52 protein-coding genes and 3 tRNA genes (2 of these 55 cut by a window edge) are annotated in these 56465 nt (G+C 68.3%); 21 read left to right on the top strand and 34 right to left on the bottom strand.

Annotated features, from left to right (window positions below):
* The 6 genes from WFI54_RS07890 to WFI54_RS07915 form a co-directional block, all read right to left on the bottom strand.
* A protein-coding gene (locus WFI54_RS07890; RefSeq protein ID WP_336652249.1) for a serine/threonine-protein kinase crosses the window boundary here: on the bottom strand, positions 1-31 show its beginning. Its footprint begins 1097 nt before the window's first position; the window shows 31 of its 1128 coding nt (coding positions 1-31); its start codon is at positions 29-31; its stop codon lies off the left edge, out of view.
* A gap of 156 nt (positions 32-187) precedes the next feature.
* Positions 188-877 (bottom strand): 50S ribosomal protein L1, encoded by a 690-nt coding sequence (rplA, locus tag WFI54_RS07895; protein ID WP_336652250.1) that lies wholly within the window; start codon positions 875-877, stop codon positions 188-190.
* A 12-nt stretch (positions 878-889) separates the two neighbouring features.
* Complete coding sequence (gene rplK / locus WFI54_RS07900) at positions 890-1321, bottom strand: 50S ribosomal protein L11 (RefSeq protein WP_017884363.1); 432 nt, start codon at positions 1319-1321, stop codon at positions 890-892.
* A 277-nt stretch (positions 1322-1598) separates the two neighbouring features.
* Positions 1599-2399, bottom strand: coding sequence for a transcription termination/antitermination protein NusG (gene nusG / locus WFI54_RS07905; RefSeq protein WP_336652251.1), 801 nt, complete (start codon positions 2397-2399; stop codon positions 1599-1601).
* A gap of 55 nt (positions 2400-2454) precedes the next feature.
* Positions 2455-2730 (bottom strand): preprotein translocase subunit SecE, encoded by a 276-nt coding sequence (secE, locus tag WFI54_RS07910; protein WP_336652252.1) that lies wholly within the window; start codon positions 2728-2730, stop codon positions 2455-2457.
* 51 nt (positions 2731-2781) lie between these two features.
* Positions 2782-2857, bottom strand: a tRNA-Trp gene (locus tag WFI54_RS07915).
* A gap of 247 nt (positions 2858-3104) precedes the next feature.
* Between WFI54_RS07915 and WFI54_RS07920 the strand changes: the two genes are divergently transcribed.
* Positions 3105-4307 carry a pyridoxal phosphate-dependent aminotransferase gene (locus WFI54_RS07920; protein ID WP_336652253.1) on the top strand — a complete coding sequence of 401 codons (1203 nt, stop codon included), beginning with the start codon at positions 3105-3107 and terminating at the stop codon, positions 4305-4307.
* 124 nt (positions 4308-4431) lie between these two features.
* On the opposite strand, the gene WFI54_RS07925 is transcribed toward WFI54_RS07920, so the two are convergent.
* The 3 genes from WFI54_RS07925 to WFI54_RS07935 form a co-directional block, all read right to left on the bottom strand.
* Positions 4432-5001 (bottom strand): TetR/AcrR family transcriptional regulator, encoded by a 570-nt coding sequence (locus WFI54_RS07925; protein ID WP_336652254.1) that lies wholly within the window; start codon positions 4999-5001, stop codon positions 4432-4434.
* Between the two features lie 75 nt (positions 5002-5076).
* Positions 5077-7308 (bottom strand): YhgE/Pip domain-containing protein, encoded by a 2232-nt coding sequence (locus WFI54_RS07930; RefSeq protein ID WP_336652255.1) that lies wholly within the window; start codon positions 7306-7308, stop codon positions 5077-5079.
* Between the two features lie 34 nt (positions 7309-7342).
* Positions 7343-8101 carry an ATP-binding cassette domain-containing protein gene (locus WFI54_RS07935; RefSeq protein WP_336652256.1) on the bottom strand — a complete coding sequence of 253 codons (759 nt, stop codon included), beginning with the start codon at positions 8099-8101 and terminating at the stop codon, positions 7343-7345.
* A 184-nt stretch (positions 8102-8285) separates the two neighbouring features.
* On the opposite strand from WFI54_RS07935, the gene WFI54_RS07940 reads away from it, so the two are divergent.
* From WFI54_RS07940 to WFI54_RS07950, 3 genes are read left to right on the top strand one after another with little or no spacing between them, the layout of a single operon-like run.
* Complete coding sequence (locus WFI54_RS07940) at positions 8286-9473, top strand: CE1758 family FMN-dependent luciferase-like monooxygenase (protein ID WP_336652257.1); 1188 nt, start codon at positions 8286-8288, stop codon at positions 9471-9473.
* Between the two features lie 26 nt (positions 9474-9499).
* A complete protein-coding gene (locus tag WFI54_RS07945) occupies positions 9500-9955 on the top strand; it encodes a MarR family winged helix-turn-helix transcriptional regulator (protein WP_336652258.1) in 456 nt (151 codons plus the stop codon).
* Positions 9956-10002: 47 nt separating this feature from the next.
* Positions 10003-10692 carry a CE1759 family FMN reductase gene (locus WFI54_RS07950; RefSeq protein ID WP_336652259.1) on the top strand — a complete coding sequence of 230 codons (690 nt, stop codon included), beginning with the start codon at positions 10003-10005 and terminating at the stop codon, positions 10690-10692.
* A gap of 5 nt (positions 10693-10697) precedes the next feature.
* Here the strand turns inward: WFI54_RS07950 and WFI54_RS07955 are convergent, their stop codons facing one another.
* Positions 10698-11954, bottom strand: coding sequence for an MFS transporter (locus WFI54_RS07955; protein ID WP_336652670.1), 1257 nt, complete (start codon positions 11952-11954; stop codon positions 10698-10700).
* 141 nt (positions 11955-12095) lie between these two features.
* On the bottom strand, positions 12096-12557 hold the full coding sequence (locus WFI54_RS07960; RefSeq protein ID WP_336652260.1) for a MarR family winged helix-turn-helix transcriptional regulator: 462 nt from the start codon (positions 12555-12557) through the stop codon (positions 12096-12098).
* Between the two features lie 170 nt (positions 12558-12727).
* Here WFI54_RS07960 and WFI54_RS07965 point away from each other — a divergent pair, with 170 nt between their 5' ends.
* Positions 12728-13180 (top strand): VOC family protein, encoded by a 453-nt coding sequence (locus WFI54_RS07965; RefSeq protein ID WP_336652261.1) that lies wholly within the window; start codon positions 12728-12730, stop codon positions 13178-13180.
* An 88-nt stretch (positions 13181-13268) separates the two neighbouring features.
* On the opposite strand, the gene WFI54_RS07970 is transcribed toward WFI54_RS07965, so the two are convergent.
* The 3 genes from WFI54_RS07970 to WFI54_RS07980 all read right to left on the bottom strand — a co-directional run bounded on the left by WFI54_RS07970 (position 13269) and on the right by WFI54_RS07980 (position 17732).
* The gene (locus tag WFI54_RS07970; protein ID WP_336652262.1) at positions 13269-14645 is read right to left on the bottom strand and encodes an NAD-dependent succinate-semialdehyde dehydrogenase; all 1377 of its coding nucleotides are present in this window, start codon (positions 14643-14645) and stop codon (positions 13269-13271) included.
* A gap of 92 nt (positions 14646-14737) precedes the next feature.
* On the bottom strand, positions 14738-16129 hold the full coding sequence (locus WFI54_RS07975) for an aspartate aminotransferase family protein (RefSeq protein WP_336652263.1): 1392 nt from the start codon (positions 16127-16129) through the stop codon (positions 14738-14740).
* A 118-nt stretch (positions 16130-16247) separates the two neighbouring features.
* Positions 16248-17732: a CoA-acylating methylmalonate-semialdehyde dehydrogenase gene (locus WFI54_RS07980; RefSeq protein ID WP_336652264.1), complete on the bottom strand. Its 1485-nt coding sequence runs from the start codon at positions 17730-17732 to the stop codon at positions 16248-16250.
* A gap of 171 nt (positions 17733-17903) precedes the next feature.
* On the opposite strand from WFI54_RS07980, the gene WFI54_RS07985 reads away from it, so the two are divergent.
* The gene (locus tag WFI54_RS07985) at positions 17904-19595 is read left to right on the top strand and encodes a PucR family transcriptional regulator (RefSeq protein ID WP_336652265.1); all 1692 of its coding nucleotides are present in this window, start codon (positions 17904-17906) and stop codon (positions 19593-19595) included.
* Positions 19596-19625: 30 nt separating this feature from the next.
* Here WFI54_RS07985 and WFI54_RS07990 read toward each other — a convergent pair whose 3' ends face one another.
* Genes WFI54_RS07990 through WFI54_RS08000 form a run of 3 tightly spaced genes read right to left on the bottom strand, consistent with a single transcriptional unit; the run spans position 19626 to position 22386 of the window.
* Positions 19626-20273, bottom strand: coding sequence for a Maf family protein (locus WFI54_RS07990; protein ID WP_336652266.1), 648 nt, complete (start codon positions 20271-20273; stop codon positions 19626-19628).
* Positions 20274-20293: 20 nt separating this feature from the next.
* The gene (locus WFI54_RS07995) at positions 20294-20833 is read right to left on the bottom strand and encodes a methylated-DNA--[protein]-cysteine S-methyltransferase (protein ID WP_336652267.1); all 540 of its coding nucleotides are present in this window, start codon (positions 20831-20833) and stop codon (positions 20294-20296) included.
* A complete protein-coding gene (locus WFI54_RS08000; RefSeq protein WP_336652268.1) occupies positions 20830-22386 on the bottom strand; it encodes a DNA-3-methyladenine glycosylase 2 family protein in 1557 nt (518 codons plus the stop codon). Before WFI54_RS08000 ends, WFI54_RS07995 begins: the two co-directional genes overlap by 4 nt.
* Positions 22387-22484: 98 nt before the next feature.
* On the opposite strand from WFI54_RS08000, the gene WFI54_RS08005 reads away from it, so the two are divergent.
* The 5 genes from WFI54_RS08005 to WFI54_RS08025 all read left to right on the top strand — a co-directional run bounded on the left by WFI54_RS08005 (position 22485) and on the right by WFI54_RS08025 (position 27553).
* Positions 22485-23024 carry a TetR/AcrR family transcriptional regulator gene (locus tag WFI54_RS08005; RefSeq protein WP_336652269.1) on the top strand — a complete coding sequence of 180 codons (540 nt, stop codon included), beginning with the start codon at positions 22485-22487 and terminating at the stop codon, positions 23022-23024.
* A 223-nt stretch (positions 23025-23247) separates the two neighbouring features.
* On the top strand, positions 23248-24396 hold the full coding sequence (locus WFI54_RS08010) for a tyramine oxidase subunit B (protein WP_336652270.1): 1149 nt from the start codon (positions 23248-23250) through the stop codon (positions 24394-24396).
* 68 nt (positions 24397-24464) lie between these two features.
* Positions 24465-25631, top strand: coding sequence for an N-methyl-L-tryptophan oxidase (solA, locus tag WFI54_RS08015; RefSeq protein WP_336652271.1), 1167 nt, complete (start codon positions 24465-24467; stop codon positions 25629-25631).
* A gap of 81 nt (positions 25632-25712) precedes the next feature.
* Positions 25713-26708 carry an ABC transporter ATP-binding protein gene (locus tag WFI54_RS08020; protein WP_336652272.1) on the top strand — a complete coding sequence of 332 codons (996 nt, stop codon included), beginning with the start codon at positions 25713-25715 and terminating at the stop codon, positions 26706-26708.
* Entirely contained in the window at positions 26705-27553 is an 849-nt protein-coding gene (locus tag WFI54_RS08025; RefSeq protein WP_336652273.1) for an ABC transporter permease, read from the top strand. The genes WFI54_RS08020 and WFI54_RS08025 overlap by 4 nt, the downstream gene beginning before the upstream one ends.
* Positions 27554-27619: 66 nt before the next feature.
* On the opposite strand, the gene WFI54_RS08030 is transcribed toward WFI54_RS08025, so the two are convergent.
* The 9 genes from WFI54_RS08030 to WFI54_RS08070 all read right to left on the bottom strand — a co-directional run bounded on the left by WFI54_RS08030 (position 27620) and on the right by WFI54_RS08070 (position 37436).
* Entirely contained in the window at positions 27620-28306 is a 687-nt protein-coding gene (locus WFI54_RS08030; RefSeq protein WP_336652274.1) for a TrmH family RNA methyltransferase, read from the bottom strand.
* Positions 28307-28341: 35 nt separating this feature from the next.
* Positions 28342-29310, bottom strand: a complete 969-nt coding sequence (locus WFI54_RS08035) for an aldo/keto reductase (protein ID WP_336652275.1) — start codon at positions 29308-29310, stop codon at positions 28342-28344.
* Positions 29311-29420: 110 nt separating this feature from the next.
* Complete coding sequence (locus WFI54_RS08040; protein WP_336652276.1) at positions 29421-30437, bottom strand: sugar phosphate isomerase/epimerase family protein; 1017 nt, start codon at positions 30435-30437, stop codon at positions 29421-29423.
* Positions 30427-31299, bottom strand: coding sequence for a sugar phosphate isomerase/epimerase family protein (locus WFI54_RS08045; RefSeq protein ID WP_336652277.1), 873 nt, complete (start codon positions 31297-31299; stop codon positions 30427-30429). Before WFI54_RS08045 ends, WFI54_RS08040 begins: the two co-directional genes overlap by 11 nt.
* Before the next feature lie 156 nt (positions 31300-31455).
* A complete protein-coding gene (locus WFI54_RS08050) occupies positions 31456-32661 on the bottom strand; it encodes a substrate-binding domain-containing protein (protein ID WP_336652278.1) in 1206 nt (401 codons plus the stop codon).
* Positions 32658-33773: an ABC transporter permease gene (locus tag WFI54_RS08055; RefSeq protein WP_336652279.1), complete on the bottom strand. Its 1116-nt coding sequence runs from the start codon at positions 33771-33773 to the stop codon at positions 32658-32660. The genes WFI54_RS08050 and WFI54_RS08055 overlap by 4 nt, the downstream gene beginning before the upstream one ends.
* Positions 33770-34816 carry an ABC transporter permease gene (locus tag WFI54_RS08060; RefSeq protein WP_336652280.1) on the bottom strand — a complete coding sequence of 349 codons (1047 nt, stop codon included), beginning with the start codon at positions 34814-34816 and terminating at the stop codon, positions 33770-33772. Before WFI54_RS08060 ends, WFI54_RS08055 begins: the two co-directional genes overlap by 4 nt.
* On the bottom strand, positions 34816-36339 hold the full coding sequence (locus tag WFI54_RS08065; RefSeq protein WP_336652281.1) for a sugar ABC transporter ATP-binding protein: 1524 nt from the start codon (positions 36337-36339) through the stop codon (positions 34816-34818). The genes WFI54_RS08060 and WFI54_RS08065 overlap by 1 nt, the downstream gene beginning before the upstream one ends.
* Entirely contained in the window at positions 36336-37436 is a 1101-nt protein-coding gene (locus WFI54_RS08070) for a Gfo/Idh/MocA family protein (protein WP_336652282.1), read from the bottom strand. Before WFI54_RS08070 ends, WFI54_RS08065 begins: the two co-directional genes overlap by 4 nt.
* Before the next feature lie 94 nt (positions 37437-37530).
* Here WFI54_RS08070 and WFI54_RS08075 point away from each other — a divergent pair, with 94 nt between their 5' ends.
* Positions 37531-38718, top strand: a complete 1188-nt coding sequence (locus WFI54_RS08075) for an ROK family transcriptional regulator (RefSeq protein WP_024357297.1) — start codon at positions 37531-37533, stop codon at positions 38716-38718.
* Between the two features lie 37 nt (positions 38719-38755).
* Here WFI54_RS08075 and WFI54_RS08080 read toward each other — a convergent pair whose 3' ends face one another.
* Positions 38756-39688: an aldo/keto reductase gene (locus WFI54_RS08080; protein ID WP_336652283.1), complete on the bottom strand. Its 933-nt coding sequence runs from the start codon at positions 39686-39688 to the stop codon at positions 38756-38758.
* Positions 39689-39847: 159 nt separating this feature from the next.
* A complete protein-coding gene (locus WFI54_RS08085; RefSeq protein WP_336652284.1) occupies positions 39848-42103 on the bottom strand; it encodes an ATP-dependent Clp protease ATP-binding subunit in 2256 nt (751 codons plus the stop codon).
* 262 nt (positions 42104-42365) lie between these two features.
* Here WFI54_RS08085 and ddaH point away from each other — a divergent pair, with 262 nt between their 5' ends.
* Both ddaH and WFI54_RS08095 read left to right on the top strand, forming a co-directional pair.
* On the top strand, positions 42366-43136 hold the full coding sequence (gene ddaH, locus WFI54_RS08090) for a dimethylargininase (RefSeq protein WP_336652285.1): 771 nt from the start codon (positions 42366-42368) through the stop codon (positions 43134-43136).
* Between the two features lie 68 nt (positions 43137-43204).
* Positions 43205-44476: an MFS transporter gene (locus WFI54_RS08095; protein ID WP_336652286.1), complete on the top strand. Its 1272-nt coding sequence runs from the start codon at positions 43205-43207 to the stop codon at positions 44474-44476.
* Here WFI54_RS08095 and WFI54_RS08100 read toward each other — a convergent pair.
* Positions 44463-45647 (bottom strand): acetyl-CoA C-acyltransferase, encoded by a 1185-nt coding sequence (locus WFI54_RS08100; RefSeq protein WP_336652287.1) that lies wholly within the window; start codon positions 45645-45647, stop codon positions 44463-44465. The two genes, WFI54_RS08095 and WFI54_RS08100, sit on opposite strands and share 14 nt — an antisense overlap.
* Positions 45648-45842: 195 nt before the next feature.
* Between WFI54_RS08100 and WFI54_RS08105 the strand changes: the two genes are divergently transcribed.
* Positions 45843-47105 (top strand): D-alanyl-D-alanine carboxypeptidase family protein, encoded by a 1263-nt coding sequence (locus WFI54_RS08105; protein WP_336652288.1) that lies wholly within the window; start codon positions 45843-45845, stop codon positions 47103-47105.
* Positions 47106-47120: 15 nt separating this feature from the next.
* Here WFI54_RS08105 and WFI54_RS08110 read toward each other — a convergent pair whose 3' ends face one another.
* The 4 genes from WFI54_RS08110 to WFI54_RS08125 form a co-directional block, all read right to left on the bottom strand.
* Complete coding sequence (locus WFI54_RS08110) at positions 47121-47957, bottom strand: class I SAM-dependent methyltransferase (RefSeq protein WP_336652289.1); 837 nt, start codon at positions 47955-47957, stop codon at positions 47121-47123.
* Between the two features lie 159 nt (positions 47958-48116).
* A tRNA-Met gene (locus tag WFI54_RS08115) sits at positions 48117-48190 on the bottom strand.
* Positions 48191-48217: 27 nt separating this feature from the next.
* Positions 48218-48289, bottom strand: a tRNA-Thr gene (locus WFI54_RS08120).
* Positions 48290-48400: 111 nt separating this feature from the next.
* Positions 48401-49747, bottom strand: coding sequence for an LCP family protein (locus WFI54_RS08125; protein WP_336652290.1), 1347 nt, complete (start codon positions 49745-49747; stop codon positions 48401-48403).
* Between the two features lie 143 nt (positions 49748-49890).
* Between WFI54_RS08125 and WFI54_RS08130 the strand changes: the two genes are divergently transcribed.
* The 3 genes from WFI54_RS08130 to trpS all read left to right on the top strand — a co-directional run bounded on the left by WFI54_RS08130 (position 49891) and on the right by trpS (position 52816).
* Positions 49891-50769 carry an exodeoxyribonuclease III gene (locus WFI54_RS08130; RefSeq protein WP_336652291.1) on the top strand — a complete coding sequence of 293 codons (879 nt, stop codon included), beginning with the start codon at positions 49891-49893 and terminating at the stop codon, positions 50767-50769.
* 19 nt (positions 50770-50788) lie between these two features.
* A complete protein-coding gene (locus WFI54_RS08135; protein ID WP_336652292.1) occupies positions 50789-51658 on the top strand; it encodes an exodeoxyribonuclease III in 870 nt (289 codons plus the stop codon).
* A 141-nt stretch (positions 51659-51799) separates the two neighbouring features.
* Entirely contained in the window at positions 51800-52816 is a 1017-nt protein-coding gene (trpS, locus tag WFI54_RS08140) for a tryptophan--tRNA ligase (RefSeq protein WP_336652293.1), read from the top strand.
* Between the two features lie 53 nt (positions 52817-52869).
* Here the strand turns inward: trpS and WFI54_RS08145 are convergent, their stop codons facing one another.
* Positions 52870-54051 (bottom strand): M20 family metallopeptidase, encoded by a 1182-nt coding sequence (locus tag WFI54_RS08145; RefSeq protein ID WP_336652294.1) that lies wholly within the window; start codon positions 54049-54051, stop codon positions 52870-52872.
* Positions 54052-54305: 254 nt separating this feature from the next.
* Here WFI54_RS08145 and WFI54_RS08150 point away from each other — a divergent pair, with 254 nt between their 5' ends.
* The 3 genes in view from WFI54_RS08150 to WFI54_RS08160 are tightly spaced (at most 44 nt apart) and all read left to right on the top strand, a layout consistent with a single transcriptional unit that may run on beyond the window.
* On the top strand, positions 54306-55244 hold the full coding sequence (locus WFI54_RS08150; RefSeq protein ID WP_336652295.1) for an ABC transporter substrate-binding protein: 939 nt from the start codon (positions 54306-54308) through the stop codon (positions 55242-55244).
* Between the two features lie 44 nt (positions 55245-55288).
* Positions 55289-56224, top strand: a complete 936-nt coding sequence (locus WFI54_RS08155) for an amino acid ABC transporter permease (RefSeq protein ID WP_336652296.1) — start codon at positions 55289-55291, stop codon at positions 56222-56224.
* Positions 56221-56465, top strand: the 5' portion of a protein-coding gene (locus WFI54_RS08160; RefSeq protein WP_336652297.1) for an amino acid ABC transporter ATP-binding protein. 529 nt of this gene lie beyond the right edge of the window; only the first 245 of its 774 coding nucleotides appear in the window; its start codon is at positions 56221-56223; its stop codon lies beyond the right edge, outside the window. The genes WFI54_RS08155 and WFI54_RS08160 overlap by 4 nt, the downstream gene beginning before the upstream one ends.

Consider the following 56465-nt stretch of genomic DNA (forward strand, 5'->3'; position numbering starts at 1 on the left):
GCGGGGGGCTGATCGCGGCCGCGTCAGCCATGACCGATCACGCTCGCTGCCGCCCACTGAAACATATGCACCATGCTAAAGCACGATCGCAGGCCCCGCCGACAGGTGTTGGAAAAGAGGGCCGCACAAACAACGCCGCCCCCGCTCTCCGAAGAGAGCGGGGGCGGCGCAACCCGAGGGTGAAGCCTTACAGGCCAGAAACGTCGAGCGGGATGCCCGGGCCGAAGGTCGTCGAAACGGCGCCCTTCTGCACGTACTTGCCCTTGGCCGACGACGGCTTGAGGCGCGAGATCTCCTCGAGCACCGAGTTGATGTTGTCGGTGAGCTGCTCAGCCGAGAACGAAGCCTTGCCGACGATGAAGTGCACGTTGGCGTGCTTGTCGACGCGGAACTCGATCTTGCCGCCCTTGATATCCTCGACGGCCTTCGCCGTGTTCGGGGTGACGGTGCCGGTCTTGGGGTTGGGCATCAGGCCGCGGGGGCCGAGCACCTTACCCAGACGACCAACCTTGCCCATGAGCTCGGGGGTCGCAACAGCCGAATCGAAGTCGGTGTAGCCAGCGGCCACCTTCTCGATCAGCTCGTCGCCGCCCACCTCGTCAGCGCCGGCGGCGATGGCTGCCTCAGCAGCAGCGCCCACCGCGAACACGATGACGCGTGCGGTCTTGCCGGTGCCGTGGGGCAGGTTGACGGTGCCGCGCACCATCTGGTCGGCCTTGCGGGGATCCACACCGAGCTTGACGGCGACCTCGACGGTCGAGTCGGTCTTGGTGGAACCGGTCTCCTTCGCCAGGGCCACGGCCTCGGCGGGAGTGTAGAACTTGTCTGCCTGAATCTTCTCGGCAGCGGCGCGGTACGCCTTCGACTTCTGTGCCATGTGTCCTACCCCTTAGCCTTCGACCGTGATGCCCATGGAACGGGCGGTGCCGGCGATGATCTTCGATGCTGCATCGAGGTCGTTCGCGTTGAGATCAGCCTGCTTCTGCTCGGCGATCGCGCGGACCTGCTCGGCCGTCACCTTTGCCACCTTGACGGTGTGAGGGGTGCCGGAGCCCTTCTGCACGCCGGCCGCCTTCTTCAGCAGCTCAGCTGCCGGAGGGGTCTTCAGCACGAAGGTGAAGGAGCGATCTTCGTAGACGGTGATCTCGACGGGCACGATGTTGCCGCGCTGGGATTCCGTGGCCGCGTTGTAGGCCTTGCAGAACTCCATGATGTTGACGCCGTGCTGACCCAGCGCGGGACCCACGGGGGGTGCCGGGTTGGCGGCGCCGGCTGCGATCTGAAGCTTGATCAGACCGGTAACCTTCTTGGCCTTTGCCATGATTGTTTCCTTTCGATCGAACCCGCGCGATTGCGCGTGCTCTCCCGCGTTCCCCGGCCGGTCCGGGGTGCGGTGTTCACCTGCGTTGCGCGCACCATGAGAGGCGCGCAGACGCAAACCACATAATTCTAGCGGATCCGCCCCGATCTCGCACCCCGAGCTCCCCGCGACCCGCGCCACCCAGCGCAGCGATCACCGGGCCGCGGAGGTCTCAGTCAGCCCGGAGACGCACGAAGGGCCCCGCCGGAGCGGGGCCCTTCGTAGGAGAAGCTGTGGATCAGACCATCTTGGTGACCTGGTCGAAGCTGAGCTCGACCGGGGTCTCGCGCTCGAACAGCGAAACGAGCACTGTGAGCTTGCCAGCGGCGGGGTTGATCTCGCTGATCGTGCCGGGCAGACCCTCGAAGGAACCCGACTTGATGGTGATGGTCTCACCGATCTCGAAGTCGATCTCGACGTTGCCCTGTGCGGCTGCGCTCGCAGCTGCCTTGCCCTTGGCTGCGGCGGCCGGCTCGAACTCGACGGTGCTCTTGAGCATCTCGAATGCCTCGTTGAGGCGCAGCGGCACCGGGTTGTGGGCGTTGCCCACGAAGCCGGTCACACCGGGGGTGTGACGCACAACCGACCAGGTGGTCTCGGTGAGGTTCATGCGAACGAGCACGTAGCCGGGGATGCGCACGCGCGTCACCATCTTGCGCTGGCCGTTCTTGACCTCCATGACCTCTTCCATGGGGACCTGGATCTCGTAGATGTCATCTACGGCACCCATGGTCTCGCGACGGTTCCAGAGGTTGGACTTCACCTTGCGCTCGTAGCCGGCGTAGGTGTGGATCACGAACCACTTGCCCGGGCGACGGCGCAGATCCTTCTTGAAGGCCTTGTAGGGGTCTTCGGCCGACTCGGCCTCATCCTCAACCTCTTCGTCGACGATCGCGTTGGCGGCGGCAGCCGCCTCCTCAGCGCTGTCGATGTCGAGCGCATCCTCCACTGCGGCGTCGGCGACCGGATCGGTCGACTGCACCAGTGCGTCGAGCGCCGCGTCGAGCTCGGCCTCAGGGTTGTTGTTCTCGCTCGTCATCTGCTCTTGCTTTCATTGATCGGGGTTCGGGATCGGACGCTCACCGGCCCGCAGGTCAGGCGAGCGGCGTACCGAAGATGAAGACGGTCACCCAGCCGAAGGCCTGATCGAGCACCCACACGAGGCCCATCATGATCAGGACGAACGCGATCACCACGAGGGTGAAGTTGACGAGTTCTTTGCGGGTCGGGGTGACGACCTTCTTCAGCTCGGCGATAACCTGCTGGACGAACAGGATGATTCGGCTGAACCAATTGCGCTTCGCAGCGCGATCAGCCTTGGCGCGCTCGACCAGGCCGCCGCCGCTCTCCTCGACTTCACTGCTGCTCACTCGCGTGTCCTTTCGATCCACCCACCCGGGACTCTCGCCCCGAGCGGGATGTGGCAGGGCGGACAGGACTCGAACCTGCAACCTGCGGTTTTGGAGACCGCTGCGCTACCAATTGCGCCACCGCCCTAAGGGATTGGGACTCTCACCTTAGCCCCTGAGGGCATAAAAAATTTTGGTGAAAGTCAATCACCGTGGATCACTCTACGCGATCCGACCCCGCTTGTCGAACCGGCACCGCCTCGCCGCTACCTCGCCAACGAACCAGCGCGTGACGACGGGGCGGCGCCGCTGCCGCGCCTCAACAACCCGCCGCGACCTGGGATCCCTCTCCAAGACACCGCTCCCGGCATCCTTCAGCGGGTAGGCTTGTGCAGGTGACCACTACCTCCCGTCTTTCGAAGAAGATCGCCGCTATCGCCGAGTCCGCGACCCTCAAGGTCGACGCCAAGGCGAAGGCCCTCCAGGCCGAGGGCCGCCCCGTGATCAGCTACGCCGCAGGCGAACCCGATTTCGCGACCCCCCAGCACATCGTCGACGCTGCTCGCGCCGCGCTCGACGACCCGAAGAACTTCCGCTACACCGCTGCCACGGGCCTTCCCGAGCTGCGCGAAGCGATCGCCGCGAAGACCGCGCGCGACTCGGGCTGGAACGTTCCCGCCTCGCAGGTGATCGTGACGAACGGTGGCAAGCAGGCCGTCTACCAGTCGTTCCAGGTGCTGCTCGATCCGGGCGACGAGGTGCTGGTGCCGGCACCGTACTGGACCACCTACCCCGAGGCGATCCAGCTCGCCGACGGTGTGCCCGTCGAGGTGTTCGCCGGCGCGGATCAGGGCTACAAGGTGACCGTCGACCAGCTTGAAGCCGCCCGCACCGAGCGCACCAAGGTGCTGCTCTTCGTGTCGCCCTCGAACCCGACGGGCGCCGTGTACTCGCCGGAAGAAACCCGCGCGATCGGTGAGTGGGCTGAGGCGAACGGCCTGTGGGTGGTCGCCGACGAGATCTACCAGAACCTCGTGTACGACGGGGTGCGCGCCGTGTCGATCGTCGAGGCCGTGCCGGCCCTGCAGGATCGCACGATCCTCGTGAACGGTGTTGCGAAGACCTACGCGATGACGGGCTGGCGTCTGGGCTGGATGGTCGGCCCCGCCGACGTCATGAAGGGTGCCGCGAATCTGCAGTCGCACCTCTGCTCGAACGTCAACAACATCGCGCAGCGCGCGGCGATTGCAGCACTCACCGGCCCCCAGGAGCCGATCGAGCAGATGCGTCTCGCCTTTGACCGCCGCCGCAAGCTCATCGTCGAAGAACTCAACCGCGTGCCGGGCTTCCACTGCCCCACCCCCGAGGGCGCCTTCTACGCCTACGTCGACGTGACCGGTGCGCTCGGCCGCGAGATCCACGGCGTCACCCCCACGACCTCGCTCGAGCTGGCAGACCTCATCCTCTCCGAGGCCGAGGTGGCCGCGGTTCCCGGTGAGGCGTTCGGCCCCTCGGGCTATCTGCGTTTCAGCTACGCACTGGGCGATGAAGCGCTGGTCGAGGGTGTGCGCCGCATCCAGGCACTGCTCAGCGAGTAGCGCCTGCGGGGCCACTGCCTCTCAGAGCCGAAGGGCCGGTCGGGATCGCAAGATCCCAGCCGGCCCTTCGCGCATCCGCCTCGGCGCGCCGGGCAATGCCCTGCCGATGCCCGGCCCCCGGCGCTCACTGGCAGCGCAGCACCTGGTCGAGCACCTGGTCGACGCTCTGATCGCTGCGGAACAGCAGCCAGTCGAGGCAGGCACCCGCGAGCGCACCGAAGAAGGCCGCTCCGGCGGTCTCGGTGATCTCCTCCCCCGCACCGCGACCGCCCCGTGCGGCTTCGGCCTCGCGCAGCACGTCACGGTAGCGCACTATCACCGAGGAGCGCGCGAGTTCCATCGCACCGGCCCAGGGCCGGTCGGTGCGGAACACTTCGGACGCCATGAGCTTCGCGAGGTCGAGGTTGCCGCGCAGGGTTTCGAGGGTGGCCGCGGCGACCGCCCTCGGTAGCTGAGCCGGCTCATCCGATGCCCGTTCGCGCGCTTCATCGATGGCCGCCCCGAGTCGATCGAAGCCGTCGCGCATCACCTGCTCGAAGATCGCGTCCTTCGACGAAAAGTTGTAGTAGAGGCTGCCCTTCGCCACTCCCGCGGCCTCGGCGATCTGATCCATCGACGCACCGCTGATCCCGTGCTGCGCGGCCACCCGCACCGCCGCCTCGGTGATGAGCTGCTTCGTGTTGACCCGTGCCATGGTCCTATCCTCTCGTACCCCGTCTCCGCGCCCCACCCTTGAACGGTGGGGCGCGGAGACGAGTGGTCTCGCGCCTCAGATGGCGAGCTCGGGGTGCAGACGCTTGATCGTCCACACCTTCTGCCGGCGAGCCGCGACTGCGCTGATCGCGAGCGACCCGATGAGCACGCCCAGCATTACTAGCAGCGACCCCCAGAACCGGGCGTCGATGCCGCCGCCGATGAGCTGCCGCAGCCCCTCGACCACGTAGGAGGCGGGCATGAAGGGGTGCAGGGCCTGGAAGAACGCGGGGGTCGTCTCGACAGGGTAGGTGCCTCCCGACGAGGACAGCATGAGCATCAGCAGCACAAGGCTCACCACGCGGCCTGTCGCGGTGCCGAGCAGCGCGATGAACATCTGTTGCAGCGCGAGGAAGGCGAGGGTGACGAGCAGCATGAACCCGGCCATACCCATCCAGTGCGCGGGGCGCATGCCGATGCCGAAGACCAGCACGAGCATCATGATGACCACCTGGCCCACGCCGATGAGCGCGGCGGGCCAGAAGCCGGTGAGCACTGACCGCAGCCCCGACACGTTCGATGCGAGCGGGCGGCGCGGCAGCGGGCGCAGAATCAACCAGGTGATGAGCGCCCCCACGAAGGAGGCGAGCGCGATGAAGAACGGGGCGAAGCCCTCGCCGAAGCCCTGAACTGCGTTTTCGGTGTGCTCGTCGAGCTGCACCGGCGCCGACATGGTCTCGGCGATGCGGTCGCCCTGCCCCGGCGCAAAGTCGGGGGCTTCGGCTGCGCCGTCGCTCAGCTGCTTCGCGAAAGTGCCGGCCCCGTCGTCGACCTTGCCAGCCCCCTCGGCGAGCTCCTGCGACTTCTCGCTCGCCTGCTGCGCGCCGGCATCGAGCTTCTGCGCACCGGCGGCGAGTTCTGGCGTTTTCGAGGCGAGCGCGCCCGCTCCGGCCGACACCTGCTGCACGCCACTCGCGAGCTCCCCGCTCTTCGAAGCGAGCGTGTGTGCGCCGTCGGAGAGTTGCGCGGCACCCGCGCTGAGCAGGCCCGTCTTCTCATCGAGCTGAGCGGCGCCGTCGCGCAGTTGTCCGGCCCCGGCGGCGAGCAGCTGCGACTTGCCGGATGCCTGTTGCAGCGAAGCATTGAGATCGGCGGCGCCCCCGGCGAGCCGGGTGGTGCCGTCGGCGAGCAGGGCCGAGCTATCGCGCAGCTGTCCTGCGCCGGCCGCGAAGGCCTGGATCGAGGATCCGCGCGACTGCAGCGCGGCGTCGAGTTCTGCGAGCGTCATCGCAGGGTTCTGTGCAGCGAGGCCGGCGATGCTCTCGGCACCGCTGGCGAGCTGCTCCGCACCGGCGCTCACGCCTGCGGCACCGCTCGTTACCGACGCCGCTGCTGCGTCGAGCTGGCCCGCACCGGCGCTGAGCTGCGCGATGCCACCGGAGAGCGCAGTCACATTGTCAGCGAGGCTCGCGCCCGATTCGGCGAGCTTGTGGGTGCCGTCGGCGAGGGCTTGACTGCCCGCCGCCAGCTCGGCGGTCTTCGATGCGAGGGTGCCGGCTCCGGCGCTGAGCTGTACGCTGCCGTCGCGTGCGCGATCTGCTCCGCTGGCGAGGCGTTGCGTGCCTTCGACGAGTTCGGGGGATTTCTCGGCGATCTGCGCGGTGCCTGCGGCAAGTTCGCCGAGTCCGGCGCTGAGTTTGCTGCTGCCGTCTGCGACTTGCGCGGTGCCGGCTTCGAGGGTGCCTGCTGCGTCGGCAGCCTTTCGGGTGCCGTCGCTGAGTTTCTCGACGCCGACGAGCACCTGTTCGGCTGCGGTGCGGGTAGCTGTTTCGCCAACAGCGTCGCGCAGTTGCACCATGGCCTGCTTGCCGAGGGTGGATGCGAGGAAGGAGTTGTTGTCGTTGTAGACGACTTCAATTTCACCGGCTTTGGGGTCGTCTTGCAGTCCGGCGAGGGTGCTGGAGAAGTCGCGCGGAATGGTGACGGAGAAGTAGACGTCGCCGTCGCCGACGGCACGCGCTGCGGCTGCGGCGTCGAGTGGCTGCCAGTCGAGGTCTCCGCCTTCCTGCAGTTGTTGGAGCACGTCGTCGCCCGCGGTGAGTTGGGAGCCGTCGGGTTTTTCGGCGGCTTCGTCGAGATTGACGATGGCGACGGGCAGTTTGTTGAGGTTGTCGGTGGGTGCCCAGAACGCCCAGAGGTAGAGGGCGCCGTAGATGAGGGGGATGACGAGCAGCACGCCGAGGGCGATCTTCGGCAGGGTGCCTTGGCGGAAGCGCTTCAGCTCGGTGCTGCGGGTGAACAGTGACATGGGGGTTCCTTTTGCTGCTGCGGCTTGCGGCCGCTCAGAGCTCGATGAGGGTGGGAGCGGGCGCGGTTGCCGCGAACAGTGCGGCATCACCGGGGTCGCTGCTTGCTGCGACGATGCGGATCCCTCGCTGCGCGAGGTCGCTGAGGCGTTCGGCGACGAGAGCCCGCTCAGCGGGGTCTCGGAGGGCGTCGAAGTCGTCGATGACGAGCAGCCGCGGCTGCTCGATGAGGGCGAGAGAGACGCGCACGAGCATTTCTTCGGCGGGGCTGAGGTCGCGTACAAGCAGCGCAGGGTCGGGCTGTTCGAGGTCTCCGAATGCGTCGGCGAGCAGTTCGCGGGCGAGCTGCGGGGTGATGCGGGGGGTGCGCCGGTACCAGGGCAGGGCCCAGCCGAGGCGTTCGCGCAGCGAGGCCGCAAGTGTGACGGAGGGTTCGAGGGCGTCGACGGCTTCGAAGCCGACGACGCCGGTGAGGCGGCGGATCTCGGCGGGTGTGGTGGCGCCGAGGGTGGTGAGCGATCCGCCGGAGAGTCGCATGCGGCCGGCGATGGCGAGCAGCAGTGAGGTGCGGCCGCTGCCGCGTGAGCCGAGCACGATGGTGACGGGGGTGCTGCTGGTGACGGTCAGGGGGCCGAAAACGGGGCCGCGGGGGCCGCTCAGGTGTGCTGCCCGTAGCTCGATGGTGTGCTGCCCGCGGGTGGGGTCGGCGGCGGGTGCGTGGTCGGGGGCAGATCCGCGCGCTGCGCGATCCTCGCCTGGTGCTGCCGCGATGACGACGGTTTGAGTGGTACTCACGTCGCTCCTGTCGATTCGATGCTCAATTTCTAAACTGACTAGTCAGTCTAAAACGAGGATCCGCCCGCGTCAACCAGGCCGCGGGCAAGCCGCCGAAACCCCGCGGGAATACCCACGGGTCATGCGCGTTAGATTTACATGCAAGCGCATATAATTATGCGCATCAACAGAAACGGAGCCCCCCATGGAATTCGGGATCTTCTCGGTCAGCGACGTGACCCGCGACCCGGTCAGCGGCGAAACCCCCAGCGAGGCCGAGCGCATTCAAGGCCTCGCCACCATCGCGAAGCACGCCGAAGAGGTTGGCTTCGACGTCTTCGCCATCGGTGAGCACCACAACCCGCCCTTCTTCTCATCAACCCCCACCACCTTCCTCGCCTACCTCGCGGCGCAGACCGAAACACTCAAACTCAGCACCAGCACCACGCTCATCACCACGAACGACCCCGTGCGCATCGCCGAGGAATACGCGATGCTGCAGCACCTCGCCCAGGGCCGCATGGATCTCATGCTCGGCCGCGGCAACACCGCCCCCGTCTACCCCTGGTTCGGCAAGGACATCCGCAGCGCGCTGCCGCTCGCACTCGAGAACTACAACCTGCTGCACCGCCTGTGGCGCGAAGATGTCGTCGACTTCGAAGGCAACTTCCGCACGCCGCTGCAGGGCTTCACCAGCACTCCGCGACCCCTCGACGACGTGCCCCCCTTCGTGTGGCACGGCTCGATCCGCACCCCGGAGATCGCCGAACAGGCGGCCTACTACGGCGACGGCTTCTTCTCCAACCACATCTTCGCGCCCAGCGAGCACTCGCTGCGCCTCATCAGTTTCTACCGCGAACGCTACGAGCACTACGGCCACGGAACCGCCAAGCAGGCCATCGTCGGGCTCGGCGGCCAGGCCTTCGTCGCGAAGAAGTCGCAGGACGCCATCAACGGCTTCCGGCCCTACTTCAACGAAGCCCCCGTCTACGGCCACGGCCCACGCATGGAAGACTTCATGAGCCAGACCCCGCTCTCCGTCGGCAGCCCGCAGGAAGTCATCGACAAAACTCTTTCCTTCCGCGACATCTTCGGCGACTACCAGCGTCAGATGTTCCTCATCGACCACGCCGGCCTCCCCCTCAAAACCGTGCTCGAACAGCTCGACCTGCTCGGCGAAGAGGTCATTCCCGTGCTGCGCCGCGAACTCGCCGCACGGCGCGATCCCGAGGTGCCAGAATCGCCCAGCCACGCAAGTCTCGTGCGCGCCAAGTACGGCGACGAAGCCCCGCGGCAGCCGCGACCCCGCGCGAACCGCGGTGATAACGTGACGGGCGGATCGCCCTACCTCGACAGCGCCGCAGCACCAGGCGCCAGCTTCGGCCTCCGCTGATCCGTCCCCCCTGATCGGAGAACCCCATGCGCACCGAACGCATCGACCTCAGGCTCGCCAACGAGGCCTGGGAATCCCTCATGACCGCCCACGCACGCCTCACCGCCCTGTTTGCGGCCGAGGATATGTGGGGCGAAGCGGGCATGCGCGAGTACGACGTGCTCTACACGCTCTCGAAAAGCGACGGGGCGATGCGGCTCTGCGAAATTCAAGACGGCGTGCTGCTCAGCCAACCGGCCCTCTCGCGCATGATCGACCGTCTCGCCGCGCGCGGCCTGCTGCGCCGCGAAGCCGACCCCGATGACGGACGCGCAGTGCGCATCTCGCTCACCGAGGATGGCACCCGAGTGCAACGCGAGATCGGTCGCGCGCACGCAAAGAGCATCGGGCGCGAACTCGGCGCCGCGCTCTCGCCCGCGCAGATGCGCGAACTGCGCGAACTCTGCACCCGCATCGCAGAACGCCCCCAACAAGACGCCTGAACCGCGCCCCACCACCGCCTTCCCACCCACTCACCCGAGGAGCCCCCATGCTTCACTCCCTCGACACCAGCCCCGCCCCCGAACCGCGCACGCTCGCCATCATCAGCGCGGGCACCAGCGACCCCTCCACCACCTCGATGCTCGCGAGCCGCATCGCAGACCGCGTCGCCGCGCTCGCACCGACTCGCGGCCTCACACTGCAACTGCGCTTCATCGACCTCCGCGGCCTCGCTCAGGACATCACCACGGCGCTCGTCTCCCAGCACGTCTCCCCCGCACTGCAGCAGGCCAGCGACGTGCTGCGTGACGCCGACGCCCTCGTGGTCTCGACCCCGGTGTACAAAGCCGGGCCCAGCGGGCTGTTCACCTCGTTTTTCCAGGTGCTCGACAATGACCTGCTCATCGGCACGCCCGTCGCGCTCGCAGCCACCGCGGGCAGCGCCCGCCACGCCCTGGTGGTCGATGACCAGTTGCGCGGCCTGTTCGCGTATCTGCGCACCATCACGGCACCCACCGGGGTGTTCGCGGCGCCAGAGGATTGGAACAGCGGCGAGCTCGGCAAGCGCATCGACCGCGCCGCCGCCGAACTGCTCGCCCTCGTCTCGGGCGGCTTCCGCGCCACGGTGCGCGACGAGGCCTGGGGCGGGTACCAGCACTCCTACGGCAGCGCCGGCGGCGCCGAGCTCGGCATCGACCTCAGCACCGACCTCATGCGCCTCGCAACCGGCGGCCGGTAGCGCCCCTACGCCGCGTCGCCCGTGGAGATCACGGCGGCTTCTTCCTCCGCGGTCTCGTGCGGTGCGCCCACCCGGTGCAGCAGGTGACCGACGCTCGCGAGCACGATGATCGACACCACGAGCGACGCGGCTCCGAGCCAGTAGGGTGCCGGAGCGCCGAGGGCCTCGGCGATCGGCCCGGCCACGGCGGGCGCGATCGCACCACCCACGAAGCGCACGGCTGAGTACGTGGAAGAGGCCACGTTGCGCGGCAGCTCGGTCGCTTCCATCACGGCCTCCGTCAGCGCAGTGTTCATCACGCCGAGCAGCAGACCGCTCACCACCACGACGGTCACAAGCCCCGGCAGTGAGTGCACGAAGACGCCGAGGAGCGCGAGGCAGACGGTGAGGCCGCCGAGCATCGTGAACAGCACCGACCGCAAGCCGAAGCGGCGGGTGAGCACGGGGGCGACGAGCACCGAGGTGAGCGCGAGCGCGAGGCCCCAGCCGAAGAAGACCAGCCCCAGTTCGTGGGCGCCGAAGCCCTCCGCGCCCGCGGCCTTCGCTGCGGCCTCCATCGGGTAGGGGCTGTAGGCGAGTAGCACGAAGAAGCCGAAGTTGTAGAAGAACGCGACGCCGCTGAGTGCGAGCAGGGCGGGGTCGCGGAGGGCCGTGAACCCGGCGACGAGCGAGGGCCGTGCGGCGCGGGCCGCGGCGCGCTGCTCGGCGCTCTGCTTCGGGGTGCGCAGCAGCACCAGGATCGCGAGCAGCGCGACGGCCATGAGCACGGCGGTGCCGAAGAAGGGGCCCCGCCAGGAGACGGATCCGAGGGCGCCGCCCACGAGCGGGCCGATCGCCATACCGACGCCGAGGGCCGCCTCGTAGAGCACGATCGCCTGGCGCGATCCGCCCGAGGCAGCGCCGACGATCGCGGCGAGCGCGGTCGAGATGAAGAGGGCGTTGCCGAGCCCCCAGCCGGCCCGGAAGCCGATGATCTCATCGACGGTGCTGGAGGCGCCGGCGAGCGCGGCGAAGAGCACGATCAGCACGAGGCCCGCCACGAGCGTCCAGCGCACCCCGATGCGCCCGGAAACCCAGCTCGTGAAGAACATCGCGATGCCCGTGATGAAAAGGTAGCTCGTGAAGAGCAGCATGGTCTGGCTGGCGCTCGCACCCAGCTCGTGGCTGATGGCCGGCAGGATCGGGTCGACGAGGCCGATGCCCATGAAGGAAATGGCGCAGGCGAAGGCGATCGCCCAGACGGCAGTCGGCTGACGCAAGATCGAGGCCTTGCGAACGGGGGCCGGGGCGGGAACCGTGGTGGCCCCGGTGCCCGGGGCGGACCCGGTGCTGGTGGCGGAATGGGTGACGGTGGACGTGATGGCTCCTCGGGGTGGAAGGGTGGTGATGGTGGCGGGTGCGGATCAGGCCCGAGGGTCGCCGATCCGCTCGCTCAGCTGCTGCATCAGCTCGACCGCTCGGGCGAGCGTGGCGCGGTCGAAGTCGGAGAGTTCGCCGAGGTGGGGCCGCACCCGGCCGGCGGCGATGCGCCGGTACTCGTCGAGTGCGGCCCTCCCCTGCTCGGTGATGGCCACGCGGGAGGCGCGGCCATCACCTGGGTCGGGGCTGCGGTTGACCCAGCCCTCATGCTCGAGCCGCTGCACGAGCCCGGTCATGGAGGGTTGCGCCACGCGCTGCTGCTGCGCGAGTGCGCTGACCCGCGCCGAGCCGGACTGCTCAAGATCGGCGAGCACGCGCCAGGCCACCAGGGAGTAGCCCACCCCGGCCGTGCGCCCCGCGATGCGCGCAAAGCGGCCGCTGGTGCGTGTCAGTTCAAGCGCAAGCGCATCGAGACCCGATACGTTATCTTCGTTTTCTTCGGCCACGGCAGCTACTATACGCCCATTTGCATAGCTAAGCTATGCAAATGGTCATCAGCGGGGCTGTCGAGCTGCCGAGTCCCGCCCCTCCCGCGATCCGCCAGGCACCCTTGACTCGCGCACGCGCTCCCTGCAAGCTGGCAGCACCGACGACGAACGAGCCAGAGGAGCCTCCCATGATCTTCGTCAACCTCACCACCACCGACCTCGACCGCAGCAAGGCCTTCTACTCGGCGCTCGGCTGCAGCATCAATCCACTGTTCACCGATGAGAACGCGGCCTGCGTCGTGTGGGACGAAAGCACCTTCTTCATGATGCTCACCCGCGAACACTTCGCACAGTTCACCGACAAGCCCCTGGCCGACCCACGCGAAAGCGCGCAGGTGATCGTGGCGCTCAGCCGGGACTCCCGCGCGCACGTCGACTCCACGGTCGAAGCCGGTCTCGCCGCAGGCGGCACCGAGAATCGCGATCCGCAGGACTACGGCTTCATGTACCAGCGCAGCATGCAAGACCCCGACGGCAACATCATCGAGTTCTCCTACATGGAAGCGCAGGCGGCCTCAGAGGGGCCGGGCGCCTACACCGACCAGCACGGCGCCGGCCCGGATCCCGTTCCCGGCTACTGAGCGCGACCCGCCGTCCGCAAACGCAGAGGGGGCGGGATCATCGATCCCGCCCCCTGCACCGCGCCAGCGGGCGCGTCTTCGCGACCGCTTACGCCGCTACGAAGAAGAGACGCTTGTTCGCGAACTCGCCGATGCCGAGCGGGCCCATCTCGCGACCGAAACCCGAGCGCTTCACGCCACCGAAGGGAATCTCGGCGGCCTCGGCCGCGATCGTGTTCACATGCGACATGCCCACCTCGAGTTGTGAGGCCACCCGCGCGGCACGGGCCTCATCGGTCGAGAACACGGATCCGCCAAGCCCCAAATCGCAGTCGTTCGCAAGCTCGAGCGCCTCTTCATCGCTCGACACGCGATACACGGTGGCGACCGGGCCGAAGATCTCCTCGCGGTACGACTCCGAATCGCGGGGAACACCCGTGAGCACGGCCGGCGAATAGTACGCAGCCGGGGCCTCCGACAGCACGCCGCCCGCCACGAGCGTGGCACCCTCGGCGATGGCCTTCTGCACCTGCGCATTGACGGTCTCAGCGGCGGCACGAGTCGACAGCGGGGCGAACTCGCCCTCAGCGAGGTTCAGCTGGTCACCGGGTACGAGCCCCTCGGCGAGCTTCGCGAGTTCGGCCACGAACTCGTCGTAGATGTCGTCCATCACAATGAGGCGCTTGTTCGAGTTGCAGACCTGGCCGCCGTTGTAGACGCGGAAGTTCCAGGCCTCAGCCGCGGTCGCCGCAACATCGTCGCTGTCGAGCACCACCATCGGATCGATGCCGCCGAGCTCAAGCACGCACTTCTTCAGGTGCTGGCCGGCCTGCGCGCCGATGATCGCACCCGCGCGCTCCGAGCCCGTCAGCGAAACACCCTGCACCCGCGGATCGGCGATCATCGAGGCGATCTGATCGTGCGAAGCGAACACGTTCTGGTAGCCGCCGACGGGCACGCCTGCCTGCTCGAAGATCTCCTGCATCGTGAGCGACGAACGCGCGCAGATGTCGGCGTGCTTGAGCAGAATCGTGTTGCCCAGCAGCAGGTTCGGGGCCGCGAAACGAGCCACCTGGTAGTAGGGGAAGTTCCAGGGCATGACACCGAGCAGCACACCGATCGGACGGTGCTCGACGTAGGCCTTGCCCGGAATGGTGCTCGGGATCTCGTAATCGGTGATGAGGCTGGGCCCGTGCACCGCGTAATACTCGATGATGTCGCGCGCGAATTCGACCTCGTCGACCGACTCGGCGTACGACTTGCCCATCTCGGTGGCGATGATCTTCGCGAGCTCGTCCTTGCGCTCCTCGAAGATCTCAGCGGCGCGCTTCACCACGACGGCACGCTCCTGCACGCTCTTCTCACGCCACTCGCGGTAGACGGCGTCGGCGTTTGCGACAGCGGCCTCGATGTCGGCGTCGGTGGCGCTGTCGAAGGTCTCGACGATCTCGCCCGTCGCGGGATTCTGCACTCGGTACTTAGCCATGATGCTCCTTCTGTGTAGGTCGAATATATGCCTCAGCGGTGCAGCGGCGTGGCGACCGCTGCACCGCTCGGGCGCGCAATGTGCGTGGGGGGCTACTTGCCGGTGTAGTAGCCGTCGGCGACTGTCAGCGCCTCGTCGATGATGTCGAGACCCCGCACCAGATCTTCCTCGCTGATAATCAGCGGCGGGGCGATCTGCAGGCGATTGCCAGCGGCGAACGGCCACAGGCCGGCCTGCTTGCAGGCCGCGACAACGGCGTTGAACGGTGCCGCATCTGCGTCGGCAGCGTTGAACGGCACCAGCGGCTCGCGGGTGTCACGGTCGAGCACCAGTTCGAGCGCCCAGAACAGGCCCTTGCCGCGCACCTCACCGATCGACGGGTGCTTCTCCGCGAGTTCGCGCAGGCGGGGTCCGACGACGCGCTCACCGAGATCGCGCACGCGCTCCAGGATCTGCTCCTGCTCGAAAATATCGAAGGTGGCGACGCCTGCTGCGGCTCCGAGGGGGTGCCCGCTGTAGGTGAGGCCTCCGGGGAAGGGGCGATCCGCGAAGGTGTCGTGAATCGGCTTCGAGATGACCACGCCCCCGAGGGGCACGTAGCCCGAGTTGACGCCCTTCGCGAAGGTGACGAGGTCGGGGGTGACGTCGAAGGCCTGGAACGCGAACCACTCACCGGTGCGCCCGAAGCCCGACATGACCTCGTCGCAGATCATCACGATGCCGTAGCGGTCGCAGAGCTCTCGCACGCCCTTGAGGTAACCGGGGGTGGGCACCAGGATGCCGTTCGTGCCGGTGACGCTCTCAAGGATGATGGCCGCGATAGTGCCGGGGCCTTCGAGCTGAATGGTGTGCTCAAGGTGCTGCAGCGCGCGCTCGGTCTCCTGCTCCGGGGTCTCGGCGTGAAACTCCGAGCGGTAGGGGTAGGGGCCGAAGAAGTGCACCACGCCGGCGTCGGGGGTGCCGTTCGCCCAGCGTCGGGGCTCGCCCGTGAGGGTGATCGCGGTGGCGGTCGAGCCGTGGTACGAGCGGTAGCGTGCGAGCACCTTCTGGCGGCCGGTGTGGTGGCGGGCCATGCGCACGGCGTACTCGTTGGCGTCAGCGCCGCCGTTGGTGAAGAACACCGAGCGGGCGCCCTCGAAGGAGTGCTCGACGATGCGCTTGGCAAGCTCGCCGCGCACGTCGTTCGCCATGGCGGGCTGGATCGTGGCGAGGCGGCCGGCCTGATCCTGGATCGCCTTCACGAGACCGGGGTGCTGGTGACCGAGGTTGAGGTTCACGAGCTGGGCCGAGAAGTCGAGGTACTCGGTGCCGTCGTAATCCCAGAAGCGCACGCCTTCGCCCTTGGCGACGGGCAGCGGGTTGATCTGGGCCTGAGCCGACCAGGAGTGGAAGACGTAGTCGCGGTCGTTCTGGCGCACCTCGCGCTGGGCGTCGGTGTCGCCGAAGCTCTGCTCCGCACCGTTCAGGTCGATGAAGTCGGTCATCTGATTCCTTAGTTCACGTGATGATTGCAAGCATGGGGGTCTGGGGGTCCGGGGGCTGGGAGCCCCGCTCCCCCAGATGGTTGGGGCGAGGACGGATCACCGCCCTCGCCCCGAACACTCAGCTGTTGCTGGGGAACCCGAGATCGACCTTCGACTGCTCCGGCTTGGGCCAGCGCGTGGTGACGACCTTCGAACGGGTGTAGAAGTGAATCGACTCGGGGCCGTAGATGTGGGCGTCGCCGAAGAGCGAGTCCTTCCAGCCACCGAAGGAGAACGAGCCAACGGGAACGGGAATCGGCACGTTGATGCCGACCATGCCGGCCTCGACCTCGAACTCGAACTGGCGGGCGACGCCGCCGTCGCGGGTGAAGATCGCCGTGCCGTTGCCGAACTGGTGATCGTTGATGAGCTGCACGCCCTCCTCGTAGGAGTCGACGCGCACGACCGCGAGCACCGGGCCGAAGATCTCTTCGAGGTACACCTTGCTGTCGGTCTTGACGTGGTCGATGAGCGAGACGCCGGTGAAGAAGCCGTTGCCCTCGAACTCGGCTTCGCGGCCATCGACGACCACGGTCGCACCCTCGGCTGCGGCACCGGCGACGTAGGACTCGACGCGGGCCTTTGCCTCTGCGGTGATGAGCGGGCCCATCTCCGATGCGGGGTCGGTGCCGTCACCGATCTGCAGCTTCTCCATGCGCTCGGCGATCTTGGAGACGAGCTCGTCGCCGACACCGCCGACGGCCACGACGACCGAGACTGCCATGCAGCGCTCGCCGGCCGAGCCGTACGCTGCCGAGACTGCGGCGTCTGCGGCGCCGTCGAGATCGGCGTCGGGCATCACGATCATGTGGTTCTTGGCACCGCCGAGAGCCTGCACGCGCTTGCCGTTCGCCGCGGCGCGCTCGTAGATGTAGCGTGCGATGGGGGTCGAGCCCACGAAGGAGATCGCCTTCACATCGCGGCTGTCGAGCAGCGTGTCGACGGCGACCTTGTCACCGTGCACAACATTGAGCACGCCGTCGGGCAGACCTGCCTCGCGGAAGAGCTCAGCGATGAAGACGGAGGCGGAGGGGTCGCGCTCGGAGGGCTTCAGCACGACGGTGTTGCCGCAGGCGATAGCCGAAGCGATCATCCAGAGCGGCACCATGACCGGGAAGTTGAAGGGGGTGATCGCCGCGACGACGCCCACGGGCTGCTTGATCGAGTGCACGTCGACGCCCGTCGAGACCTGCTCGTCGCGCTCGCCCTTCAGCAGGTGCAGCAGACCCGAGGCGAACTCGACGTTCTCGAGGCCGCGTGCGATTTCGCCGGCGGCATCGGAGAGCACCTTGCCGTGCTCGCTGGTGACGATGGCGGCGAGTTCGGGGGTGCGCTGCTTGAGCAGCTGGCGCAGGTTGAAGAACACGTCGGCGCGCTTGGTGAGGCTGGTCTTGCGCCACATCGGCAGCGCTGCCTGGGCTGCGGCGATGGCCTGCTCGACAGTCGCTGCCGAGGCGATGGCGACTTCGTGCTGCTGCTCGCCGGTGGCCGGGTTGAACACGGCCTGCGTGCGCTCTGCCGCTTCGACCTTCTCGCCGCCGATGATGTGAGGGATGAGTGCCATCCGCGTTCCTCTCGAATCGATCAATATGTTCGGCAATCCCGAACACTGTTGCAGCAAGTCTTTCAGCGGGCGTTTGCGATAGCTACCCGCACTTCATCCGCATTTCGGCCACTTCCCATACAATCTGTTCGAATGCTTTGCGGTGGGCGGAGCTGGCAAGGAGAACAGCGGATGTCAGGTCTCATAAGCGTCGCCGACGCACTCGCCCTGGCCGAGGTGCAGGCAGGGGATCCCGAACTCATCGCGGGCGCGCAGGGCCTCGATCGCGAGATCCGCTGGGCGCACGTCGTCGCAGGCTCAGCCGCGGTTGGCCTGCTCGACGGCGGCGAACTCGTGCTCACCACCGGCGCAGGCTGGCCCCGCGAGGGCGACGAACTGGCCCGGCTCTCAACTGCACTGATCAGCACGGGCCCCGCCGCCGTGGTGCTCGAACTCGGGCGCTTCTTCACCGAACCACCGGCTCCGCTGCTGACCGCCTGCGAGGCGCACGGCATCCCCCTGATCGCGCTGCACCATGAGGTGCGCTTCGTGCAGATCACGCAGCGGGTGCACCAGCGCATCCTCGCAACGCAAACCGAAGCCCTCGCCGCCCGGGCCGAGGTGCACGCCATGCTCACCGAGCTGGGCCTCAACCGCAGCCCCGTCGACTACGTGATCGAACGGCTCGCAGACACCCTCGGCACCACAGTGGTGCTCGAAGACTCAGCTCGTCGCGTGGTCGCCTGGGCAGGGCGGGGCGCGGGTGCCCATGCGGGGGGCGGATCACCAGCCGCAGCGCACCCGCACCCGCTGGCGCCGTGGGCCGACGCCGACGGCACGGAGTTCGCACCGCTCGACGGCTGGGAGCGGGTGCCCGTCGAGGCGCAAGGCCGGCGCTGGGGCCGGCTCATTGCACTGCCCGGCCCGGAGCATCCGGCGGGGCGGCGCACCGTGCTCGAACTCGGCGCCTTCGCACTGGCGCTGGGCCGACTCGCCGACCCGGAAGGCGGGCAGTGGTTGCAGCTGTCGTCGAAGCACCTCTTCGATGTGCTGCTCGGCGGCCGTTACCGCCGCGACGAAGAACTCGCCGTGCAGCTCGCCGCCGCCGGCCTGCCCGTTTCGGGGCGGCTGCTGATCGGAGCGACCCTGCGCGGCGTCGGTGACTTCGGAGGCGATGCCTCCCTCGAACACGCCATGCTCGCGACGGCCCTGCGGCGAGCCGTCGGCCAGCACGGCCGGGTAATCCTCGCACACGACGACGCGAGCGACGACCACGACACCGCCACGCCCAGGCGCCGCGGCGCCGCGCTCATCGCCCTGCTCTCTTTCGCCCCCGACGACGCGCGGCTGCACAGCGCAGAGGGATCCGCACCCCCGCTCGCATCACGCCTCGCCCGCGAACTCGACGCCCTACTGCCCTCCACAGTGCCCGCCACCTGGCGAGCCCACCTCGGTCTGGGGGCGGCCGGCCGCCGCGTGCGGGGGCTGATCTCATCGCTCGAACAGGTGCGTGCAGCCGGCGAGCTCGAACCCGCGGGCACCGCAGGCCGCGTCACCGTGCAGCAGGCCGAACGACAGCCCCTTGCCTACCTCGTACGTGGCCTCGCCTCACTGCCCGAGATGCAGGAGTTCGCCGACGAAACGCTCGCGCCAATCATCGAACACGACGCCACCAGCGGCGCCGGTCACAGCGGCGATCTGCTGCGCGTGCTGCGCGCCTACCTGGAACACCCCACGAATCGCTCGCTCGCGGCGCAGCGGGCACGGTTGTCGCGGTCGGTGTTCTATCAGCGTCTCGCACTGATCGAGGAGCTGCTCGGGGCTGATCTCAGCAACGGCACGGTGATCGCGACGCTCACGGTCGCGCTGCTCGCGCGGCGGTAATGCGCGGCGGATCCGCCACCCCGGCGCAGGTTACTGCACCGCGGGTGACGACCACAGCGCAGGATACGCATGCCCCAGCTCGATCACCAGACGGCGCAGCGCCGGCAACGACAGACCGATCACGCAGCTCGGTGCCCCCTCGATGCGCTCGATGAACGCGCCGGCGAGGCCATCGATCGCGAAGCCACCAGCCAATTCGAGCGGTTCGCCCGTGGCGACGTAGGCCTCCAGTTCGGCGTCGGTGAGATCGGCCGACAGCTCCACCTTGGCCGTATCGACCGACCCAGCAGCGCCGCGCACTGCACCGCCTGTGTGATCGATCAGCCAGTGACCCGAGTGCAGCACCCCGGCGCGCCCACGATGGTGCTTCGCCCGGGCAAGGGCCACCTCCGGCTCGTGCGGCTTGCCCAGGATCTCGCCGTCGAGCAGAAACATCGAGTCGCCGCCGAGCACCAGACCATCGATCTCGTGCCCGTGACGGCGCACCACGTCTTCGGCCTTGAGACGGCCCAGATACTCGGTGAACTCGGGGGCGCTGATCCCACGACCCAGCTCGGCCTCACGAGCCGCGATCGCCGCATCCTCATCGACCTCGGGCGAGAAGCAGATCGGCTCGATGCCCGCCCCCCGCAGAACCGAGAGCCGGGCCGGAGACGTCGAAGCAAGGTACAAGCGCATAGGGCAAGCCTACGCACTGGTTACGGCATCGCGCCTTCGTGGCGCAGCAGGGCCTCCTTCACGGGGGTGCCGAACAAATACCCGCCCAGGCCACCGTCGGTGCGCACGATGCGGTGACAGGGCACCACGAGCGCGACGAGGTTGTTCGCGCAGCCCGACGCCGCCGCTCGCACCGCCGAAGGTCGGCCGGCAAGCCCCGCCAGCTCCGTGTAGGTCACGGCGCGGCCCACCGGCACCGCGCGCAACGCCCGCCACACCTCACCCCTGAACGGCGTCTCCGGCTGGGCAACCGGCAGGGCGTCGATCGCAGTGAGATCACCGGCGGCGTAGGCGCGCAAAGCTGCGGCGATGCCGAAGTCATCATCCGTGGCCGGCACGATGCCGCGCTGCGCAACGCCAGGGTCGAGCTTCGCGAGTCGCTGCATGAGACTCGCCGCCTCAGGGTCGTCGTCAGTGGCGAAGCCGGCGGCGCGCAGGGCGCCGTCTTCGGGGCTCCAGATCGCGTAAAAGGGGTGGCCTACGATCTCGACAACGGTGCTGGCCAGGGGTGCGGCGCTCATCTCGGTTCCTTTCGCGCGACCGACTCGAGAAAGTCGGCCCAGAGGTGCTGTGTGGCGTAGCCGCGGAACGGGCGCCAGGGTTCGGCGAGGCGCGCGGCCTCACGGTCGCCGCGCACGTCGAGCGCGCGGCGCAGAATCAGATCGCCCGCGGGGAAGGCGTCGGGGTCGCCGAGCGCGCGCATCGCGATCAGCTCGACACTCCACGGGCCGATACCGCGGATCGCCAGCAGTTCGCGCCTGGCGCGCTCGCGGTCGGCGCCGGGGCCGATATCGAGGCCTGCCGCGAGGGCTGCGGCGAGCGCGCGCAGTGTTTCGGCGCGGGCGCGGGTGAGGCCAAGTCGTGCCCGCAGCTCTTCGGCATCTGTTGCGGCGACGCGTTCAGGGCTGGGGCGCGGATGGAAGCCAGGCGCCTCGCCACCCGGTGCCACCCTCCCGGGGAATGCCGCCGCAAGCCGCCCCTGCACGGTGCGCGCAGCGGCCAGCGAGATCTGCTGGCCGAGCACTGTGCCGAGCGCGAATTCGGCTCCGTCGCGTGCCCCGGGCAGCCGCAGCCCCGGCCTGGCGACGAGCAACGAACGCAATCTGGGGTCGCCGCCGAGGGCGTCGGCGATCTGCGCGGGATCGGCGTCGAGGTCGAGCAGACGCCGCACGGCCTGGATCGCGGGCATGGTGTCGCTCAGACCGGGCAGCGAGAGGAGCACCGGGATCCAGGTCATCGTGCCGGCGGTGCCGTGGTCCGGCGGTACTCCCGCCCAGTCGATGTGCACCACTGCGGTGCCGCCCGGCACATCGATCGCGTGCGCGGTGGCTCCGTCGGCATCGCTGCGGTCGCGGCCGGGCACCGCGTGCGCGACGAGAAATGCGCGGGTCGCTGCTGCCGCGAACGGGGCACGGGTGCGCAACCGCAGCGCGAGCCGGGGGCGTTCGTCTGAGGCTGCGCCAGCCGGGGCGCCCACAGCGTCGGCGCCATCAATACCCGGCCTGGGCAGCCGGGAGGGCGCGATCCCGAACTCCTCACGCATCGAATCGCCGAACTGCCGCACGCTGCCAAATCCCGCCGCGAAGGCGATGTCTGCGAGCGGCAGCGTGGTCTGCTCGATCAGTGATCGTGCCGCGTGCGCCCGCCGCGTGCGGGCGAGCTGCAGCGGGCTCGCCCCGATCTCTTGCAGCAGCATGCGGCGCAGATGGCGCTCGCTCACCGCGAGTTCGGCGGCGAGCCCGGCGACGCCGACGGCATCGACAGCGCCGTCGCGGATGCGACGCACGGCGCGCGCAACGAGATCGCTACGGGCATCCCAGTCGCGGGTGCCCGGCAGTGCGTCGGGGCGGCAGCGCTTGCAGGCGCGAAATCCCGCGGCGACACACGCTGCTGCGCTCGGCAGGAAGCGGCAGTTTTCCTGGCGGGGCTTGCGTGCCGGGCACGAAGGGCGGCAGTAGATGCCGGTGCTGGTGACGCAGAGGTAGACGCGCCCGTCCCAGCGCGCATCGCGACCCGACGCGGCGCGGTAGCAGGCGTCGAAGTCGAGTGCGGGGGCTGCGGTTTCGGTGGGCACGGATCCATTGTTCCGCCCCCGAAGGTCGCGCGCACGCGGAAATCGGACATTGCAGTGGATTCGGCTGCGCGGCGCGGCCGTTCGCTACGCTCGTGAGCATGAAAGATGTCTCCGGGCGCTCGGCGCTGTTGCGTGCCACGGTCGTGGTCGTTGCCGAGGGCGGGCTGCGCGCGCTGACCTATCGGGCTGTCGCCGCCGAGGCCGGAGTGTCGCACGGGCTGGTGCGGCACCATTTCGGCACGCGGGATCAGCTCATCGCCGAGGCCATGGAGTATGCCATCGATGAGAGCCTGCGCGGTTCGAACATGCTGAGTAGCGGGCTCACCGCGCAGGAGTTCGCCGACGGTATCGAATCTCTTGCGGATCGCGAGGCCGGCATCCAATCGTTCCAGTACGAGCTGCTGCTGGAATCGCGGCGGCGGCCCGAATTGCGTCCACTCGCTGAGCGGCATTTCCAGGCGTATCGCGAGGCGATCTCTCGGCAGCTGCACCGCATCGGGGTCGACGATCCGGAGCTCACCGAGCTGATCTGGTTCGCACTCGACGGCATCGTGTTCAAACAGCTTGTCGCCCCTGAAGATCCTGCGCCTGCAGTGCGGCGGATCCGCGCCCTCATCGAAGCGAACATCACGGCCTAAGCCCCGCTCAACCGCACCGCCGCACCGGCGCAGCGGCCGGCGCAGCGGCACCGATCGACGTGTGAGCACCTCGGTTGCGCGCAGGCCGGTGCCTGAGCGTCGATCGGTGCTCGAACGCACCATTCAGCGCCGCCAGGCACATCCCGAATCGCCCAAAGTCGACGCTTGACTATCCAATTGGATAGTTCTATGCTGACGCTACCGACCGAAGGGACACACCGTCGTGCCTGACACCCAGAACGCACCCGACACCACCATCGAGTTCCTCTACCTGAGCGAACCCGACATGATCGCCGCCGGCGTCACCGACATGGCCGCCTGCGTCGACACCATGAGCGAAATGCTCGTGGAATTCAAGCGCGGCGACTACCGCATGGCAGGCGTCGAAAACGACCTGCACGGCGCGCAGATCTACTTCCCCCAGGAATCGCCCTTCGAGGGCATGCCGCTCGACGGGCCCGACCGCCGCTTCATGGCGATGCCCGCCTACCTCGGAGGCAGCTTCCAGACCGCCGGCTGCAAGTGGTACGGCTCCAACGTGGAAAATCGCAAGATCGGCCTGCCCCGCTCGATCCTCATGTTCACGCTCAACGACAAAGACACCGGAGCACCCCTCGCCCACATGTCGGCGAACCTGCTGAGCGCCTACCGCACTGGCGCCATCCCCGGCGTCGGAGCCCGCTACCTCGCTCGCGAAGACGCGAAAGTCGTCGGCATCGCCGGCCCCGGCCCCATGAACCGCACCTCGCTCGAAGCGCTCGTCGCCGTGCGCCCCGGCATCGACACCGTGCAGGTGTTCGGTCGCAGCCAGGGCAGCATCGACGCCTACATCGCCTGGGTGCGCGAGAACTTCCCCGGTATCACCACCATCGTGCAGGTCGACTCACTGCAGGGCGCAGTCGAGGGCGCCGATATCGTGAGCATCGCGATCCCCAGCCCCTCCGGCGTCGAGCACTATCCTTACGTCGCCAACGAATGGGTGAAGCCCGGCGCACTCGTGCTCTGCTCGGCCCACCTCGCCCTCGAAGAGAGCCTCGTGCAGCGCGCCCGCCACGTCGCCGACGCCCGCAGCATCTACGAAGCCTGGGGTGCCGAGCTTCCGGGCAATGCCCACGACACCGTCGGCATCTGGGGCATGGCCCTCGTCGATCGCGTGCGCGACGGCCGCATGACCCCCGAGCAGTTCGAAGACCTCGGCGAGATCATCGAGGGCGACACCCCGGGCCGCACGAGTGACGACGAGGTCTTCATCTACTCAGTGGGCGGTATGCCCGTCGAAGACGTCGCCTGGGCGACGCGCGTCTACCGCAACGCCGTCGAGCGCGGCATCGGCACGAAGCTGAAGCTCTGGGACAAGCCAGCCCTGGCCTGACCCACCGAGCCCACCCCAGCACAGCATCACGCCTCGCCTGTCGGGGCGGCACAATGAAAGAGGATCGAATGGATCTGCAAAAGACCGATGTGGTCGTCGTCGGCGCCGGTGCCGTCGGCGCGATGGCGCTCTGGCAGCTGAGCAAGCGCGACGGCCTCGACGTCGTGGGTATCGAGCAGTACGGCCGGGTGCACTCGCACGGCTCATACGCCGGCGAGACGCGCGTGTTTCGCACTGCGGTGCACGAGGGCGGCACCTATGTGAAGATGATCCAGCGCTCGCGCGAACTGTGGCGCGAACTCGAGGCCGAGTCCGGCCGCGACATCTATTACGAGGTGGGCTGCCTGTCGATCGCACCCGCCGGCTTCCCCGATCTCGAGGTCGCCATGGCCAATGTGCGCGAGTTCGACATTCCCCACCGGGTCCTCTCGAACGAGGAGCTGCGCACCGAATACCCGCAGCACCTCGTGAACGACGACGATATCGCCCTACTCGACGAGCACGGCGGCGGGCTGCGCCCCGAGGTGGCCGTGATGAGCGCGCTTGATCTCGCCGAGCAGAACGGCGCACGGCTCTTCTTCAACACCCCCGTGATCGATATCGAGGAGCGCGCCGACGGCGTCGTCGTGCGCACCACGCAGGGTGCCTGGCTCGCCGACACCGTGGTGATCGCATCGGGCTCGTGGTCGACGCGCCTGCGCCCGCAGCTGCACGAACTGCTGCGCCTGCAGGTGCTGGGGCTTACCTGGTTCATGCCGAAGGATCCCGAGGCGTTCGTGCCCGCGAAGTTCCCGGCCTTCCTGCGCGACGCGGGCGCTGTGCACTTTTTCGGCGCACCGAGCTTCGACGGCTACGCCTTCAAGGCGTGCACCAACCCCGAGTGGCCGGTGTTCCGCGACGTCTCCGAGGTGCCGACGCATCACACCCGGGAGGAGCTGATCCGCATCGGGCAGCGCGCCGCCGAGCTCTTCGACGGCGTCAACCCCGAGCCGGTGCGCGAGAGCGTGCATCACTGCGCTTATACGCCCGACCGCCTGCCCGTGGTCGACCGCACGGATCGTGTCGTCACCATCACGGGCCTCTCGGGGCATGGTTTCAAGTTCTCGCCCCAGCTCGGCGAGTGGGCCGCGCAGTTGGTGCAGGGCGAGGACAACACGGTGGATCCGCGCTTCGCGCTCGCCGAGCACATGCAGCGCCTCGCCGAGCTCGGCCCCTACACCGGCGGCGGGCACTAACTCACGCCCGGTCACCGCTCCACTGGCGCCAATAGTTCTATTTCATATAGAGTTATTGGCGCCAGTGACGAGAGGGGATCCATGATCCAGCAGGCCACACCCGTAGAGGTCACGCACCTCTCGAAACGCTTCGGCAGCGTGCAGGCAGTGCACGATCTCAGCTTCACCGCCCAGCCGGGCCGCGTCACCGGCTTCCTCGGCCCGAACGGCTCGGGCAAGACCACCACCCTCGGCATGGTGCTCGGGCTGCTGCACCCCGATTCCGGCACGGCCACCATCGGCGGCACGCCCTACACCGAGCTCGACCACCCGGCGCTCACCGTGGGATCCGCCCTTTCCGCCAGCTTCCATCCCGCCCACACCGGTCGCGCCCACCTTGACATCGTGCGCCGCGCCATCGGGGTGCCGGCCTCGCGCGTCGATGACACACTCGCGCTCGTCGGCCTCGAAGCCGCCGCCGCCCGCAAAACTGGCACCTACTCCCTCGGCATGCGCCAGCGGCTCGCCCTCGCAGCGGCGCTGCTGGGCGACCCCCAGGTGCTCCTCCTCGACGAGCCCATCAACGGCCTCGACCCCGAGGGGATCCGCTGGATCCGCCTCTTCCTGCGACACCTCGCGAGCGAGGGAAAAACCGTGCTGCTGTCGTCGCACCTGCTGAGCGAGGTGCAACAAACCGTCGACGACGTCGTGGTGATCCGCCGCGGCGAGCTCGCCTTCGCGGGCACCCTCGCCGAACTGCAGCAGGGCGACGGCGAGCGCACCGTGCTCGTCTCGGCCGCAGACCGCCCGGGACTCGCCCACGCGCTACAACAGGCGGGTGCGCAGGTGCACGGGGTGCGGGGCGAGACCATGCGGGTGAGCGGCATCGAGCCGGCCACTGTCGGCGAGATCGCCCTGGGGGCCGGCATCGCGCTCTCCCACCTCAGTGTCGAGGAGAGCGAGCTTGAGCAGAGCTTCCTCGATCTCATTGATGGCGGATCAGCGAACCAGGCAGCCGGCCCTGCGTCGACCGCCTCTGCAAGCTCCCCGACTCACGCGCCATCCTCGGCCGCACCCACGGAAGGAGGTGCGCGATGAGCGACTCGCGCGTCATCCGCAGCCTCTCCTCCGAGTGGCGCAAGGTACGTTCCACCAAGCTGTGGTGGATCCTCGCGATCGTGATCGCGGCCTACTCCGCGTTCATCGCCTCGATGTTCGCGTTCATGTTCAGCGCGATGGGCGATATGCTCACGGGCTCAGCGGCCGGTGCTCCGCAGTTGCCTGCGCAAGACACCGCCAATATGGTCTATTCCTCCGTGTCGGCGTTCGGCTACGTGGTGCCGCTGCTGCTCGGCGCGGTCATGGCCACTGGCGAGTTGCGGCACCGCACACTGGGGCTCACTTTCACGCTCGAACCGCGCCGCGGCCTCGTGTTGCTGAGCAAGACCGCTGTGCTGATCGTCTTCGGGGTGCTGCTCGGCGCCGCCGGTCTCCTCGGTGCCGTGGGCGCCGGGGCGGCCGTGACTGCCGCAACGGGCGGCGACCCGATGCTCGGGTCTGGCGAAACCTGGGCTGTGATCGCGCGCGTGCTCGCGGCCCTCGGCATCTGGGCCGTCATCGGATTCGGGATCGGCGTGCTCGTGCGCAACCAGGCCATAGCGATCGTGATCGCGCTCGTCTTCACCCAGTTCGTCGAACCGCTGCTGCGCACGGGAGCGCAGTTCTGGGATTGGAGCGCGCAGATCGCGAAGTTCTTACCCGGGGCCGCGACGGATGCGTTCGTCGGTGCCAGCGTGATGAACAATCTGTCGTCGCTCGACCCGTCAGTGCCGCAAGGCGCGAACGGGCTCGGCATATGGGCCGGGTTCGCCGTGCTGCTCGCCTACGCGGTGGCGGCCGTGGTGGCTGGCTGGCTGCTGCGCTGGCGGCGCGACGTGGCCTAAGGCTCCGCGATCCGCACCCTCGCTCACCGCAGTTCACGGCGTGCGCGGGCGCGGGCAGGCGGGGCCTCAGCGCGGACGCAGGGAGGAGTGCTGGCCCACCCAGGAGTACATGGCGATCGCGGCCGCAGCGCTCGCGTTGATCGACCGGGTCGAACCGTACTGGGTGATCTCCACGACAGCCTCGGCCGCGGCGATCGCCTCGGCAGTGAGCCCAGGCCCCTCCTGCCCGAACAGCATCACGCAGCGCTCGGGCCAGTCGAACGTCTCCATCGGCACGCAGCCGGGCACATTGTCGATCGCGATGATCGGCATCCCCTCCTCGCGCGCCCACTCGACGAGCGCCGCCACGTCGGGTCGGTGCACCACGTGCTGGTAGCGATCCGTGACCATCGCACCCCGCTTGTTCCAACGGCGTCGGCCCACAATGTGCACGGTGTCAGCGGCGAACGCATTGGCGCTGCGCACGATCGAACCGATGTTCATATCGTGCTGCCAATTTTCGATCGCCACATGGAACGGGTGCCGGTGCTCGTCGAGATCGGCCACGATCGCCGACATGCGCCAGTAGCGGTAGCGGTCGATCACGTTGCGGGTGTCGCCGTGCTCGAGCAGCTCAGGGTCGAAATGATCCTCGGTAGGCCACGCATCGCGGCCGCCGGGCCAGGGCCCGACGCCGGCAGTGGTGCGTTCGGGGTGCGGATCCGCCGCGGTGTCGGGGGTGCTGGGCTGATCGGGATCCGAATGCTGACTCACCGCACCATTCTCCCACCCACGCCGCCCGACCGGCCTCAGCCCACCCCGCCGGCAGCAGCGGTGAGCCGACCCAGCTCCGCATCGCTGAGTTCGAGTGTGAGCGAGGCGAGAAGCGCCGCCAGCTGCTCGGTGGTGCGCGCGCTCGCAATCGGTGCCGCCACCGTAGGCTGGGCGCGCAGCCACGCGAGCGACACCGCCGCCACCGGCGCATCGTGCGCCGCAGCGACCTCGTCGAGCGCCGCGAGCACGGCCCGCCCCTGATCGTCGAGGTAGGAGATCGCATCGCCGGCGCGCGGGCTCGCCCCCGGCACTGCCGCATCAGCGGTGTCGCGGTACTTTCCGGCGAGGAAGCCCTTCGCGAGCGAGAAATAGGGGAACACCGCGAGACCCTCGCGCTCGGCAGCGTCGCGCAGGCCGTTCGTCTCGAACTCGCGCTCCACGAGGTTGTAGTGCGGTTGCAGGGCCACGGGCAGGTGGTAGCCGCCCTCGCGGGCGATGCGGAACCACTCGGTCACCCGCTCGGCCGAGTAGTTGGAGACGCCGATCGCACGCACCTTGCCGGCGTCGACGAGCGCGGAGAACGCCTCGACCGTCTGCTCGAGTGGGGTGTCGGCGTCATCGAAGTGCGCGTAGTAAAGGTCGATGCTGTCGGTCTGCAGGCGACGCAAGGAGGCATCGGCGGCGGCGCGCACGGTCTCGGCGGCGAGGCCCTGGAACTGCGGATGCGTCGACACTTTGGTGGCGAGCACTACCGCGTCACGATTACCGCGGGCCGCGACCCACTCCCCGATGATGGTCTCGGACTCGCCGCCACTGTTGCCAGGCGCCCAGTGCGAATATCCGTCTGCAGTATCGATGAAGTCGCCGCCGCCCGCAAGAAACGCGTCGAGCACATCGAAGGAGGTCGCCTGGTCGGCCGTCCACCCGAAGACGTTGCCGCCGAGCGCGAGCGCGGAGATCTCGATGTCGGACGAGCCGATGCGGGTGCGAGCGGGTGCGGTCATGGCGAGGTCTCCTTCGATCGGTGCACCTCCGACGCTAGCAGCGGGGCCTCGGCCCGGCCAGCAGATGACGGCGTGCGACGCCGAGCGATGATCGCGTCGCTCGGCGAGCGCTACTGGTTGGAGAAGGCCGAGTCGAATGCGGCCTCAGGGCGCTTCCAGAGCAGCGAGCGGATGCGCCCGACAGCTTCGGCGGCGCCGTGCAGGCGATCCATACCCGCGTCCTCCCACTCGATCGAGATCGGGCCGGCGTAGCCGATCGACGCGAGTGCCCGGAACCCGTCCTCCCAGTGCGTGTCGCCGTGCCCGGTGGAGACGAAGTCCCAGCCGCGACGCGGGTCGCCCCACGGCAGATGGGACCCGAGGATGCCCGAGCGCCCAGTGGGCGGCCGCAGCCGCGTGTCCTTGCAGTCGACGTGGCAGATGCGGTCGGCGAAGTCGACGATGAAACCGATCGGGTCGATGCCCTGCCACACGAGATGGCTCGGATCCCAGTTGATGCCGAACGCGTGCCGGTGGTCGATCGCTTCGATCGCGCGCACTGTCGTCCAGTAGTCGTAGGCGATCTCGGAGGGGTGCACCTCGTGCGCGTACCGCACCCCCTCGGAGTCGAAGACGTCGAGGATCGGGTTCCACCGCCGCGCGAAGTCCTCGTAGCCCTCGTCGATGACCTCGGCCGGCACGGGCGGGAACATCGCCACGTAGGGCCAGATCTTCGACCCGGTGAAGCCCGTCACGACATCCGCGCCGAGCTTGCGGGCGACGCGGGCGGCGCGCTGCATGTCCTCGGCTGCGCGCTGCCGCACCCCCTCAGGGTCGCCGTCGCCCCACACGTAGGGGCGCACGATCGCCTGATGCCGGAAATCGATGGGGTCGTCGCAGACGGCCTGCCCGGCGAGGTGGTTGGAGATCGCCCACACGCGCAGGCCGTGACGGTCGAGGATCTCGAGCCGCGACCGCAGGTAGACGTCGTCTTCGTCGGCGCGGGCCAGGTCGAGGTGGTCGCCGGAGGCGGCGATCTCGAGCCCGTCGTAGCCCCATTCCGCCGCCAGCCGGGCCACCTCCTCGAAGGGCAGGTCAGCCCACTGGCCGGTGAACAGGGTGACGGGGTGCGATGCCTCATGCGTCATTGCGGGGGCTCCTTCGCTGCTGCAGCTCGGTGAGGAAATCAAAGGTGATGCGGGCGAGCTCGTGCTGGCTCTCGGCGAGAGGGCGCCAGATCGACGCCGCCGTGGCGATGGTGTCGTTGTCGCCGGTGAAGCTCTCGAGCGTGAGGGGCCCGGCGTAGCCGACGTCGTCGAGGGCGTCGAGGATCGCGGGCCAGTCGGTGTGGTCAGGGCCGGCGGGCCCGCGATCGTTGCCGGAGACTTGCATCACGGCGAGGTGGGATCCGGCGGCGCGGATCGCAGCCGCCGGCGAGCGCTCTTCGATATTGAGGTGGTAGGCGTCGAGGGCGAGCCCGACGCCCGATCCGAGCAGCGGCTCCAGGGCGTCGAGCGCCTGAGTGACCGTGTTGACGAGGCTCGTCTCGTAGCGGTTGAGCGGCTCGATGGCGAGCGTCACGCCGCGCTCGGCGGCGTAGTCGGCGACGGGCCGCAGCGCTTCGCGCAGCGTCTCGACCGCGACCGCGCGCTCACCGGCGCTCATGCGCCAGACGCGGCCCGTGCGGGCGGTGAAGGGGCCCGCGACGGTGGGCGATCCGACCGCGACCGCCGCATCGACGCAGTGCCGCAGATAGTGCTGAGTGCCCTCGCGCAGCGCGTCGTCGAGCAGGTCTCGGCCCTCGCCCATCGCGCCGACCACCCGCGCGCCCATGTCGAGCGCGGCGAGTCGCTCGGCGGCGAGCGCCGGCGACCAGTCGCCGGGCGACTCGACGGGCAGTTCGAGCAGTTCATAGCCGATCCCCCGAGCTTCCCGGGCGATGCTAACGAGGGAAGCATCGTCGAGGGGCGAGGCCCACACCCAGGTGTTGACTCCGAGCTGTCGCCGCATATCGTTCCTCCTTGCCCGAGCTGCTCATGCCGGCCTTTTGTCCAGCGGGTGCAGGTCTCTCGGAGACGTATCAAGGTTCGCGTGGCGCGTCAGCGACACGCGGGGGTCCCTTGCCGGAGTCTCCGAGAGGCCTGCTCCCGCGGGCTAACGCATGGCCTAGGGGATGACCCGATCCTGCCAGACCTGCGGGTAGCCCGGCAGATCCTCGCCGCCGAACTTCGCGTAGTGGCCGTCGGGCATGCCCTCGTTGCGCTTCAGGTAGTCGTCGAGCTCTTCCGCGGTAATGGGGCTCTGCGGCAGCACCCACTCGGTCGGCACCTGCTCACCGGCGAAGATCTTCTCCATCGCGAGCAGCGGGGTGCGCCACTGGAAGTTGGAGTAGACGGGGGCGAGGCCGGTGAGGCCCGTGTCCTTCCACTTGCGCAGGAAGCTCAGCTCGTCCTCGCCGGTCATCACCGGGTAGGGCTTGCCGGCGTCCTCGAAGGCTTCGATCGCCGCGACTGCGCCGTCGCCGGCATCCATCCAGATGCCCTGCACGTCGCCCTTCGCGAGCTCGTCGGAGATGATCTTCTTGATCTCGGCGGGGTCGGCGCCGGTGAAGTAGTCGACCGCTTCGATGCCGGCCTCGTCGAACAGCTTGTCGGCCGCGGCCCAGCGCTGCTCGAGCACGTCGACGCCGGGCAGGATGCGCAGCGCGACGACCTTGTCGCCCTTCTCGAGGTTGTCGATCAGGAACTCGGCGGTGTCGATGCCCCAGGCGAAGCCGCCGATCGGGTGGATGAACGTGACGGCGCAGTCGGTCTGGACGCCGCGGTCGAAGACCACGACGGGCTTGCCGGTCGCGCAGGCGCGCTCCACGGCGGGTGTCATCGCGGCCGTGGAGTTCGGCGAGATGATGAAGCCGTCGCAGTTGCCCTCGGCGATGAAGTAGTCGATATCGGCGATCTGGGTGTCGTCGCTGTCCTTCGCGTCACGCGTCTCCATCTCGGAGAACGCGCCCGACTCCTGCAGCACCTTCAGCTGCTCGTTCATCGTGATCCAGCCGGTCTGCCGCCACGGGTTCGAGATCGAGGCGTTCGCGAAGCACAGCTTCTTCGCCCCCTCGGACGCGTACTCCGCGGTATCGCGCATCTCGGCGTTGATGGTCTGCAGGTACGGCTGCTCGGCGGGCCCTTCGGGCACGACCGAGCGCTCGGCGTTCTGCTTGTCGAAGAGCTCCTGGTCGAACCACTCGGCCGACGAGGTCTCCTCGCTGGTCTCTTCCGCCGGGGTCTTCACCGATGGATCGGTGGTGCACCCCGCCAGCAGGATCAGCGATGCCGCGCCGACGAGGCTCGCCGTAATGCTCAGCGATCGTTTCATGATCGATTCTCCTTCGTGTGTGCGCCCCGCGCGGCGACGGTGCCCGCGGGATCGGGTGACGGGGTGCTCCCCGTCGGTTCCGGCCCGGTCGTGACCCGGGGAGGTTCGTCGGCGCCGCGGCGCCTGCGAGCGCCGAACGCGACGCCCGAGTAGGCGACTGCGGCGATGATGATGGCACCCTGGATGGCGTCGCGCATGGTGGACGGCACCGAGGTGAAGTTGAGCAGGGTGAAGAGCGTCTCGAGGGCGAAGGCGCCGGCGAGGGCGCCCCACACGGATCCTCGGCCGCCGCCGAGCACGACGCCGCCGAGCACCACCGCGGTGATGGCGGTGAACTCGTAGCCCCGGCCGACCGATGGGTGCACGCCGGCGTAGCCGACGAGCAGCACGCCTGCGACGGTGGCGGAGAGCGACGAGATGACGAAGGCGATGGTCTTCGTGCGCCACACGGACGCTCCGGCGAAGAGGCCCGCTGCGGGGTTGTCGCCGATCGCGATGAGGGTGCGCCCGAACGGTCGCCGGGACAGCCAGGCCGCGAGCGCCAGCACGGCGGCGAGCACCACCACGGCCCAGGGCAGCATGCCGATGATGGGCAGCCCTTCGATGCCGCCGCGGCCCACCTGCCGGAACGAGTCGGCGGGGTTCCCGGTGGCGGCGCCGCCGGTCCACCACATGACGCCTCCGTAGAGGGCGAGCATCATGCCGAGGGTCACGATGAACGACGGCACTCTGAGCAGCGTGGTGACGAGGCCGTTCACGATGCCCACGACCGTGCCGAGCACGACGAGCAGCAGCAGCACGGGCAGCGCCTTCGAGTCGTCCTGTCCGATGAGGGTGCCCGCGAGCACCACCTGGGTGGTGACGAGCGACCCCTGCGAGAGGTCGAATTCACCGCTCACGATCACGAAGTACTGGCCGATCGCCACGATCGCGATCGGCGCCACCCGCTGGATGTAGCGTACGAACTGTCCGGGCTCGGCGAAGGCGGGGTTGAGCACGGCGACGGTGACGAGCAGCACGACGAGCAGCAGGTAGACGGCGCCGCGCGGGCTGACGAGCGTGCGGGCGATGCCGGTGATCCCGGCCGCGGATGCGGACTGCGCGGCGTTCATCGCGCACCTCCCTCGGTCATCGCGTCGATGGTCTCGGGAGGCGCGGCGTCGGCCCCCGAGCGGGTGAAGCGCTCGCGGCGGGCCACGAGCCGGCGCCGCGAGTACACGGCCACGGCGATCACGATGACCGCGCCGCGCACCACGTCCTTCAGGAACGGGGTGACCTGCAGCACGCTCATGAGGTTGTCGATCACGGCGAAGATGGCGACGCCGCCGATTGTGCCCCAGATCGAGCCGCGTCCGCCCGCGAGCAGTGTGCCGCCCAGCACGACCGCGGCGATCGAAAGCAGGTCGTAACCGCCCTGCACGCCCACGGTGGGGCTGCCGACGCCGAGTCGGCTCGCGAGCAGCAGGCCTGCGATCCCCGCGAACACCGAGCAGATGACGTGCGCCCAGATGAGGGGCCGCCGCGTGCGCACGCCGGAGAGGCGCGCGACCTCGGCGTTGCCGCCGACCGCGAAGAGGTGGTGCCCGAAGCTGCTGCGGGCGAGCAGGAACGCGACGGCGCCGGCGAGCGCGAGCATCACGATCGTCGAGACCGGCACCGGCCCGATGCCGGTCGCGCCGAAGAGCTGGAAGGCCCACGGCACCGATCCGGCGGTCCCCTTGTAATTGGTGTCGAGATAGCCCTTGAGGATCAGCCCGACCCCGAGCGTGGTGACGAAGCCGTGCACCTTGAGGAAGGTGACGATGAACCCGTTCGCGAGCCCGATCAGCGCGGCGACCCCGAGCGCGAGCAGCACGCCGGGCACGATCATGCCGGGCTGGCCGTTCATGGTCTGGGCGGCGATGAGGCTGGTGAGGCTCACCACGTAGGGCACGGAGAGGTCGAGGGAGCCGCCGAGGATCACGAGCGTCTGCCCGATCGCGACGAAGCCGAGCACGCTCATGCCCGTGAGGATGTCGCGGATGCTGCCCGGGCTGAAGAGGTTGCGGCCGACGGTGGCGACCAGCACGGCGCTCAGGGCGAGCACCGCGATCAGCGCGATGAAGACGATCACGGTCGTGTCGAGCCCTTGCAGGCGTGCTTTCAGCGCGGCCATCACTGCTCTCCCCCGCCGTCGGTGGTGGTTCCGGGTGCGGCGCCCGTCGCGAGCGCGAGCACGGTCTCCTCAGCGGATCCCGGGGGCAGTTCGCCCGCGATCCGGCCGTCGCGCATCACGAGGATGCGGTCGGCCATGCCGATCACCTCGGGCAGTTCGCTCGACACGAAGAGGATCGCGACGCCCCGCTTGGCGAGATCGCGGATGAGCTGGTAGACCGCGATCTTCGCGCCCACGTCGATACCGCGGGTGGGCTCGTCGAGCAGCACCACGCGGGGCGAGGTCGCGAGCCACTTCGCGAGCACCACTTTCTGCTGGTTGCCGCCGGAGAGCGCCTGCACCTCCTGCCCGAGGCCCTGGCTCACGAGTTCGAGCGCGGTGAAGATGCCCGGGACCTCGGCGCGCTTGGCGCGGGTGCGGCCGGGGAAGACGCAGCGGATCGCGAGAAGCGCGTTGTCGAGGATCGACTGGTGCAGGGCGAGTCCGCTGCGCTTACGATCCTCGGTGACGAGCGCGATGCCCCGCCGCACCGCCTGGCGCGGACGGCGAATGGTCGTCGCGGCGCCCGCGATCCGCAGCTCCCCGCGAGTGAACGGCGCGGCGCCGAAGATCGCCTCGACGAGCTCGGTGCGGCCCGAGCCCTGCAGCCCGGAGACGCCGACGACCTCCCCGGCGCGCAGTTCGAGGTCGATGCCTTCGAGCTGCGGGTTGCCGCCGCCCCGCACCGACACGAGGGCGTCGCCGAGTTCGGTGCCGGGCTCGGGGTCCGGGAAGTAGGCGCTGATGGGCCGCCCCACCATGCGCCGCACGAGGGTGGCCTGGTCGAGTTCGGCGGCCGGGCCGCTCGACACGAGCGCCCCGTCCTTCATAACGGTGATGGTGTCGCAGAGGTCGAAGATCTCCTTCAGCCGGTGCGAGACGTAGAGGATCGCGACGCCGCGGTCGCGCAGACGGCGGATCACGCGGTACAGGATCGCCACTTCGTGGTCGGCGAGGGCGGCGGTGGGCTCGTCCATCGAGATGACCCGGGCGTCGATCGAGAGCGCCTTCACGATCTCGACGATCTGCTGCTCGGCGACGGTGAGCCCGCCGACGGCCGCGTCGGGCGAGATGCCGGCGATGCCGAGGTCGGCGAGCAGTTCCCGGGTCGCCCGGCGCATTGCAGCGGTGTCGACGACGCCGAAGCGGCGGGGTTCACGGCCGAGGAAGACGTTCTGCGCCACGGTGCGGTCGGCGAGCAGGTTGAACTCCTGAAACACCGTCGCGACGCCGGCCTTGGCGGCCTCGACGGGGTGCCCGAAGTCGACGCGCTCGCCGTCGAGGAGCACGTCGCCGCCGTCACGCCGGTGCACGCCCGCGATGATCTTCATGAGCGTCGACTTGCCGGCGCCGTTCTCGCCGACGAGGCCGTGCACGGTCCCCGGCACGAGGTCGAGGGAGACCCCGTGCAGCACCTCGACGCCGAAGAACTGCTTGCGCACGTCGACGGCTGAGAGCACTGGGGCGGGTCGGGTTGCGTTCACGCCTCGCTCACCTCCGCCCAGCCGCCGCTGCGCACCGATTCGAGCACCGCGTCGGTGACGACGGCGGCACGAGCACCGTCGTCGAAGGTGGGGACCCCGTCGCGGGTGTCGCCGGTGGCGAGCGCGTAGGCATCGGCGACGAATGCGTTGAACGCGTCCTGATAGCCCTGGGGGTGTCCCGCCGGGAGTTGCCCCAGGCGGGCCGCGGCGGCTGAGAGCGTGTCGGGATCGCGGCGCAGCAGCAGCGAGTGGCCGCGACGCCCCACCCACAGCCGTTCGGGGTCTTCCTGCTCGAAGCGCACGCTCTCGCGGGTGCCTGCGATCTCGAGCACGAGGCCGTTCTTGCGACCGGGCGCCACCTGCGAGACGAGGAGGGAACCGATGCCGCCGCCCGCGAGTTCGACGGTGAGTGCGACCGCGTCTTCGGTGTCGACGGCCTGCCCGCCGCGTTCGGCGTGCACGGTGCGTGAGGTCGCCACGAGCCGGGTGATGCGGTCGCCGCTCACGAACTCGACGAGGTCGACGAGGTGGGATCCGATGTCGGCGAAGGCTCGCGAGGGGCCGCCGGAGTCGGTGGTGACGCGCCAGTTCTCGTCTTGCGCGTCGAGCAGCCAGTCTTGCAGGTACTGGCCGGATACGGTCAGCACGGTACCGGTCTCGCCGGTGGCGATGCGGGCGCGCGCCTCGCGCACCATAGGGTGGTAGCGGTAGACGAAGGGCACGGCACCGATGCGGCCCGCGGCGCGCGCCTCCGCGGCGAGTTCGCGGGCTTCGGCGGCGGTCGTGGCGAGGGGCTTCTCGCAGATCACGTGCGAGCCGGCTCGCAGGGCGGATCGGGTGTAGCCGAGGTGGCTGCGGTTGGGGGTGCAGACGTGCACGAACGGCAGGCCTGCCGCGAGCAGTTCGTCGGGGGCGAGGGCTTGTTCGTAGCCGAGCTGGGCCGCGGCACTCGCCGCACGCTCGGGCGTCGATGAGGCGATCGCGGCGAGCCGGGCGCCGGCCGTGCGGGCGGCCAGCGTGTGGGTGCGCGCCATGAATCCCGCTCCGAGCATGCCGATGCTCGGAGGGTGCGGCGCGGAGCCTGTCTGCGGTGACATGCTCTCATTGTGCTGGCACCTCACCCACTTTTGTCAATTCTTTTTCATAAGTAACCAAACTGTTACCAGCTTTCGCCTGTGCTTTACTGAAAGGGTGGCTCTCTCCTCTCCTTCTCACACTCCCGTCATCTCGACGGCCGGCGGCCTGCTGCAGCTGCTGCGAGACGGCGAACCGCGCACCCGTGCGAAGCTCGCGCAGATCACCGGCCTCTCCCGACCCACGGTCACGCAGCGTATCGACCAGCTGCTCGACCTCGGCCTCATCGCGTCCGTCCACGACGCCGCCTCGACCGGCGGCCGGCCCTCCGCGCAGATCGCGTTCAACCCGCGAGCCCGCGTGGTGCTCGCGGCCGACCTCGGCGCCCTCCACGCCCGCGTCGCGGTGACCGACCTCGACGGCGAACTCCTCGCCGAGGCCTCCTCTCCGAGAGACATCGCCGACGGTCCCGAAGCGGCGATCGAGTGGATCCTGGACTCCGCCGAGCAGCTGCTGCCGACCCTCGGATACGGCCCCGATCAGGTGGCCGGCATCGGGATCGGCGTGCCCGGCCCCGTCGAGTTCTCCACCGGCCGGCCCATCAACCCGCCCATCATGCCCGGTTGGGACCGCTTCGACATTCCCTCCGCGATCCGCGCCCGCATCGACGCCCCCGTGCTGGTCGACAACGACGTCAACATCATGGCGCTGGGCGAGCTCAGCACTTCGTGGCCCGGAGTGACCGACTTGATCTTCGTGAAGGTGGCGAGCGGCATCGGCGCCGGCGTCATCTCCGGCGGCACCCTCCGCCGAGGCGCCAACGGCGCCGCCGGGGACATCGGGCACGTCGCACTGGCCCGCGCCGCCGACGCCCCGTGCCCCTGCGGCAACCGCGGCTGCCTCGAAGCCGTCGCGTCTGGCCGCGCGCTCGCGCACGCGCTCAGCACGCCCGAGGCGCGCTACCACCGCCCGAGCGAGGTGGTCGCCCTCGCGAAGAGCGGAGACGTCACCGCGATCCAGGCGATCCGGCAGGCCGGCCGCGACATCGGCGAGGTGCTGACCGCCTGCGTGAGCCTCATGAACCCGTCGACCATCGTGATCGGCGGCACCATGGCTCAGGCCGCGGAGCACCTGGTCGCCGGTGTGCGCGAGGTGGTCTACGCCCGCTCGATCCCGCTCTCCACCGAGCACCTCACGATCGCCCCTTCGCGCGCGGCGGGCAACGCCGCGATCTACGGCGCAGCTCAGCTCGCCATCGACGCCGCGCTCTCACCAGAACGGATCACCGCCGCGCTCGGCGGCTGAACCCCGAAGCGGCGGCGAGCACCTCAACGGCGGCGGTCTACGGCACGGTGTAGCCGGCGGCGCGCACCAGTTCGTACCACTCGGCGCGTGTCAGCCGCACCTCGGAGCCGAGCGCAGCAGCAGCCACACGCTCGGGCGAGGTCGTGCCGAGCACCACCTGCATGCGCGCGGGATGCCTGGTGATCCACGCCACCGCGATCGCCTCCGGCGGCACCCTGCGATCCGCAGCAATCCGGTCGATCACGGCGTTCAGCTCGGGGTACCGCTCGGACCCGAGGAAGGGGCCATCGAAAAAGCCAGCTTGGAAGGGCGACCACGCCTGCACCGTGATGTCGTGCAGGCGGCAGTAGTCGAGCACGCCGTCATCGCGCGACACCGACTGCGGCAGGCCCTGCATGTTGGCGGCCAGACCCTGCGCCACCATCGGCGCGTGCGTGATCGAGAGCTGCATCTGATTGGCCACGATCGGCTGACGCACATACCTGCGCAGCAACTCGATCTGCCGGGGCGTGTGATTCGACACCCCGAAGGTGCGCACCTTGCCTGCGGCTTCGAGTTCGTCGAAGGCCCGAGCGACCTCCTCCGGCTCGACCAGGGCGTCCGGGCGGTGCAGCAACAGCAGATCGAGGTAATCGGTGCCGAGGGCGTCGAGCGAGCCGTGCACCGTCGCCATGATGTGCTCGTAGGAATGGTCGAAGTAGGGGCCCTGCGGCACGATCCCGGCCTTTGACTGGATCACCCAGCGCTCCCGCTCAGACGACGAAAACTTGATTGCCTCGCCGAAACGACGCTCACAGCCGTGCAGGCCGTCTCCGTAGATATCGGCGTGGTCGAGCACGGTGATGCCGGCATCGTCCGCAGCGCTCACGAGCGCGCGCAGCTGCTGGTCGCCCAGGTGCTGGATCCGCATCAGCCCGAGCACCACATCAGAGACGGCGAGCTCAGTGCCTGGCATGGTGAAGGTACGCATGGGGTCAGGCTACTCCGCCCCCGCTTCCTCTTCGCCCCGAACCCGGCCTGCGTTCAGGCCGTGGATCGCAACTCATGCTGAGCGTTTCAGCGTCAGCCTCAGTCTGTACTGCGATGCACGGCCTGAACTTCGCCCGAAGGGACAGGGGAAGCAGGGAGGCTAATCGAGGAGTTCGGCCTCGATCACATCGTCATCGCCAGAGCCGCCAGACCCACCAGGCCCGCCAGCCCCCGGCACGCCGCTCGACGGCACCGAGCCTGCGCTCTCAAGCGTGAGCGCGTCACCTCCGGCGGCCACGTCCACCCGCACCGCGTCACCGTCATGCACACTGCCAGAGAGGATCGCCCTCGCGAGCCTGTCGTCGATCTCATGCTGCATGAGCCTGCGCAGCGGGCGCGCACCGTAGATCGGGTCGTAGCCGCGCGACGCGAGCCACGCCCGCGCCTCGGGCGTGACGCCGAGGGTGAGCCTGCGATCGGCGAGCCGGGCCTGCAGCCTGTCGACCGAGAGATCAACGATATGCGCCAGATCAACCTCCGACAGCGGCCGGAAGATGACCATCTCATCGAGCCTGTTGATGAACTCGGGCTTGAACGCCCGGCGCACGGTCTCGCGCACCCCGAACTCCTTCTCGCTCCACGGCAGATCGGGGTCGATGAGGTACTGCGAGCCCAGGTTCGAAGTGAGGATCAGGATCACGTTGCGGAAGTCGACGGTGCGGCCCTGGCCGTCGGTCAGGCGACCGTCGTCGAGAACCTGCAGCAGCACGTCGAACACTTCGGGGTGCGCTTTTTCGACCTCGTCGAGCAGCACCACCGAGTAGGGGCGCCGGCGCACGGCTTCGGTGAGTTGACCGCCCTGCTCGTAGCCGACGTAGCCCGGAGGGGCGCCCACGAGGCGTGACACCGAGTGCTTTTCGCCGTACTCGGACATGTCGATGCGCACCATGGCGTGCTCGTCGTCGAAGAGGAACTCGGCGAGCGCTTTCGCGAGCTCGGTCTTGCCTACACCGGTGGGCCCCAGGAAGAGGAAGGAGCCGGTCGGACGATTGGGATCCGCGATTCCTGCCCGCGTGCGCCGCACCGCATCGGCGACCGCGCGCACCGCGTCCGTCTGCCCGACGAGGCGCTTGCCGAGTTCACTTTCGAGTGCGAGCAGCTTCTCCGTCTCGCCCTGCAGCAGACGGCCGACGGGGATGCCGGTCCAGGCAGCGACGACGCCCGCGATATCTTCGTCGGTGACTTGGTCGTTGACCATACGGGGCTCGCCGTCGATTTCGTCGGCGAGCTCGGCCTGCTCGGCTTCGGCGAGCTGCTTCTGAATGACGGGGATCTCGCCGTAGAGCAGCCGGGAGGCCCGTTCGAGGTTGCCTTCTCGCTGTGCGACCTGCGCTTGCATGCCGAGCTGATCAAGCTTCTCGCGCAGTTCGCCGACGCGGTTCAGGGAGGCTCGCTCGCGCTCCCAGCGCGCTTCGAGGCCGTCGAGTTCGCGCTGCTTCTGGGCAAGGTCGTCGCGCAGTTTCGTGAGGCGTTCCTTCGAGGCGGCGTCTTTCTCCTTCTTCAACGCGAGCTCTTCGAGGCGCATTCGGTCGACGGCGCGGCGCAGTTCGTCGATCTCCACAGGGGCCGAGTCGATTTCCATGCGCAGACGCGAGGCCGCCTCGTCGATCAGGTCGATCGCCTTGTCGGGCAGCTGCCGGGCCGTGATGTAGCGGTTCGAGAGGCTTGCAGCGGCGACGAGGGCGGAGTCGGCGATGGTCACTTTGTGGTGTGCCTCGTACCGTTCTTTGAGGCCGCGCAGGATCGCGATGGTGTCTTCGACGCTCGGCTCGCCGACGTAGACCTGCTGGAAGCGTCGTTCGAGGGCCGCATCTTTCTCGATGTACTCGCGGTATTCGTCGAGGGTGGTGGCACCGATAAGCCGCAGTTCGCCGCGGGCAAGCATGGGCTTGAGCATCTGGGAGGCCGCGACAGAGGATTCGCCGCCGCCTGCGCCCATGAGGGTGTGCAGTTCGTCGATGAAGGTGATGATCTTGCCGTCAGAGTCTTTGATCTCCTGCAGCACGGCTTTCATGCGCTCTTCGAACTCGCCTCGGTATTTCGCCCCGGCAATGAGCGCGGAGATATCGAGGGAGATGAGTTCTTTGTCTTTGAGCGATTCGGCAACATCGCCGGCGACGATGCGCTGGGCGAGGCCTTCGACGACGGCGGTTTTACCGACGCCTGGTTCGCCGATGAGCACGGGGTTGTTTTTCGTGCGGCGGGTGAGCACTTGGCTCACGCGGCGGATTTCGCTGTCGCGGCCGATGACCGGATCGAGCTTGCCCGAGCGGGCGACTTCCGTGAGGTTGACGCCGAACTGCTCGAGGGCGGACTGCCCTTCTTCGCCCTGGGCGGGCTGCCAGTTTGCTTGCATCTGGATCCCTTCTGGTTCAGCAGGCTGCGGCGACCCGATCCGGGCAGCCACAAACTTGAGTGATTATGACTCAAGTTTACTTGAGGGTGCGACATTCCGCTAGGGATTGCGGCGGATCGCTTTCGTCCCCTACCCGCCACGGCCTGCGCAATCCGGCCCCGCCCGGCGAAAAGAGCCAGGCGACAGAGCCGGCTCACGCAGGGCGTCACCCGCGACCGCTAGCCTTGTGAGAGATTCGCCCCAACCTCGGAGGAGCCCACCCATGTCGAAGATCGCCCTCGTGCGCCAGCCCAGCAGCCTGCTCGACGACGGAATCGTCGACCACATCGAGAAGGTCGCCGTCGATCTTGACACGGCGCGCGAGCAGTGGCGGGGCTACGTCGCCGCGCTGCAGCAGCACGGCTGGCAGACCGTCGAGGTCGATCCCGCCGACGACTGCCCCGACTCCGTCTTCATTGAAGACACTGTGGTGATGTTCCGCAACGTGGCCGTGATCTCGCGCCCCGGTGCCGACAGCCGCAAGCCCGAAACCGCCGGCACCCGACGCGCCCTCGAAGCGCTCGGCTGCCCCGTTGTCGAGATTCAGGCACCAGGCACCCTCGACGGCGGCGATGTGCTGAAGGTCGACGACACCGTCTACGTAGGTCGCGGCGGCCGTACCAATGCCGAGGGCATCGCGCAGCTGCGTCGCATCCTCGCCCCGCTCGGCGGCAGGGTCGTGGCCGTGCCAGTCACGAAGGTGCTGCACCTGAAGACCGCCGTCACCGCCCTCCCCGATGGCACCGTGATCGGTTACCCCGATTTCGTCGACAACCCCGGCATCTTCCCCGCCTTCCTGCCCGTGCCCGAACCGCACGGCACCGCGGTGGTCTGCCTCAGCGACTCCGAACTGCTCATCTCGGCGTCGGCACCGCAGACCGCGGCGATGCTGCGCGATCTCGGCTACTCCGTGACCGAAGTCGCCATCACCGAGTACGAGAAGCTCGAGGGCTGCCCCACCTGCCTGTCGGTGCGGGTGCGCTGCCTCGACTAGGGGCGGTCGGCGGCCCCGGGCAGGGGCCGCTTCTCACCCGCGATAGTTCCTTGCGATAGTGTCGCGTGGTGAACGCTCAACGTGATGCCCGTGTCTCTGGCACGCCTTGGGCGCTGCTGTTCGTAGCGGTCTGCTTGGTCGCCGTCAACATGCGCATGACGATCACGGGCGTTGGGCCACTGCTCGATGAAATCGCGGCGGATCAGGGCGTCACGCCCGCATCTCTGGGTTTCTTGGCCTCGATCCCGCTGCTCACCTGGGCCGTCGTATCACCAGCCGCACAGGCGCTATCAGCACGAATCGGTCCGAACGCCGCGGTGGCGGGCTCACTCGCGGCGCTCACTCTCGGCACGGTCTGGCGCTCACTGCCTGGCCCACAGGCGAATATCTGGCTGGGTACCGCGCTCGTGGGCGCCGCACTCGCCGTCGCCAACGTGCTCCTGCCCGCAACAATCAAGCGGGATTTCGGGGGGCGTGTGCCCTTGGTGATGGGCGCCTACTCGACCCTGCTGAGCGGGGCCGCTGCGGTTGGAGCCGGCATGGTGGCGCCGATCTCCCACGCATCGATGGCCTCGGGTGAACCTGTGGGTTGGCGGATCGCCCTGCTCACGACAGGGGCCATGGTGCCGCCCGCTCTGGTGATGTGGGTAGTCGCGACTCGCCGGGCGCAGCACCGCGGCGGGGGCGAGACGACAAGCGTTTCCGCCACCGTTGAGGGCGAGCCCTCCCCGGGTACGGCCTCACGGTTGGGCAGTCGCATCTGGCGCGATCCTGTCGCCTGGAGCATCGCGGTGTACATGGGCACCCAGTCTTCGACCTTCTACGTGTGGGCCACCTGGCTTGCACCGCTCGACCTCTCACGCGGTTCGGATCCCGTGACAGCGGGCCTCCATGTAATGGTGTTCCACGTCTGCGGCATGTTCGGTTCATTGTCCGCGCCATTTATTTCTCGCGGAGCAATGCGGCGAGTCCTCCCGGTGCTGTTGCCCGTCATCGCGGCCGCCGGTGCTGTGGGCCTCATCCTCGCACCCGCCGCATTGCTGGCATGGCTGATTCTCTCGGGCTTCTCAGCAGGCTGCGCTTTGACGGTGTCGCTCACACTGATGGCTCAGCGCTCGACAGATGCTGCGACGGCCGCTGCAACATCTGGCATGTCGCAATCCGTGGGATACCTGATCGCCGCTGTCGGGCCTGTCCTGTTCGGGGTGCTCTACGGCGCGACGGGGAGCTGGGTTCCGCCGCTCTTCGTGATACTCGCCGGTGTCGGCCTGCAGTTCTGCGCGGGGCTGCTGCTCGCTCGCGAGCGCATGGTCTTCGGTTCTGGCATCAGACCGCGCTGAGCACGACGGCGCTGCCCTGCCCACCGCCGCCGCAGATGCCGACGGCGCCGAGCGATCCGCTGCCGAGCTCTGCGAGTTGCCGCGAAAGCGTGCCCACGATGCGCGCGCCCGAAGCCCCGATTGGGTGGCCGAGCGCGATCGCACCGCCATGCCGGTTCACGATCGCAGGATCCACACCCAGTTCGCGCGTGGATTGCACACCCACAGCGGCGAAGGCCTCGTTGATCTCCACAACCGCAAGATCATCGGCGGTCACGCCATCGAGCTTCGCAAGCGCCGCAGCGATTGCGCGTGCCGGCTGCGAGTGCAGCTGAGTATCGGGCCCCGCAACGAACGCGGTCGCCTCGACGCGCGCCACCGGGGTCACCCCGAGGCGGCTCGCCGCGGCCTCGCTGACGAGCACCAGCGCCGCAGCGCCGTCAGTGATCTGGGAGGCGTTGCCCGCCGTGATCGTGCCCTGCTTCGCGAAGGCTGGCCGCAGGCCCGCAAGCGTCTCGGACGTGGTGTCGGCGCGGATGCCATCATCGGCCGAGACCACGGTGTCGCCCCGCCGCGACACCACTGTGAAGGGCTCAATCTCACCCGCGAAGAACTCAGCCGACTCGGCCGCGCGGCGGTGCGACTCGGCAGCGAAGGCGTCCTGCTCCTCGCGCGTCAGCCCGAGCGGCGTGTTGCCGTCTTCCGTGAGCGCGCCCATCGCCACCTGGTCGAAAGCGTCGGTCAGTCCGTCATGGTCGGCGGTGTCGACGAGCTGGGCCGTGCCGTACTTGGTGCCGGCTCGCAGCGGAATGACGTGCGGCGCGAGCGACATCGACTCCTGCCCCACAGCCACCACCACATCGGCCTCGCCCGCCGCGATGAGCCGCGCCGCCTGCGACACGGCCTCCGTGCCGGACAGGCACACCGCGTTCAGCGTGATCGCGGGCACCCCCATCGGAATCCCCGCGGCCACCGCCGTCTGACGGGCAGGGTTCTGCCCGGCACCGGCCTGCAGCACCTGGCCTGCCACCACCGCATCTACCTGATCGGCGGCGATCCCGGCCCGCGAGAGCGCCGCACGCACCGCGTGCGCGCCGAGTTCCGTCGCAGGCTGGGAGGCGAGCTGACCGGTGAAACGCGTGAACGGCGTGCGGGCGTAGCCTGCGATCAGGGCGGAGTGGGGTGCGGTCATGGGTGACCTCCTCGGAAGCGGTGGGCGAGCGCCGGATCGGGCGCAGCGCCGCGATCCATCACGGCCATTCTGCCCGATCAGCTCGGCAGCTCCACTGCGCATTGGCACAGTCTGCAGCGCTACCCCTGTGCATGCCGCCGCGCCCGTGCCACCCCGCGGCACCGGCGCACCCTCCTCGCCCCTACGCTGGAAGGCGTGAACCGAAGTCGCACCGGGGCCCGCCGCGCCCGCATCATCGCCCTGTCAGTCTGCGCGGCCACCGCCCTCGCCGCCGGCGGCTACACAGCGGCCTGCGCGCTCGCCCCGCTACCGGCACCCACGATCGAACTGCACCCCGCCTTCACCGCGGGCAACGACAGTGCGGCAGTGACCGCAGACCCCACGGCCGCGCAGGCAGCCGTCGATGCCCAGAACCTGCCCACCGCAATCGGCTACCTGCACGGCAACGAAACCTGGTCGAACGACCCCACGGCCTATCCGCTCGCCAGCATCTCCAAGCTGATCACCGTGCTGGTGTGCATGGAGGCGCAGCCGCTCGAGCCCGGCACTGACGGCCCGGTTTACACCTGGACGGAGGCGGATCGCGCACGACAGGACGGCTACCTCGCGCTCGACGGCGTCGCCTACCCGATCCCCGTCGGCACCGAGGTCACGCTGCGGCAGATGCTGCACTTCATCTTCCTGCCGTCGGCCAACGACTACGCCGCGGCCTACGCCTACTGGGCCTTCGGCGACAACGACGCCTTCCTTGCCGCCGTAGCCGACTGGAAGCAGCGGCACGGCCTGGAATCGCTGCAGTTCGTCGAGCCGACAGGCATGGATGAGGGCAATATGGCCAGTGCAGCGGATGCGCTGCGCATCGCCCGGCTGGCGCTGCAGAACCCCACCATTGCGGAGTTCACCAGCACCGCATCGGTTGAGATGCCCTGGGGCATCGGCGTCGTCGCGAACACGAACCCGCTGATCACCGAAATGCCGGGGATCGTGGGCGTGAAGACGGGCCGTTCGGCGGCCGCGGGCTTCAACTTCGCCGTCGCCCAGCAGGTCGACGTCGACGGACGCGAGGTTGTGCAGCTGGCAGTAACGCTCGGCCGTGATTCGAAGGCGGCCCGAGCGCAGTCGGGCCGCGACATGCTCTCCGCCCTCGACACGCTCCCCCAGGCCATCACGGTGGTGGAGCAGGGCGCGGCGGTCGCCGAGGCTGTAACCGTTGACGGTGCGCGGATCCCGATTGTCGCTGCCGGCAGCGGCGTGGTGACGATGTTGCCCGGCGAGCAGGCAACGCGGGCCGCGACCGTCGACGTTGCGGCGCTCGGCGAGGCTGGGGCTCGGGTCGGCACGATCACCGTCGAAGCGCCCGCACCCGTGGAAGAGGTCGCCGTGGTGGCCTCAGCCCCGGTCACGGAACCAGAACTGTGGTGGCGGCTCACCCACCCCGCCGAGCTCTTCGGCTGGTAGCTGCGACGGCGCGCGTCACACCCGGGCTTTGCTCGCCCGCAGCGTGTAGCTGAGCGGCATGACGCCCGAGCGCTCGGCGAGCGCCCACTCCCCTCCGGGGCGGAGCACCATCTGCCCGGGCAGTGCCTCCCACGGCACGCTGTCATGTTCGACGAGGAAGTCGATGCGGAGCCCTGCTTTGATGAGCGCTGTCACGATCTCGCCGAGGGAATGATTCCACTCGTACGTCTTCGACGCTTGCACCGGCTTGGCCGTGGGCACATAGCTCTGGTCGTCGTCCCACTCCGTGGGCGCCTCATGCTCGAAGTAGGGGAAGCGCAGGTGCAGGTCATCGTCAAGCGACTCATCCATCGCCCACAGAATCGGGTGCCCCTCGCGGATGAACAAGAAGCCGCCGGGGGCAAGCAGCGCGGCTACGACCCGCGCCCACTCCTCCACTGAAGGAAGCCAGCAGAGCGCGCCGATGCCCGTGTAGACGAGATCGAACGCGCCGTTCGGCAGTGCCTCGGCGGCTGCCCGCACGTCGGCCTGCACAAAGTCGACGGCGTCGCCGGTTTCGGCCACGAGCCGGCGCGCTTCAGCCACGGCACGCTCACTGAAGTCGAGCCCGGTGACCTGGGCACCGAGCCGCGCGAGGGAGAGCGTGTCGGTGCCGATGTGGCACTGCAGGTGCACGGCGCGCAGACCATCGATGTCTCCGAGAAGCGGCGTGTCGAAACGCACCACGTCGGACAGCGCCTCTGGCTGCTCGACGTAACGCTGCGCCTCATAGCCGCTGCCGTCGCGGGCAGCATGCAGTTCGGCGCGGTCGTCCCAGTTTTCGCGGTTCGCCGCGATGTAGTCGATGGTCATGAGAGCCCGTCTCGTCGAGGATGGACCGCCGGCGACCCCGGCGGTGCCGCGGTGCGATCTCTCGTCACAGCGTAGTCGGCGACCGCCCCACGAGCCCAGCCTGACGTCACTGGAAACCACAAAACCCCCGGCGAACCAGGGGTTTTGTGTGACTCTCCGTAGCTGAGGCGGGGCTCGATCCCGCGACCTCACGATTATGAGTCGTGCGCTCTAACCAGCTGAGCTACTCAGCCATATCGGCCAATGACCCAGAGAGTCAGAGCCCCGAGCCAGGATTGAACTGGCGACCCCTTCCTTACCATGGAAGTGCTCTACCACTGAGCTATCGGGGCGAAGCCACCTTGCGATGACAACCGTTAGAGAATAGCACTACTTGTTCGCAAATAGAAAATCGACGCGGGATCCCGCGTCGCACGCGCGTGTCGCGGCGACGCGGGCCTCGATCAATAGACCGTGCGACCGCCCGAGCAGGTCTGCTTGCTCGCCGGCTGCCCGGTGATATTGCTTGGCAGCTGCACCGGGCCCTCAGCGGCCGGAGCAATCGTTGCGGGATCGGTCGGCGTGCCCGTCGCCGGATCGATCGGCCAGCCCGTGGCGGGGTCGATCGGCCAGCCGGTAGCGGGGTCGATCGGCAAGCCCGTGGCCGGGTCGATCGGCAGACCGGTGTTGGGGTCCACCTCGGCGGCAGCATCACCGGCGGCAGCGTCGTCGACACCCTTGCCCACACCCGTGACCTCGAACGGCTGCCCGCTCTGAATCACCTGGAAAAGCGCATCGGCGCTCGCGCGATCGGGGGTGAGGCGACCCTGCTCGTAGGGGTGCGTGAAGGTGGGGTACTGCACGAAGTTGATGCGGTCGAGGTCGATGTCCTTCACCGTGCCTGCAACCTGCTGCATGAACTGCACGCTCGCCATATTGCTCGAGAGGGTCATGTTGTCGACGCCGGCCTTCGCAAGGCTGTACACCTTCACTGGATCGGAGAGCGTTTCGGAACTCTGCAGCTTGCGCACGAGCGCCGACATGAAGACCTGCTGGTTGCTGATGCGGCTCGTGTCGCCGCCATCGCCCACACCGTGCCGGGTGCGCAGGAACTGCAGCGCCTCACGGCCCTGCAAGGTCACGTTTCCGGCAGGGAGGTCGAGTTCGGTTGCCGGGTCGACGATCGGCTGCGTGAGGCACACATCAACACCGCCGAGCGCATTCGAGACGCCGATCACACCGTCGAAGGTGATGAGGCCGGCGTTCGGGATCTCCATCTCCGTGAGCTCGGAGATCACTCGCGCCACGCAGGGCAGACCGCCGTACATCATGGCCGAGTTGAGCTGCTGCTCGCTCATCGCGGAGTAGTAGCCCTCTTCACCATCGGGGCCGGGGCAGCTGGGGAAGGGCACCATCAGGTCGCGGGGGAAGCTCACAACGGTGGCGTTCTTGTGATCGGCCGAGACGTGCAGCATGAGGTTGACGTCGTTGAGTTCGCCCTCCTCGCCATCCTGATACGACTGCCCCGCCCGGGTGTCAGACCCCACGAGGAGAATCGTCAGCGGGCCGTCGAACGACTGGCTGCCGGCACCGACGAGCTCCGCCGAAGCCTCGTTGCCGAGGTCGACGGTGCGCACATCCTGCACCAGACCCCACACCGCATAGGCCACGGTCGCGACGCCGCTCAGCGCGACCACGATCGCCGCCGTCAGGAAGATCCGCATCGCGTTCGTCCAACTATTCGAACGGCGCAGTTTCCCGTGGCGCACGAAGCTCGAACGCCCGATACCTGCAGCGTGATTCTTGGCCATGCAACTTCCCGTCCTCGTCGAGCGCGCCGCAGTTTTCAGGCGCGCTCGGTCATGGTGAGCCTCCAAAAATACCGGAAGCGACTGAACAGGCCCTTGGAATTGCGGATCGGCCCCGGCCCGAATCGCCCCGCTAGGCTGGGGCCATGCGCATCGCCACCTGGAACGTCAATTCGATCCGCACCCGTTTCGGCCGCGTCGCCGACTGGCTCGTGCGCGAGGACATCGACGTGCTCGCCATGCAGGAGATCAAGTGCCGCCCCGACCAGTTCCCCGTTGAGGCGTTCGAGCAGGCGGGTTATCAGCTTGAGATCCACGGACTCAACCAGTGGAACGGCGTTGCCTTCGCGAGCCGCCACGAGATGACCGACGTCGAGCGCTCCTTCGCCGGCATGCCAGGCTTCGGCAAGCCCGTGAAGGGGCAGGAAGACACGCAGGGTGTGGGGCCCAACGGCCTGCCCCTCGAAGCACGCGCGCTCGGTGTCACCGTGGGCGATCTGCGACTTTGGAGCCTGTACGTGCCCAACGGGCGCGCGCTCGGCGATCCGCACCTCGCATACAAGCTGAGCTGGCTCGATGCGCTGCGCGAAGCCACCCACTCCTGGCTCGATGCAGACCCCGATCTCCCCCTCGCGCTCATGGGCGACTGGAACATCGCTCCCCTCGATGCCGACATGGGCGACCCGTCATTCACCGTGGGTGCGTCGACCCACGTCTCACCCGAAGAGCGGGCCACGTTCGCCTCCTTCGCACCCTACGTCGAAGACGTGGTGCGCCCCATCGTGCCCGAGGGGTTCACCTTCTGGGATTACAAAGCGGGCCGCTTCCCCAAGAACGAGGGCATGCGGATCGACTTCATCATGGGCTCTCGCACCTTCGCCGACGCGGTCACCGGGGCCTCCATCGAGCGCGATGAACGCAAGGGCGACTCCCCCAGCGATCACGTGCCCGTCGTCTGCGACATCGACGTCGACCTGCTCGGCGGCACCTTTGAAGACGAGTACGACCGCCCGATGGTGTTCTGAGCCGCGTAAACTAGGGCGCATGGCTGACTTCATGCGCGTCGCATCCGTCAACGTGAACGGCATTCGTGCCGCCTTCCGCAAGGGGATGGGCGAGTGGCTCGACGCTTCGGGTGCCGACATCGTCGCGCTGCAGGAGGTGCGCGCCGCTGACGCCGACATCGCGAAGCTGGTGGCCGCAGCCGACGACGGCGGGTGGCATGTGCTGCACGATCCCTGCGACATCAAGGGCCGCGCCGGCGTCGCCATTCTGAGCCGCACCCCCGCCGTCGCCCACCGCGTGGGCCTCGGTGCCCTCGACGCGCAGGAGAGCGTGCAGTCGTCGGGGCGCTGGCTCGAAGCCGACTTCGCCTTCGGCGACAGCACCCTCACGGTCGTCAGCAACTACACGCACTCCGGCGAGGTCGACACCCCCCGCCAGGATGCCAAGTGGGCGTTCCTCGACGCGATGAGCGTGCGCATGAACGAGCTCGCCGACGAGCGCGAGCACGTCGCCATCGTGGGTGACTTCAACGTGGGCCATCGCGAACTCGACATCAAGAACTGGCGCGGCAACGTGAAGCGATCCGGCTTCCTCCCCCGCGAGCGGGCCTACTTCGACCGCTTCTTCGGCCCGCGCGGCGAAACCGTCGTGGGCGTCGACGGCTCCGAAGGCCCCGGCCACGGCTGGATCGACGTGGGTCGCCGCTGGGCCGGCGAGGTCGACGGCCCCTACAGCTGGTGGTCGAACCGCGGCCAAGCCTTCGATAACGACACGGGCTGGCGCATCGACTACCACGTCGTCACCCCCGCACTCGGCGAACGCGTCGCCGACTACCGGGTCGACCGCTACCCCTCTTACGACACCCGATGGTCGGATCACGCGCCCGTCATCGCCGACTACCGGCTCTGACACCGAAATCAGAGGAAGATCGGCCTCGCTCGGCGTGAGTGGGCCTGGCGCCCCAGCGCGGCGCGATCCGCCCCCGATCTTCCCCTCGTTCTTCCGGCAGTCGCCGAATCCGTTCTCGTTTGTAAGGCAAGGAAAGCCCCCATGACCGCACCCACCACTTCCACGAAGCCCGTCCTGTTCTCAGGCATGCAGCCGTCGAGCGATTCGCTGCAGCTCGGCAACTACATCGGGGCGCTCGCCCAGTGGACGAAGATGCAGGAAGACTACGACGCGTTCTTCTGCGTGGTGAACCTGCACGCCATCACCGTGCCGCAGGATCCCGCTGAGCTCATCGCCCGCACCCGCCGCACCGCAGCCCAATACATCGCTGCGGGCATCGACCCGGAGAAGTCGACGCTGTTCGTGCAGTCGCAGGTGCCCGCGCACACCGAGCTGGCCTGGGTGCTGAACACTGTCACGGGCTTCGGCGAGGCGAGCCGTATGACCCAGTTCAAAGACAAGTCGCAAAAGCAGGGCGCTGACGCAGCCTCGGTGGGGCTGTTCACCTACCCGATCCTGATGGCCGCCGATATCTTGCTGTATCAGGCCGCGAGCGTCCCTGTGGGTGAGGATCAGCGCCAGCACGTCGAGCTGACCCGCGATCTCGCGACGCGTTTCAACTCGCGCTTCGGCGACACCTTCGTGGTGCCGGAGGCGCAGATCCCCAAGGGCACCGCGAAGGTCTACGACCTGCAGGAGCCGACCGCCAAGATGTCGAAGTCGGCGGAGAGCGAGGCCGGGCTCATCAAGGTGCTCGATCCCGCGAATGTCACGAAGAAGAAGATCATGCGTGCGGTCACCGACGCTGACGGCGAGGTGCGTTTCGATCGCGAGGCGAAGCCCGGTGTGTCGAATCTGCTCACCATCTATTCGGTGCTGTCGGGCCGCACGATCGATTCGGTGGTCGACGAGTATGCTGGCCGCGGCTACGGCGACCTGAAGAAGGGTCTTGTCGAGGTTGTCGAGGAGAGCCTCGCTCCGGTGCGCAATCGCACTGAGGAGCTGCTGGCGGATCCGGCTGAGCTTGATCGCCTGCTCGCGGGGGCCGCAGAGCGCGCCAATGAGGTTGCGAACCGCACGCTTGATCTGGTGTATGAGCGGATCGGCCTGATCCGCTGATTTCTCGGCTCAGAGGCCGTGGGCTCAGCGGAGCCCACGGCCTGCGAGGGTGCTCACGCGTTGTCGAGCGGGAAGGCCGGGTCGCTGCTGCGCCGGATGAGTGCGGCGAGCAGCGCGATGCGCTCGGGCACTGTCGAGAGGTCGAGCCATTCTTCTGGGGTGTGGTCTCCGCCGCCGACGGGGCCGAGGCCGTCGAGTGTCGGCACTCCGCGGGCTGCGACGCGGTTGCCGTCGGAGACGCCTCCGGTGCGGGCGAGTCCGGGGGTGAAGCCGAGTTGCTGCGAGATGTCGATGGCGAGGGCGCCGAGTCTGGCAATGGCCGGGGTTTCTTCGAGTGGCGGGCAGTCGTCGGCGACGATGAGTTCGATGCGCGTGCCCGCGACCACGGGCTGTGCTGCGCGGGCTTCGATCCGTGCGACGACGTCGGCGAGGGCGGCCGCCTGGGCTGCGCGCATTTCGACGCGCAGCGAGGCCCTGTCGGGCACGATGTTGGTGCGGTCGCCGGCGCGCAGGATGCCGACGTTCACGGTGAGCCCGGTGCTCGTGTTCGCGAGTTCTTGAAGGAAGACGGTGAGGTGGGCGGCTTCGAGGCCAGCGTGCGCGCCGCGCTCGGGTTCGATGCCGGAGTGGGCGGCGCGGCCGTGCACCTCGATGTTGAGGTCGATGGCGCCCTTGCGCGACACCACGAGATCGCCGTTTTCTCTCGCGCATTCGAGGCAGAAGGCGACGTCGGCGTCTTCGGCGAGCGCTTCAAGGAAAGGGCCGCCAACGGCGGATCCGGTTTCTTCGTCTGGGGTGAAGGCGAGCACGAGTTCGCCGTAGTCTTCGGTGCCGTCGGCGATGAGCTGGGCTGCGGCGTGGAGGCCGGCGATCACACCGGCTTTGTCGTCGGTGACGCCGGGCCCGTGCGCTTTGCCGTCGGCGTCGATCGAGAAGGGGCGAGCTGCGGCGTCACCGCGCGCGAAGACCGTGTCCATGTGCGCAAAGAGGAGCACGCGTCGGGAGCCGGAGCCGGAGCGCCGACCGACGAGGGTGTCTCCTGCGCGACCCTGGGGGTCCGAGCACCGTTCGACACTGAATCCGAGTGCTCCGAGTCTGCGCTGCACCCAGTCGGCGACCCGGTTCACCCCTGCGGGGTCGTCCGATCCGGAGTCGATGCCGACGAGTGCGGCGAGGTCTTCAATGTAGGCCGCTCGTGTCGCTTCGACGCGACGCAGCAGGTCACTCGCTTCCATGCGGGAGCCTCCGGTGCTTCATGTGGGAATGATCGGTGTCTTCGGTGCGGCGCGTGCACGCTCACCCGGTTCGGGCGTTGGCCCAGGTTTCGGGCGATCCGCTTGGGCGCATCACCGGTTTCGTGGCGGCGTTTCCGTGGCAACGATGCCTGGATCCGGTCACCTCGTTTCGGAACAATCATTTCACAAGTTGCGAGCAACACAACATCGTGAAATGATTCGATCACACTCAACGTCGAGATTTGGGAGACCCCATGCACCTGTCACGAATCACTCCGATCGCCGTCGCCGCATCAGCGGCTCTCGCGTTCGCGCTCACCGGCTGCACCAACGCGGCCGAGGTCACCGCCAATGACTCCTCCGCCGCCCAGACGCCGCAGCTCCCCACCGAAACCATCAGTACACTCAAGGCCGATCCCAACCTCCAGGCGCTTCTGCCCCCTGAGGTCGCTGAGGCCGGCGTGCTCCGCATCGCCACCGACCCGACCTACGCCCCCTTCGAGGTATACGCTGATGACAACAAGACCGTCGTCGGTCTCGACGCCGATCTCGGCAACTCACTCGGCCAGCTCCTCGGGCTAAAGGTCGAGTTCATCCCCTCAAGCTTCGATGCCATCATCCCCGGCCTCTCTTCGGGCAAGTACGACATGGCGATGTCGGCGTTCTCCGTCACCGACGAGCGCAAGCAGAACGCCGACTTCGTCATCTACCACCAGTCCGGCAGCGGCGTCGCCGTGCCGCTCGGCAACCCGGAGTCGCTGTCGATGGATCCGATGACCCTCTGCGGCCGCACGATCGGCGCAGAGAAGGGCACCACGCAGGGCATGGAGATGCTGCCCGAGTTCAGCACCGAGTGTGAGGATGCGGGCAAGAAGCCCATCGACATCAAGCTCTTCCCCGGCACCGACAAGGCAATCACCGCGCTCTCCTCGGGCCGCGTCGAGGGCGTGGTCTCCGGTGCGACAGGCCTCGGTTACCAGGCGAAGATCACCGGCGCCTTCGAGCTCGCAGCCGGCGACGACTACGCCTCGAAGCCGACCGGACTCGTGCTCCCGAAGGGCTCGGCCCTCACGCCTGCGATCACCGCGGCGATGGCTGAGCTGGTCACTCTCGACCCCTACACCGAGGCGTTCGAGAAGTGGGGTATCAACTCCAGCAACCTCGTCACCCCCGATCAGGTTCCGGTGCAGTAGTCGGCTTCCTGATCACCAGCCTTTCCTGAAAGGGGCGCACCACTATGCGCACGAGATCTGCCGCACCACCGGTGCCGACAGACGTTGATTTCCCGGTCGCAAACAAGCAGCACCCGTGGCGTTGGGTGTCGGGGGCGTTCATTCTCTTCGTACTCGGCATGCTCGTCTATTCGGCGATCACCAACCCCCGCTTCCGCTGGGACGTCATCGGGCTGTACTTCCGCGACACCTCGATCGCTCAGGGCATCCAGGTCACCCTCATGCTCACCGTGGTGTGCATGCTGCTCGGCATCGTGCTGGGCGTGGTGCTCGCGGTGATGCGACTCTCGGTGAACCCGGTAGTCCGCGGTGCGGCAGGTCTCTACGTGTTCTTCTTCAGGGGCACCCCGGTGCTCGTGCAGCTTCTCCTCTGGTACAACCTTGCGGCGCTGTACCCCGACATCACCTTCGGCATCCCCGGCGTGCACCTCAATGCGAACGAGATCGTCACTCCGCTCATGGCGGCGATTCTCGGCCTCGGCCTGAACGAGGCGGCGTATATGTCGGAGATCGTTCGGGCCGGCATCCTGTCGGTCGATCAGGGTCAATCAGAGGCGGCCGGAGCGCTCGGCCTCAATAGGCTCCAGACGATGGTGAAGGTCGTGCTCCCGCAGGCGATGCGCGTCATCATTCCGCCCACGGGCAATGAGACGATCGGCATGCTCAAGCAGACCTCGCTCGTGAGCGTGCTCGCGGTGTCCGAGTTGCTCTATTCGACGCAAGTGATCTACGCGAAGAACTTCCAGGTCATCCCCATGCTCATTGTCGCCAGCCTCTGGTACATCATCATGACCACGGTGTTCACGCTCGGCCAGTCCTGGCTTGAGAATCGCTTCTCCCGGGGAAGCACCCGCCATGTTCAGCTGAGCTGGGGCGAGCGCATTCGCAAGGCGATGCGGATCCACGCACCCGAAGCGACCGGAAAGAGGGCCGCAGCATGAACCAGGCCACTGAAGCGATGGTGCTTGCGAAGCAGGTGCGCAAGCATTTCGGCTCACTGCAGGTGCTGCAGGGTGTCGACCTCGAAGTGCAACGCGGAGAGGTGGTCTGCCTCATCGGGGCCTCCGGCTCTGGCAAGAGCACTCTGCTGCGTTGCATCAACCACCTCGAGCAGCTCGATGGCGGTCGCATCTGGGTCGACGGCCAGGTCGTCGGTTACGAGCTCCGCGGTGGAAAGCTGCA

Source organism: Leucobacter sp. MMO-125 (assembly GCF_037148395.1).
Lineage (GTDB): Bacteria > Actinomycetota > Actinomycetes > Actinomycetales > Microbacteriaceae > Leucobacter.

Bases quoted from the DNA above. Each gene is read 5' to 3' on its own strand.
- WFI54_RS07945 (WP_336652258.1), top strand. From the start codon at position 9,500: ATGCGCACCGAACGCATCGACCTCAGGCTCGCCAACGAGGCCTGGGAA.
- trpS (WP_336652293.1), top strand. From the start codon at position 51,800: ATGACCGCACCCACCACTTCCACGAAGCCCGTCCTGTTCTCAGGCATG.
- WFI54_RS08070 (WP_336652282.1), bottom strand. From the start codon at position 37,436: ATGTCACCGCAGACAGGCTCCGCGCCGCACCCTCCGAGCATCGGCATG.
- ddaH (WP_336652285.1), top strand. From the start codon at position 42,366: ATGTCGAAGATCGCCCTCGTGCGCCAGCCCAGCAGCCTGCTCGACGAC.
- WFI54_RS08040 (WP_336652276.1), bottom strand. From the start codon at position 30,437: ATGACGCATGAGGCATCGCACCCCGTCACCCTGTTCACCGGCCAGTGG.
- WFI54_RS08155 (WP_336652296.1), top strand. From the start codon at position 55,289: ATGCGCACGAGATCTGCCGCACCACCGGTGCCGACAGACGTTGATTTC.
- WFI54_RS07995 (WP_336652267.1), bottom strand. From the start codon at position 20,833: ATGAGCGCCGCACCCCTGGCCAGCACCGTTGTCGAGATCGTAGGCCAC.
- WFI54_RS07940 (WP_336652257.1), top strand. From the start codon at position 8,286: ATGGAATTCGGGATCTTCTCGGTCAGCGACGTGACCCGCGACCCGGTC.
- WFI54_RS08080 (WP_336652283.1), bottom strand. From the start codon at position 39,688: ATGCGTACCTTCACCATGCCAGGCACTGAGCTCGCCGTCTCTGATGTG.
- WFI54_RS07990 (WP_336652266.1), bottom strand. From the start codon at position 20,273: ATGCGCTTGTACCTTGCTTCGACGTCTCCGGCCCGGCTCTCGGTTCTG.
- WFI54_RS07950 (WP_336652259.1), top strand. From the start codon at position 10,003: ATGCTTCACTCCCTCGACACCAGCCCCGCCCCCGAACCGCGCACGCTC.
- WFI54_RS07965 (WP_336652261.1), top strand. From the start codon at position 12,728: ATGATCTTCGTCAACCTCACCACCACCGACCTCGACCGCAGCAAGGCC.
- WFI54_RS08055 (WP_336652279.1), bottom strand. From the start codon at position 33,773: ATGAACGCCGCGCAGTCCGCATCCGCGGCCGGGATCACCGGCATCGCC.
- WFI54_RS07985 (WP_336652265.1), top strand. From the start codon at position 17,904: ATGTCAGGTCTCATAAGCGTCGCCGACGCACTCGCCCTGGCCGAGGTG.
- rplK (WP_017884363.1), bottom strand. From the start codon at position 1,321: ATGGCAAAGGCCAAGAAGGTTACCGGTCTGATCAAGCTTCAGATCGCA.
- WFI54_RS07930 (WP_336652255.1), bottom strand. From the start codon at position 7,308: ATGTCACTGTTCACCCGCAGCACCGAGCTGAAGCGCTTCCGCCAAGGC.
- WFI54_RS08020 (WP_336652272.1), top strand. From the start codon at position 25,713: ATGATCCAGCAGGCCACACCCGTAGAGGTCACGCACCTCTCGAAACGC.
- WFI54_RS08025 (WP_336652273.1), top strand. From the start codon at position 26,705: ATGAGCGACTCGCGCGTCATCCGCAGCCTCTCCTCCGAGTGGCGCAAG.
- WFI54_RS08100 (WP_336652287.1), bottom strand. From the start codon at position 45,647: ATGACCGCACCCCACTCCGCCCTGATCGCAGGCTACGCCCGCACGCCG.
- nusG (WP_336652251.1), bottom strand. From the start codon at position 2,399: ATGACGAGCGAGAACAACAACCCTGAGGCCGAGCTCGACGCGGCGCTC.
- WFI54_RS08060 (WP_336652280.1), bottom strand. From the start codon at position 34,816: ATGGCCGCGCTGAAAGCACGCCTGCAAGGGCTCGACACGACCGTGATC.
- WFI54_RS07925 (WP_336652254.1), bottom strand. From the start codon at position 5,001: ATGGCACGGGTCAACACGAAGCAGCTCATCACCGAGGCGGCGGTGCGG.
- WFI54_RS08150 (WP_336652295.1), top strand. From the start codon at position 54,306: ATGCACCTGTCACGAATCACTCCGATCGCCGTCGCCGCATCAGCGGCT.
- WFI54_RS08125 (WP_336652290.1), bottom strand. From the start codon at position 49,747: ATGGCCAAGAATCACGCTGCAGGTATCGGGCGTTCGAGCTTCGTGCGC.
- WFI54_RS08045 (WP_336652277.1), bottom strand. From the start codon at position 31,299: ATGCGGCGACAGCTCGGAGTCAACACCTGGGTGTGGGCCTCGCCCCTC.
- solA (WP_336652271.1), top strand. From the start codon at position 24,465: ATGGATCTGCAAAAGACCGATGTGGTCGTCGTCGGCGCCGGTGCCGTC.
- WFI54_RS07975 (WP_336652263.1), bottom strand. From the start codon at position 16,129: ATGACCGACTTCATCGACCTGAACGGTGCGGAGCAGAGCTTCGGCGAC.
- WFI54_RS08130 (WP_336652291.1), top strand. From the start codon at position 49,891: ATGCGCATCGCCACCTGGAACGTCAATTCGATCCGCACCCGTTTCGGC.
- WFI54_RS07970 (WP_336652262.1), bottom strand. From the start codon at position 14,645: ATGGCTAAGTACCGAGTGCAGAATCCCGCGACGGGCGAGATCGTCGAG.
- WFI54_RS08035 (WP_336652275.1), bottom strand. From the start codon at position 29,310: ATGACCGCACCCGCTCGCACCCGCATCGGCTCGTCCGACATCGAGATC.
- WFI54_RS07980 (WP_336652264.1), bottom strand. From the start codon at position 17,732: ATGGCACTCATCCCTCACATCATCGGCGGCGAGAAGGTCGAAGCGGCA.
- rplA (WP_336652250.1), bottom strand. From the start codon at position 877: ATGGCACAGAAGTCGAAGGCGTACCGCGCCGCTGCCGAGAAGATTCAG.
- WFI54_RS08110 (WP_336652289.1), bottom strand. From the start codon at position 47,957: ATGACCATCGACTACATCGCGGCGAACCGCGAAAACTGGGACGACCGC.
- WFI54_RS08085 (WP_336652284.1), bottom strand. From the start codon at position 42,103: ATGCAAGCAAACTGGCAGCCCGCCCAGGGCGAAGAAGGGCAGTCCGCC.
- WFI54_RS08050 (WP_336652278.1), bottom strand. From the start codon at position 32,661: ATGAAACGATCGCTGAGCATTACGGCGAGCCTCGTCGGCGCGGCATCG.
- WFI54_RS08145 (WP_336652294.1), bottom strand. From the start codon at position 54,051: ATGGAAGCGAGTGACCTGCTGCGTCGCGTCGAAGCGACACGAGCGGCC.
- WFI54_RS08005 (WP_336652269.1), top strand. From the start codon at position 22,485: ATGAAAGATGTCTCCGGGCGCTCGGCGCTGTTGCGTGCCACGGTCGTG.
- WFI54_RS08135 (WP_336652292.1), top strand. From the start codon at position 50,789: ATGGCTGACTTCATGCGCGTCGCATCCGTCAACGTGAACGGCATTCGT.